The sequence below is a fragment of the Bacillus sp. PPSBB_2 genome, assembly GCF_045291115.1.
In the GTDB taxonomy this organism is placed as follows: Bacteria; Bacillota; Bacilli; order Bacillales; family Bacillaceae_G; genus Bacillus_A; species Bacillus_A cereus.
In genome coordinates, this window is sequence record NZ_CP147983.1 from 435,980 (window position 1) to 493,650 (window position 57,671).

Consider the following 57,671-nt stretch of genomic DNA (forward strand, 5'->3'; position numbering starts at 1 on the left):
GTTGCAAAACTAAAATAAATATGCAATGTTATGAATCAGAAAAACTAGCTGAACATGCAATAGATAGCGATTTTGACCATACCAACGTGGCTGTTCCAGCCCTTTATCTTTGAGATGACTAAACTGTTGTTCAATTTTTCCACGCTCTTTCATCAACTGTTTGCCAAAGGTAGTTTGTAGAAAATGAGACACTACACGACGATGTGTACTTTTGATTGGTCCGCTATTACGCGGGTTAATTGGATTGATCGCAAAGATATCACATGCTCCGGCAATTTCATGAATGTGCTGACTATCATAAGCGGCATCTGCAACGGAAAATAACACATTTTGGTTTTGTATATCCCGAAGCAATGCAGGAGCTATTTTACTATCATGTACATTTGCGGTTGTAAATGCATACGACAATATAACACCTTCTGGTGTAGAACAGACATGAGTTTTATATCCCTTATACCAACCATAGCGAGTAGATTTTCCCCATTTCGCTTGAGAATCATATAAACTACTCCGTAAGGCTGTACTATCAATTAAAACGCACGGAATTAACCCTAAATTCTTTTCTTGAAGAATTTGTTTATGAAGCAACGGAATTTCTTCGTTGCGAAACCAAGTGCCTACACGTGAAAAAGTAGATATATGAGGAACAAGCGAAAGGCCACAAGATACACGAAATGAAGGATATTGATGTAAAAAACGAGTTAACTTACGTAATGAATTGATCTGGAATACCGTTTTTATAAAAAAACATTTGAGTAAAGCTTTTCTACAGATGGGTGGGCGGCCTGTCATAGGCGGAACGCCTCCAATGGTTAAACTGTCTACGTAGGCAAATAAAATTTGTAAAATGGATTGATTTTGATCAAAATTGGTTATCATACTAGTAAATCCGTCCTTTCTGGAGATAGTTTTAGGATACTATCATTCTTCCAGGAAAACGGGTTTCTTTATGCATTCATTTTTGGATATTTATGAGTTTTGCAACACCCTCAAGGTACTTTAGCTGTGTCATTCCAGTAGCGTACAAAACCATTTTTATTAACGTAATTGGCTGCTAAATCACCGTAATCATACACACCTGTGTCACCGGTAGAGTAATCATCCCAAGTACCTTTAGAAGCAAGTTTCCCATCACTACCTGGTTTGCAAGGTTGATATTGTCCGTTATTTTCTTTGCCACAACTTTTCCAGCCACGTCCGTAAAAGGGTACGCCTAATACTAGTTTATCGACTGGAACACCTTCATTTGTATAAACATTTATAGCACCATCTACGTAAAAATTCGTATTTGCTGCTGGGTCATTTGGATCCTTATATAGAGCTGCATTATGATTAGAAGTAGCTTCCCATCCGCCGTGGAAATCATATGTCATAATATTAATCCAATCGAGTATTTGAGAAATTTTCTTTAGTTCTGTATGATCAGCGTAGCGTTGACTTGCACCTGAAGCGATTGTTAGTAAATATTGTTTGCCATCTTCAGCACCTGCTTTATTCAAAGCATTTCGGACGTCTTGAAGAAGGAGAGTGAAATTTTGTTTATCTTCAGGACGATAACTACCACCAGGAATCGTTTCAACGCCCGGATATTCCCAGTCTAAATCTACGCCATCAAACCCATATGCGCGAAGAAAAGCTACTGTAGATTCAGCAAATACTTTTCTTGTTTTTTCATCAGCGGCCATATCAGAAAAGCGGTTAGACCAAGTCCAGCCACCAACGGAAATAATTGTTTTTAAGTGAGGATATTTAGCTTTTAATCGTTTTAGTTCCCCGAAATTTCCGCAACGGGCATATTTATCGCAATCTTCCCAAGTTGTCCCTGAGCCAGGATACGATTTGGTAACATCAGCCCATGGTTCACCGAGTATGAGAGTACCATTAGGAACCTCTTTATTTTGCAATGGTACACCAGATTCTTTACAGTTCCACGTTTGTTTATTTGGATTATCAGGATGAGTAGAAGGGTTTCCATGTTTTCCGTTCCAACAAATATCCGCGAAAGCATAGTTAAGGTGAGTAAGTTTTGATGCATCAATGTCAGCAACTTGATAATTACGTCCGTAAACGCCCCACGAAGGAAAGTATCCAACAATTTTTTGACTTTGCTTTGGTGAATCTGCTAATGCGAGATTTGGATTAATAAAATTTGTGAGAAAAAGAGGTAAGAAAAGTAGTAGAGATAGTAATAACAGTGTGAATTTTTGAGACCTCATAGCCATTTCTCCTTTCAAAATAAAAGATATATTTAAAGGCATACGCCAATAAATCAAAATGAATCTAGACGTATAAAACGTCTAGATAAAATGATCAGACATCACGAAGTCTATACAAGGGAGCTGGGGGTGATTAAATCGTAACAAATGTAAGATTTAGTGTAAACGCTTTATTAAATTGAACAAGACTTTCTCAATACAAAAAGGCTTGAATACAAACTGTATATGAAAACGAAAGATCGGTATGGGAGGAAAAAGCTCATTATAAATAAATTTGAGAAAAAATTGTATGGAGCCAATTATTAAAGACGTAGAAAGATAAGGAAATATCATGTAAAATAATAGTAAAAATATGTAAAGGAGGGAATAGTGTGGATGTGTTTTTGAACATTGCTGAAGAAAAAATTCGACAAGCAATACGGAATGGTGATCTTGATTATCTTCCGGGAAAAGGAAAACCACTACAATTAGAAGATCTTTCAATGGTACCTCCAGAACTTAGAATGAGTTATAAAATTTTAAAAAATGCAGGAATGATTCCACCAGAAATGGAACTACAAAAAGATATATTAAAAATAGAGGATCTAATTGCTTGCTGTTATGATGAAGAAGAGAGAAAGAAATTACGAGAAGAGTTAACAGCAAAAACGCTTCGTTTTCAGCAGGTAATGGAAAAGAGAAAGATTAAAGATAGTTCAGCTTTTCGTATGTATCAAGACAAAGTATTTCGTAAATTACGCTAAGAGGGATAAGATGACTACATTTAAAACGATAGAAGAATTAGCGAACTATATCGAAGAACAACAATTGGTACTTCTGTTTATTAAAACGGAAAATTGTGGTGTTTGTGATGTTATGCTAAGAAAAGTAAATTGCGTATTAGAGAATTATGATTACGTAGAGAAAATAGAGATATTACTACAAGACATGCAAGAGATTGCGGGGCGATATGGAGTATTTACAGGGCCAACAATTTTATTATTTCATAATGGAAAAGAAATTCTTCGTGAATCACGCTTCATTTCACTTGAAAATCTAGAGAGAATCATTCAATTATTCGAGGAATAGGGGAGGCTTTTATATGGGATTTATTATTGTCATACTATTATTTGTTGTAGTTGGAATAATCGTAACAGCAGTTCGATCGAACAAAAAGAAGGTGAACTTGGCGAAACAAAATAACATACATAATTCATCTAACAGCTCATCACCATTATTTTTCTTTGCTGGATCGGATAATGATAGCTCGCATGATGGCGGTTCACATGATTGTGGAGGGTCTTTTGGGGGAGATAGCGGGGGAAGCTGCGGTGGCGGTGGTGATTGATGAAAATGCGCCTTATATAGGCGTATTTCTTTTTAAACAAACGTTTGATTAGTTGGCTTACATATGCATAAACACAGTTAAACAAACGTTTGATTAATATTTTTAACATACTAAGGGGAATGGAAATGAAAAGGGAACCGAAAGTGAAAAATAAGGGGAAAATAGTGTTATTTTTATTAGCTGCGGGAGGCGTGTTTTTTGTTAAATTAGCATTTAAGTTTGGAACCATACATATGATTCGAACTTGGTTTGAAAGTACGTTTTCTTAAATAAGGAATATAGCCTCTTGCGATAGAGGTTTTTGATTTGTTATTATTAAACTGAACGGTCGGTTTAAAGAGGTGTGAATATGAGAAGAAGCGCAGAAGAGATAAAGAAAGAAATTGCATATAAAGCAAAAAGTCTATTTTCACAGAAAGGCTACGCAGCTACATCTATGGAAGAGATTTGTGAAATTACAGAGCGAAGTAAAGGAAGCATTTATTATCACTTTAAAAGTAAAGAAGAATTATTTTTATTTGTAGTGAAACAGCATACGTATGATTGGGTTGAAAAATGGAATGAAAAAGAGAAGTTGTATAGCACTAGTACTGAAAAACTATATGGTCTCGCGGAATATCATGTAGAGGACATACAGCAACCAATTTCAAATGCAATAGAGGAATTCTCTATGAGTCAAGTTGTAAGTAAAGAGATTTTGGAGGAACTATTAGCTTTAACTAGAGAATCATATGTTATGTTTGAGAAATTAATTGAAGCAGGTATACAGTCTGGAGAGTTCCGTGAAGATAATACTCGTGATCTTATGTATATTGTGAATGGATTATTATCAGGGCTTGGAGTACTTTACTACGAGCTAGATTATAAAGAGTTGAAGCGTATTTATAAAAAGGCAATAGATGTATTGTTAAAAGGAATGGCAGCTGAATAATAGGTCAGTTGCTTTTCTTACAAAATAAAATAGACCGAACGGTCGGTTTGTAAAAGGGGGATGAAAATGAACGCTTTATTTAAAAACCGAGCATTTATGCTCGTTATGGCATCTGATATTTTACAACAATTTGCAATTTGGATCAGAAATATGGCTCTTTTATATTTCATAATGGAGCGAACGAATAATGATCCGGTTTCTGTTTCTTTGTTATCAGTTATGGAATATGCACCTATTTTTATTTTCTCGTTTATCGGTGGTGCGCTAGCTGATCGCTGGAATCCGAAAAGAACAATGGTCGCTGGAGATGTATTAAGTGTACTGTCTATTATAGGAATTGTCCTGTTGTTAAAGCTGGATTATTGGCAGGCTATATTTTTTGCAACACTCATTTCCGCGATTGTAGGCCAGTTTTCTCAGCCCTCATCTTCGCGCATATTTAAGCGCTATGTAAAAGAAGAAGAGGTAGCAAATGCAATTGCATTTAACCAAACATTACAGTCATTATTTCTGATTTTTGGACCAGTGGTAGGATCGCTTGTGTATACACAACTTGGTTTATTTACGTCACTATATAGCTTAATCATTTTATTTTTGTTATCTGCTATCGCCCTTTCATTTTTACCAAAATGGGTTGAAAAAGAGCAAGTGGCGAGAGATTCATTAAAAAATGATATAAAAGAAGGTTGGAAGTATGTTCTTCATACGAAAAATTTACGTATGATTACGATCACTTTCACCATTATAGGCTTAGCTGTTGGATTAACAACTCCATTAGAGGTGTTTCTTGTAATAGAACGCCTTGGAATGGAAAAGGAAGCAGTTCAATATTTAGCTGCAGCTGATGGAATAGGTATGTTAATTGGTGGTATTGTTGCTACAATTTTCGCTTCAAAAGTGAATCCGAAAAAAATGTTTGTATTCGGTATGGGCATATTAGCAATGTCATTTTTAGTAGAAGGGCTATCTACATCATTTTGGATTACTAGTTTCATGAGGTTTGGAACAGGTATTTGTTTAGCTTGTGTTAATATTGTTGTCGGTACGCTTATGATTCAACTTGTACCAGAAAATATGGTTGGAAGAGTAAATGGGACGATTTTACCACTGTTTATGGGGGCAATGCTAATTGGAACTTCACTAGCTGGAGGATTAAAGGAACTAACTTCACTAGTTACTGTGTTTTGTATAGCAATGGCACTTATTTTATTAGCGATAGGGCCAGTTCTACGTATGCAAATAAAAAAAGAAGATGTTGCTAATAAAGAGGCACTAACAAATTCGTTAGCTTCGAAATAACTATTGTAAGGGAGCAATATTGCTCCCTTTTTCTTTGAGGAACTTTTGACAACTATATGAGCCAATTATATACTGATGTTGTAAAAACGATTTTACAGGTTAGGAGCAATGGTGTGAAAAATCAAATCTATGAATTACGCACTGAAAATAATATTTCACAAGGCGCATTAGCTGATAAATGTAAGGTTTCTAGACAAACGATAAATGCAATTGAGAATAATAAATATGATCCAAGTTTAGCGTTAGCATTCCGTTTAGCTGAAGTATTAGGAACAACTGTTGATAAATTATTTTTGTACAAGCAGTAGAGTCGTTCATTATAAGTCGCACCTTTAAAAATAAAAAAGATCCTCTTCTTATGAGAAGAGGATCTTTTCTTATAGCGTTTTAGTCTTTGGACTAGGTGGTGTAACGGATGTATTATTTTCTGGAACTCTAGTTAGTAAAAATCCTCCGATAATAAACAGAACAATAATACTAAGAACACCAGCGTTTGTTTTTCCTGTTAATTGGGTTGTAACACCGACTAATACTGGACCCATAATCGCGGCAAACTTGCCAAATATATTATAAAATCCGAAGAATTCATTTGCAGATTCTTTAGGTACTAGTTTTGCAAAGTATGAACGACTTAGTGCTTGAATACCACCTTGAGATGTAGCAACTAACATTGCTAAAATCCAAAAATCAAGTGTCGTTTTTAAGAAATAAGCATATGTGCAAATAATGATATAAATAATGATACCGACATATAACATTTTTTTACCAGTAAATGTTTCAGATAGTTTTCCATATAGTAAAGCAAATGGACAAGCGACAATTTGTGTTACAAATAATATGATTAATAGATTCGTTGCACTAATACCGAGATCGGTTCCGTAAGCGGTAGACATAGTAATAATCGTATCGACTCCGTCAATATAGAAAAAGTAAGCGATTAGAAACATAAATACAGTTTTATATTCTTTAATATTTTTAAAAGTATCAGCAAGGCGTTTGAAGCTCATTCTAATAGGTCTTGGATGACGTTCAATATAGTGCGTTTGCTCTACGTTTTTTAGCATTGGAATTGTAAATAACCCCCACCAAAGAGCTGTTATCGCGAATGAAATTTGACTAGCAATGCCAACTGATAAAGGGATAGTTCCTTTTTGAGCAAGAATGATAAGAGTGATACAACCGATAAATGGAATAGTACTCCCAATATAGCCTAAAGCGAAACCTCTCGTAGAAATTCGATCCATTCTATCTTCAGAAGTGACATCTACTAAAAATGCATCATAAAAAATGTTTGCTCCAGCAAAGCCGATTAAGGCGAGCATATAGCACCCTAGCAATAAGTACCACTGAGAGGTTGGAACGACTGCTAACATACTTGTAAATACGATACCGAGTCCAAAGAAGAATGTGAAAAAACGTTTTTTAAATCCTTTATAATCAGCAACTGTGCCAAGAATAGGAGCAAGTATAGAAATTAAAAGTGTTGCGAATGAGTTTGCATATCCCCAATATGCTGTTGAAGTTGCCCCAGATAAACCCGCTTCTTTTGCAGCTGCTTTAAAGTAAATTGGAAATAATGCAGTTGTAATGACGAGCGAATATACGGAGTTCGCCCAATCGTATAATATCCAGCTTTTTTCTTGTCTGGACATTTTTTTCATATAATGTTCCCCCTCAAATTTGTTTTACTAACAGTGTACAAAAATAAAAATTATAAAAAGAGAAACAATGATGAATTTTACATAACTTTTACATATATACACAGTTCTTTACAATTGGAGTAAATCCTCTACAATTGATCCGTCTGTTTCACCTAAGTGTAAACCGAGTAGTCTAGCGATAGTTGGGCCCTCATCAATAAGTCTCATATACGGTATGGTAATGCCGCTTTTTATCCCTTTCCCAGCAGCGATAAAAATTGTTTCATAGTTAGGTTTTGTTGGAGAGTATCCATGCGTACCAAATGTATATTTTTTACTAGGCGTAACATCTTTTTCGGTAATTTCTTTTATAAAATCTCCTGTATAGTTTTCAGTGAAATAATACCCTTCTCGTGCTTCTAACATGAATAAACAATTACCATCTGCACCGCAGTCTTTGGCAGCTTCATCATGAAGTATAAATTCAATTCCGTTTGGTTTATTTTGAAGTAGTTCTTCAAGGAGTAGTTGTACCTCCCGAATTGTATCCGTATCATTTTTGTCCTTTACATATACATAGGCAGAGCCGTCGCAACTTTGGCAATAGGCTTTCCAGTCTACTAATTTTCCTTTTTTATTAAGAGATATAAGTCCTCTTTGATGGAATAGCACATTTAATTGGATGGATTTGTTTTCACTTAAAGCGCTATGATCACCAAGGGCAATAATTGTACTTTCTTCGTATAAGTCACTTTCTTTTAGTGCTTGAATAATTTTCCCTAGACGTTCGTCGTGTCTCTGGATAGCAGCTATTGTTTCGTTAGATTCAAAGCCGTGATAGTGTCTTTGTGTGTCTAAATCGGTGAAATGTACAAACATGACATTAGGCTTTTTCGTCTGGATTGTATGCACAGCAGAGGCGAGGACGAAATCATCCAGTTCTGGTTGTGATAAACCATTTCTTATATGGCCGAAACGACGATTTAAATCTAATTGGTATAGTGGGCTACCGCTAAATAAGGAAACTAACACTTGATTTTGCCAAGGTCTATTTGGAAAAATTTCTGGTAAATTGTAATCGATGTTCGCTCTTCCAGTAACAGGCCATAGAAGGGCAGCTGTCGTTAAATTTGCTTTGCGCGCTTCATCATACAATGTTGTTCCTTTTATTGATTTTCGATACCAATGCCAATCAGGTGATTCACGCCCTGGTTGAAGTAACGTATTGCTAACAACACCGTGCTTGTTAGGGTAATTACCGGTTACGATTGTTGAGTGGCTTGGATATGTTACAGAAGGATAAATTGGTTCTACTTTTTCGACAACCGTGCCCTTTTTTATTAGAGATTGGAAATGAGGTAGTTTTTGTAGTATAGGAAAATCTAAAGCTGATAAACAGTCGAATGATAAAATAATGACATGGTTTGTTAATGCTTTATCCATAAAGTTCCCTCCTGATTATATAAAACCTATTCTTATATATTACTATTAATACCTAGTAATAAAAATATATTTTAAGGTGAAAATTTATTATTTATTTTCAGAAAAATTAAACATATAATTAAGTATAAGGGAATCTATGGAAGGAGGAAACACTATGGATTGGTTAGATGGATTTGGTATCTTTTACATCATTGGCGGAATCACGATTATCCTTGTATTTGCTATTTCATATTTACTAAAGAAACGGTTTCCAGACAAACAGTTCGATATTATATTTGCACTTAGTTTAATACTTCTTTGCTTAGCGTCCTTTCCCGTTACAATGATTGTTATTGGTGGGTGGGTGGGAAGGAATGGGATATGGATTTATTGGTTTCTTCGTCCTACTTGGTACACTTATCGGTATGATTGCGCATCAACTTGTGAAAATTACGCGGAAAAGCTACGTATAAAACTGCAAAAAATGAAAAGAATATATAAAAATAAGAAAATTAGCTATTGTTTAAAAAAAGAATTTGTATTATGATAATCAACAAATTTATTTCGTTATAACGATGAAAAAGGACTAGTACATGTTCAACCTTTTTAGCAGAGAGAGAATCCGTCAGGCTGAAAGATTCTTAAAAAGGCAATATGGAACCTGCCTTTGAGTTCTGCATATGCAGCGGGAATTTCCCGTTATCAAAAAGAGAGCATGCGTAATTTTTGTGCATGAATCAGGGTGGTAACGCCGACAAAGCTCGGTCCCTATTTAGGGACGCGGGCTTTTTTGTATTTTCTAGAAGGAGGAAGACTGACTATGGCAAAAGAACAAGTGCAAGCCATTACGAAGATGGAAGAGGACTTTGCGCAGTGGTATACCGATATTGTAAAAAAAGCCGAACTTGTTGATTATTCAAGTGTAAAAGGATGCATGATTTTACGTCCGTATGGTTATGCCTTATGGGAGAATATGCAGAAGGTGATGGATGAGAAGTTAAAAGAAACTGGCCATGAAAATGTATATATGCCAATGTTTATCCCAGAGAGTTTATTGCAAAAAGAGAAGGATCATGTTGAAGGATTTGCTCCTGAAGTAGCATGGGTTACGCATGGCGGAGATGAAAAGTTAGCGGAAAGACTTTGTGTACGTCCTACATCTGAAACTTTATTTTGTGAGCACTTTTCAAAAATTGTGCAATCTTATAATGATTTGCCAAAGTTATATAATCAGTGGTGTTCAGTAGTTCGTTGGGAGAAGACAACTAGGCCATTCCTTCGTACGACTGAATTTTTATGGCAAGAGGGTCATACAATCCATGAAACGGCAGAAGAATCGCAGACTGAAACATTAAATATTTTAAACTTATATGCTTCTTTCTGTGAGGATTATTTAGCGATACCGGTTATTAAAGGACAAAAAACAGAAAAAGAGAAGTTTGCTGGAGCAAAGGCAACTTATACAATTGAAAGTTTAATGCATGATGGAAAAGCACTTCAAACAGGAACCTCTCATAACTTTGGAACGAATTTCTCTAAAGCATTTGATATTAAGTTTTTAGATCGTAACGGTAAGTGGCAATATGTGCACCAAACATCTTGGGGTGTATCAACAAGAATGATAGGCGGGCTAATAATGGTTCATAGTGATAATAATGGACTTGTAATGCCACCAAAAGTCGCTCCAGTGCAAGTTGTTATTGTACCAATTGCTCAGCATAAAGAAGGAGTTTTAGCAAAAGCAACAGAGTTACAAGCACATATTCAAAAGGTTGCACGAGTAAAAATAGATGCTAGTAATAAAACACCAGGCTGGAAATTTAATGAGTATGAAATGAAGGGGATTCCAATTCGATTAGAAGTTGGCCCTAAAGATATTGAAAAGAATCAAGTTGTACTTGTAAGAAGAGATACGAAGGAAAAAGAGTTTGTACCAATGGATCAATTAGAAGAACGTATTCCAGCATTACTTGAAGAAATTCATATTGCTTTATTTAATAAAGCAAAAGCATTTCGCGATGAGAATACGTATGTTGCGACAAATTTCGAAGAGATGAAAAAAATAGCTGACGAAAAGCAAGGCTTTATTAAGGCAATGTGGTGCGGGGAATTAGCTTGTGAAGAAAAACTAAAAGAAGAAGTTGGCGTATCTTCACGTTGTATGCCTTTTGAGCAAGAGCATTTAGCTGAAGAATGCATTTGTTGTGGTAAAGAAGCTAAACAAATGGTGTATTGGGGAAAAGCGTATTAATACTTTTTCTGATAGGTGATAAAAAAGACTTTGGGCTGCATAATAAAATGTAATCCAAAGTCCTTTTTAGTTTTATACAGTATTTCATGTATTCTTTAGATGGAAGGATATTGCTCTTATTTTACGTTTTTACGACGAATAAACAGTAACATACTGATTAGGAATGTTGAAAGACCCATTAAAATAGATATAGGGTAATGCGTTGCAGTATTAGGTAATTTATCACCTTGTTTTTTCGTATTACCTTTTACATTACCCCCTTGAGAACCGTTGCCCTCCTGAGAATTGCTATCGCCTTTAACACGATTGCCACCTTGAGAGCCATTACCCCCTTGAGAACTGCTATCACCTTTAACACGATTGCCGCCTTGAGAGCCATTGCCGCCAGAACCGTTACCGCCAGAACCGTTACCGCCAGAACCGTTACCGCCAGAACCATTGCCACCAGAGCCATTGCCGCCAGAACCATTACCGCCAGAACCATTGCCACTAGAGCCATTGCCGCCAGAACCGTTGCCACCAGAGCCATTGCCGCCAGAACCATTACCGCCAGAACCGTTGTCACCAGAGCCACTGCCGCCAGAGCCGTTGCCACCAGAACCATTGCCACCGGAACCATTGCCACCAGAGCCACTGCCACCAGAACCGTTACCGCCAGAACCGTTGTCACCAGAGCCACTGCCGCCAGAGCCGTTGCCACCAGAACCATTGCCACCGGAACCGCTGCCGTCAGAGCCACTACCACCAGAACCGTTACCGCCAGAACCATTGCCACCAGAACCGTTACCGCCGGAACCGTTGTCACCAGAATCGTTACCGCCGGAACCATTGCCACCAGAGCCACTGCCACCAGAACCGTTACCGCCGGAACCATTGCCACCAGAACCGTTACCGCCAGAACCATTGTCACCAGAACCAGTATCGTCCTGAGAACCGTTATTTCCTGGAGGTATATTATTATCCTTTGAGTTTCCTTCTGCAAAATGATCGCTATTTTGTACAATAGCGTTTGTTAATGGTTGGAAGTTTTCAGTTGCAGCATTACCGATATTTAAACCGCTAAAAAAAGATAAAGAGAGTGTTGATGCTAAAATGAAGATTTTCGTCATGGTTTTCCTCCTAAGAGATTAATGTTCCATCTAAAATACATCCCTTTGTAATATTTCTTAGGAAAAAGAGTTTTATGCAAAAAAAACTATATATAGAAAAAGGTGGTGTATTTGTCAAAGCAGAAAAGAGTTAATGTAGATTTCCTGCAAATAGTAGAGGGGGAGAATTTACATTTATAACGGTAGAGGAAGTGGCAGCAGATGAAAGAGTATATAGCGTTTGATATTGGCGGTACGCAAATTAAGTATGGTATTGTTTCAGAAATAGGGAGAGTATTAAAGCGTCAAACAGTTGCAACAGAAATTCATTTAGGCGGAGAACAAATTATTCAAAAACTTATATATGTATCCAAAAAAATAATGAATGAACATACTATTGCCGGAATCGGTATTAGCACTGCGGGAATTGTTGATATTAATAAAGGAATTGTGACGGGAGGTGCGGATCATATTCCGGGATATAGTACTATTCCTATTATTGATAGATTGCAAGAGATATTAAAAGTTCCAGTATCGATTGACAATGATGTGAATTGTGCAGCGTTTGGAGAAAAGTGGAATGGTAGTGGAAGAGAGAAAGATAACTTTATTATGCTCACCCTTGGAACAGGGATTGGGGGAGCAATTTTTATAGATGGAAAATTGTACCGAGGACATTCATTTAGTGCTGGTGAATGGGGGAATATGTTAATAGAAGGAAAAACGTTTGAAGAGGTTGCTTCGATTTCAGGATTAATTCGACTTGTAAGCAAATATAAAGGCAAAGGCAAGTGGAATGGGAAAAGAATTTTCGAGTTGTATGATAAAGGAGATCGGGAAGTTGCTCAAGCAGTTGGGATTTTCTTTAAACATTTGGCAATCGGAATTAGTAATCTTGCTTATATTTTTAATCCAGAAACGATTATTATTGGTGGAGGAATTACCGATAGAGGAAATGAGTTTTTAAAAGAAGTAAAAGAAGAGGTCAGTAAATACTTAAATCAAGAGATTTATAATAATTGTGAGATTGAACTTGCGCAAAACGGTAATTGTGCAGGAATGATTGGTGCTATTTACCACTTCTTACATCATCATAAGTAAATTATATGAATGTTTTCATATAACTGAGAATTTATCCTTTTTATCGCTAGGTAAATAATGCTACAATATAAGAGAAGAATACAATATTTTCCGATTTGGAAAATGCTTTGTAGAAAGGGAGAAACTTCATGCCTATTATTTTAGAAAAAGGTCAAAAGATCGATTTAACGAAAGGACAACCAAAAGTAGCAAAACTACAGGTTGGCTTAGGCTGGGATCCAATTGGGCAATCAGGTGGATTTCTGTCTTCATTATTTGGAAGTAAACCAAATGTAGATTGTGATGCATCTGTTGTTATGTTAGAAGGAGATCGTTTTTTAAACAAAAATGATTTAGTTTACTTCGGAAATAAACTTTCTACTTGTGGTAGTATTATTCATTCAGGAGATAATTTAACAGGTGAAGGCGCTGGTGATGACGAAACAATTTTCGTAGAATTACATAAAGTTCCAAGCCGTATTAATCGTTTAGTATTCGTTGTAAATATTTATGACTGTGTAAATCGTCGTCAAGATTTCGGGATGATTCGTAATGCATATATTCGTATTCAAAACCCGCAAACTGGTGAAGAATTAGCACGCTATAATTTATCGGATAATTATGCTGGCAAAACAACTCTAATTGCAGGTGAAATGTATCGTCACGGAAGTGAATGGAAGTTTTCAGCAGTTGGAGAAGGCACGCAAGATAAAAACTTAAGTGAGATTGTATCACGTTATCAATAAAATAACCGAGGAGGAATTGTATATGGCATCAATTTCATTGAAAAAGGGACAAAAGGTAGACTTAACAAAAACGAATCCAGGTCTTTCGAAAGTTCTTGTAGGACTTGGTTGGGACACGAATCGTTATGACGGACAAAACGATTTCGACTTAGATGTTAGTATTTTCTTAGTAGGCGCGAATGGTAAAGTTTCAGGAGCTGAAGATTTCGTTTTCTATAATAATCCAAAAGGTGCGAATGGTGCTGTAGAGCATTTAGGAGATAACCGCACTGGTGAAGGTGAAGGCGATGACGAAGCGATTAAAGTAGATTTGAAAAATGTTCCTGCTCACATCGAACGTATTTGTTTCACAATTACAATTTATGATGGAGAAGGCCGTAGCCAAAACTTCGGACAAGTTTCTAATTCTTTCGTACGTATTCTTGATGAAGAAAAGAATGCAGAATTAATTCGTTACGATTTAGGAGAAGATTTCTCTATTGAAACAGCCGTAGTAGTAGGTGAATTATATCGTCATGCAGGTGATTGGAAATTCAATGCAATCGGAAGTGGATTCCAAGGTGGATTAGCGTCTCTATGTAATAACTTTGGTTTAGATGTAGAGTAATAGATTTGATTTATATATCCATCGGTGAAATGTATGTTTACTGATGGATATATTTTTAAAGATAAAAATATAGAGGTGAATATAGATGGTTATTCAATTACAAAAAGGCCAGAAAATCGATTTAGGTAAGACAAGCCCTGGTTTAACAAAAGCAGTAATTGGTCTTGGATGGGATATTAAATCTTATGACGGCGGAGCCGATTTCGATTTAGATGCATCTGCCTTTTTATTAGATGCAAACGGAAAATGTACGAAGGAAACTGATTTTATCTTCTATAATAATTTACAGTCTCCTTGTGGATCTGTTTTACATACAGGAGATAACCGTACAGGTGAAGGTGAAGGTGACGATGAGCAACTTGTTGTGGACTTGAAGAAAGTTCCAGCAGATGTGCACAGAATTGCTATTACAGTTACGATTTATGATGCGGAAGGCCGTAGTCAAAACTTTGGACAAGTAGGAAATGCGTTCGTTCGTTTAGCGAATGAAGAAACGAGTGAAGAAGTTCTTCGTTTTGATTTAGGGGAAGACTTCTCCATCGAAACAGCAGTTGTCTTTTGTGAATTATACCGTCATAATGGACAGTGGAAGTTTAATGCAGTAGGAAGTGGATTCCAAGGTGGTTTAGGTGCGCTTGTAAGAGCGTATGGCTTGGATGCATAGAAAGGAAACGATATTCGTTTCCTTTTTTTGACCTTTCTATAAATCTAGCAAAGAATAGGGGATAAAGGTAAGATGAGTATTTTGCAAGGAATCCTTGATACGTATGCTCAGTTTTTCGACTTGGACATGTGGATTAAAGTGTTGCAGGATCCAGTATCTTGGGGATTAATTGGTACACTTGTTGTACTTGAAGGATTATTATCTGCTGATAACGCACTTGTGTTAGCAGTAATGGTAAAACACCTTCCGGAAGAAAAACGTAAAAAAGCATTATTCTATGGACTTATTGGAGCTTATGTGTTCCGCTTTATTGCGATTGGAATCGGAATGTTCTTAATTAAATTAGCATGGGTAAAAGTGTTAGGTGCACTTTACTTAGCGTGGCTTTCAGTTAAATACTTCATTGATAAAAGAAAAGGTAATGCAGAAGAAGAGGAAGCTCATGGTATGAACCAAAACAGTATTCTCTTCAGAATGTTTGGTGTCTTCTGGGGAACAGTTGCGATGGTTGAATTAATGGATATCGCATTCTCTGTAGATAGCGTGCTTGCTGCATTTGGTGTATCAAATGAAGTTTGGATTCTATTATTAGGTGGAATGCTCGGTATTTTAATGATGCGCGGTATCGCTGGTGTATTCTTAAAATTGTTAGAGCGTATTCCAGAACTTGAAACGACAGCATATATTTTAATCTTAATTATTGCAGCAAAAATGTTACTGTCTGTTATTCATATTGAAGTAAGTCATACATTGTTCTTCATTATTTTAGTTGTAGCATTTGGAGCAACATTTATACTTCACTACATGAAGAATTCTGGACAAGCTAAAGAAGAAGTTGCAGCTACTAAAGAAGACAATAAATAATTGAAATGGGTTTGCTCGTTTTGCGAGCGCCCATTTTTTATAACCAAAAATAGTTTATAATAGAAGAAGGACTTAGAAAAAACGTAAATGTTTTTGGAGGTGAACTGTTGTGTTTTCACGTTTTACACTTCAACCATATGCATTAAAAGATGAATCAGATTTAAAGCAATTTGAAACGCTTTTAGAAAAACGCCCACAATATGAGCTGACAGAGAATGAGATGAAATTTAGTTATATAGCATGTCGAATCCTTGGTGTTCCTAATGATGTAGATGAATATTTTAATGAACTGTTTGATTATAGTGAAGCGAAAGGAATCGAAGTTTTACACGAACAAAATTTAAACAAAGTGATTGATTCGGAAAAGCTTCGTCATATTCAAGAAGTGTTCGGATTACATCAAGAAGCACCAAATGGTCTGACAGTAAATAGGCTAGTTGCACACTTATCTGGGAAACAACTTTTACCGAAAGTAGACAACCCTGATTTACAGCATTACATACATACGACGTTTATTTCACTATTGAAATTATATGAGAAGCAACATAATCAGTCGTTAAAGACAGAAGGCTTCCGTCGTTTCTTAATCGACATAATTAAACTAAGCGAAAATTACGTAGCGAAGTGGTTCTCTACGATTAATTATAAGAAACAAATGCCGCGTATCATTTGGTACGGTGATGCACAGGAAAGCCGTATATATTTCTTATACTTTCTTATTATGCTCGGTTGTGATGTGCTTTATTATCACCCAGAAGGAAAAGATGGATTTGAAAATATTGATGAAGAGGGAAGAACTTTTGTTGTATCTCATTCAAGTCGCATTTCGCTTGAACCATTCCCTGATCGTCGCCGTGAGCGTGTTGCAACAGTAGCGTATCAAGCTTCGAAAGAAATTGAACAAGTACTTCACCACGATAATTCACTGCTGTACAAGCCGTGGCAATTCCGTTCCTATACGCCTGTAGCTCGTACACTAAAAACAACATATGATGAACTCTTTTTAATTACGAAAGAAAAGGCGTTTGTACGCCCGACATTCTTTGTTGAAAATAAACACATTTATATTCCTTCTTTATTTGCGAAAATATCAGGCGTTTCAAAGAATGATAAAGAATATTTTCAACGATTAAAGGCTGTTACATCATTTGATAACAGTTTATTAATTAATACATTCCCATTTACGAAAGAGCAAAAAGCAAACTTCCAATATCATTATCGAGATGCATTGGACCGAGCTGGGAAATTGCATCCTGATCTAATTATGAATAGCCATTGGTGGCCGCATAAGCGTTTACCGGAAGGTTTACAGCATGGAATTGCAGAAGCGATTATCCATACGTGTGAAAGTGAAATGTGTAAACCAATTGCGAAAGAGACGAAACAAGATGTAGCGCTATATGTTTTCGCGCAACTTTCTCAAATACCACCGAATATTTTAGAACAGCTTGAGAAATTTGATTATTCACAAGATGTACCGAAAATTGTTATATTTAATAATGAGAAGAGTGGAGAGTTAACTCGTTCTGATGCTGTTTTATTACTATTTTTGAATCAAATTGGAGTAGATGTATTTCATTTCAATCCAACGGGAAGAAACGATATTGAACCGTATATTGAAGCGGGGGCATTTGATTCACATTGGCTTGAAGAGGTTAATTTCGATCTTGAGTTTCATGGTTCATCAGCCTATAAAAATTTATCACAAACAATAAAAGGACTATTTCGTCCATTTTTATAAGGAAAGGGAGAATACCATATGAATAACCCAGTCGTACTAGATCCGAAAACAGAATTAAATGAACAAACAGCACAAGATGTTCGCTTACAACTTAGACAAGATGCGGATGTACAACGTATTTATAATGCGGTAGATATTAAAGATCAATTAGAATTAATTGAACTTGGAAAAGAACCTTCTATGGAAATTTCACGTTTTGCTGATCAAATTTTACATACAATGTCATTATCAAAGATAGAAGATTCTGGTGAATTATTAAAACAGCTTGGTAAAATTATGGACCGATTCGATAGTAAAGACTTTGCGGAAGAGAAAAGCGGTTTCTTTTCACGTATGTTTAAAAAAGCGGATAAAATGATTGAACAAATTTTTAGCAAGTATCAAACGATGGGCCGTGAAATTGATAAAGTTTATGTGGAAATTACGAAGTACCAAGATGAGATGAAAAAATCAATTGGTACGTTAGATGGCTTGTATGAGCAAAACTTAAAATATTATCTAGACTTAGAGAAGTACGTAGTAGCAGGAGAAATGTTATTAGAGCGTTTAAATACAGAGTTAGTTCCGATGTATGAAGAGCGTGTACGTAATAATGATCAATTAGCAGGTATTGAATTAGAGTCGCTTAAAAACTCTGTTGAAATTTTAGAACAGCGTATTGACGATTTAGAAAAAGCACGTATGGTTGCGTTACTTACAGCACCACAAATTCGTATGATTCAACGTGGTAATAATAAATTAATTGGTAAAATCAATACAGCATTTATTACAACCATTCCTATCTTTAAAAATGGTATCATTCAAGCGGTAAATGCCAAGCGTCAAAAGCTTGTTGCGGATTCTATGGCTGAACTGGATCGCCGTACAAATGAATTACTTAAGAAAAATGCACAAAATATCGCAACGCAAAGTGTAGAAGTAGCGAGATTATCAGGTTCTTCTAGTATTAAGATGGAAACACTTGAGGAAACTTGGAACATTATTTCAAGAGGTATGCAAGAAACACAACAAATTGAAGAGCAAAACAAACGTGAGCGTGAAGAAAGCCGCAAACGTATGGCTACATTAACAGAGAACATCAAAAAAGAATTACAAGGATAAAGTGAAACTTTAATCAGTGGGGTTTTGTTCATCCCCACTAATTATTAGCCTTCACCAATTGGACATTTATGGGCAGTTAATCCACCACCTAACTTCTTTGCTCAAACTGAATTTTGAGGTGGGAGTTTTACTGCACGGAAAATAGTAGGATAAATGAAAAGGCAATGAGGACTATTCCTCATTGCCTTTTAGTTTCTCTTCACTAATTTAATAATCTCATTCACAATAAGTGGAATGATACTTAATAAGAGAACAAATCCCCAATCTCGCATCGTTAATGCATGTACACCGAATATATTTGCAAGGGGCGGGATGGAGATGATACAAACTTGCATAAGAACACCGATAAGAAGGGAGAAAACTAAATATTTATTTGTAAAGATCCCAATTGAAAAAATTGATTTCGTTCTTGAACGCAAGTTAAATGAATGAACGAGCTGAGAAAAACTAAGAACGACAAATGCCATCGTTTGAGCATGTAATAGAGCATCGTCATCAATTCGCTCTGGGAAAAGAGGGAATAAATTTGTATCTCCAGTATAGAATTTTGCTCCGGCGATAAAAGCTATTAGCGTTAAAAGTCCAATGATAACTCCATTGAAAATCAGGAAAGGAACGCTGCCACTAAATAAGCTTTCTTTCGCATGTCGTGGTTTTTCCTTCATCACATCTGGATCTTCAGGATCAACCCCAAGTGATAATGCAGGCAGTGTATCTGTAATTAAATTCACCCACAAAATATGAATAGGTCGTAGTGGTGTTGCCCAGCCGAGTAAAATCGCTAAAAATAAAGCGATAATTTCTCCGAAGTTACAAGAGAGTAGGAAGAGAATTGATTTTTTTATGTTACGATAAATATTTCTACCTTCTTCAACGGCTTTCACAATAGATGAGAAATTATCATCTGTTAACACGACATCTGCTGCCCCTTTTGCAACGTCTGTTCCTGTAATGCCCATCGCTACGCCAACATCAGCTTGCTTTAAAGATGGAGCGTCATTGACACCATCACCAGTCATAGAAACGATATTTCCTTTCGCGCGTAATGCTTTTACAATTTTCACTTTATGCTCTGGAGAGACTCTAGCGAATACATTTAAATGATTAATTTTGCTAGCTAGTTCTGTATCAGAAATGTTATCTAATTCAGTTCCAATCATAATTTCCGATATTTCTTCAGCAATGCCAAGTTCTTTGGCAATTGCAAAGGCGGTATCTTTATGGTCACCAGTAATCATAACTGTGCGAATACCGGCTTTTTTACATTCTTTAATTGAATCTTTCACTTCAGTTCGTGGTGGATCAATCATACCGACAAGACCAATAAAGATAAGATTTTTTTCAAGATGATTTATATCCACATCGTTTGAATCGTATTGTTTAAATGCGAATGAAAGTACTCTTAAAGCTTCTTGAGACATTGATCCGGCAGCTTTTAATATTTGATTTTTATCAGAATCAGTTAAAATCTCGATTTTGCCGTTTTTAAAAATATGGGTACATCGGGGTAAGAGCTTATCAATAGCGCCTTTCGTCATGCTATAGTAGCTTTCATCGTATGTATGTACAGTTGACATCATTTTACGATCTGAATCGAAAGGTACTTCGTTAACACGTTCATGTATTTTTTCTAAATGATCTTTTTGCATATTAAAGGTGGTTCCGGCAACGAGAAGAGCAATTTCAGTCGGGTCTCCCGTTTGTGATTCGTTATTGTAAGACGCATCATTACATAGCACCATATTTTCTAACAATAGACGTTGCGCATCATTATTTACATTTAAACTCTCTAAGCGATCGTATGTGTTATCACTATAAAAGTGAGTAACGGTCATTTTATTTTGCGTTAACGTACCTGTTTTATCTGAACAAATAATTGTGACAGAACCGAGGGCTTCAACAGCTGGTAATTTCCGAATGATAACGTTTTGTTTAATCATACGTTGCACACCAATTGCAAGAACGATGGAAACGATAGCTGGCAAACCTTCTGGAATAGCTGCAACGGCTAAACTAATTGCAGTCATAAACATTTCTAGTGTATCTCGTCCTTGTAAAAAGCCTATGAGAAACATCACGATACAAATAGCTACAGCAACAAAGCCTAAATACTTTCCGACTTGTGCTAAGCTTTTTTGAAGTGGTGTCATATCATCGTCAGCTTCATGTAACAAGGTAGCAATCTTACCAATTTGTGAGTTCATTCCAGTTTCAACAGCAACACCGACGCCTCGTCCATATGTAACAAGAGTAGACATAAAGGCCATATTCTTTTGATCACCGAGTGGTACTTGCTCATCACTTTGCATGGAAGGGTGGTAGATTGCATCTTTATCAACAGGGACAGATTCACCAGTTAGAGCAGATTCTTCAACTTTTAAATTTGCGGTTTCGATCAGGCGTAAATCGCATGGGATATATCGTCCGGCGTCGAGCATAACGATATCACCTGGAACGACGTGCTCAGATGGAATTTCTTTTAGTTCACCATCTCGCTTGACGATAGCTTTAGGTGACGCCATCTTTTTCAATGCCTCTAAGGCTTGTTCTGCTTTCGATTCTTGGACGACACCGATAACAGCATTTAAAACTACAACGAGCGCAATGATACTTGCATCTGCCCATTCACCTACAAAGGCAGAAATAAGGGCTGCAATAATAAGGACATATACGAGGACGTCATTAATTTGGGCGAAAATACGCTGCAATAAAGTGCGTTTTTGTTTTGTAGCTAATTCATTAGAACCGTATTGCTTTAAACGTTCACTTACAATTTCATCTGTTAAACCGTGTTGTTCGTTTGTTTCTAGGTCAATTAATGTTTGATCTTTCGTCTTACTGTACCAATTGCTCATAAGTAAGCACCTCCAGTAAAAACAGTTAGCAATGGTAGTGTTGCTATTATTTGTGAGTAGTATGTATGGAGAAAAAATCTAAGGTGAGGTTCTACTTCTATTGTACAATATTTTACAGTTGGTTGAGGGAAAGAGAAGAGTTGTCATGAATTTGTTGGAAATAAAAAAGAGCCTCATATAAGAGAGGCTTTTTTACTTTTTAATTAATGTACCTAATTCTTCTGTAATAGCTTGCATTTCACTAATGCTGAATGTTTCACGTTTCATAACATGATCATAAATGTCACGTAAATCTTCGTACATTTCTTCGTTAAAACTAGCAGCTCTCATCGCTCCAGCATTAACCATACGTAATTTTTCTTTAATAGCTTCGACCATGTATTCAACGTTTTCTTCTGACTTTACGGATAAATCCACCGAAGTGTCCCCCTTTAAAATAACATAAGGCTATCTTAACATTTTTTATCATTTTCGTTAATGAATCTTTTCAATCCCATTAAATTAGTAGGGATTTCCTTTATATTTAATAATTGGTTGTTTATACTATAAGTATATATTAAGAAATGCACCAAGAAGGGAAGAAACAAAAATATGGTTCAAGTATTGTTTGTTTGTCTTGGGAACATTTGCCGTTCTCCGATGGCAGAAGCGATTTTTCGAAATCTTGTCGTAAAAGAGGGACTTGAAGAGAAAATTGTCATTGATTCTGCAGGAACTGGAGATTGGCATGTTGGCCATCCGCCACATAAAGGAACACAAAAAATTTTAAAAGAAAATGCAGTCACTTTTGAAGGAATTAAAGCAAGGCAAGTAGAAAAAGAAGACTTAACAAAGTTTGATTATATTATTGCCATGGACAACAAGAATATAGCAGATTTAAAAAGTTTAGGTAAAACTGGAGGCTATATTGGTAGGCTGTCCGATTTTGTTCCAGACGGTGGCTGGACAGACGTTCCCGACCCTTACTATACAGGGAATTTCCAAGAAGTATATGACCTTGTAACAGAAGGGTGTGCAAAGCTATTAGCTTTCATTCGAAATGAACAAGGAATATGAGGAAGCTTAGAAAGAAATACTTTCTAACATAAGAAATGAAAGGGTGAAGGAATATGGCAAAGAAAAATAATATTGCTCGAAACATTGCGATTGGTGTAGCTGCAGGTGTAGCTGTATCTATGTTGAAGAAAGAAAATCGTGAAAAAGTAAAAAATACTGCAGAAAAAGCAAAAACAAAGATGATTGAAATTGGCGAAAATGCAAAGATCAAAGAAAAAGTGCAAACTGTTACAGATAAAGGACGCGAACTTGCTGATTTCAATGTGGTAAAAGCGAAAGTAGCAGAAATTAAAAAATTAACGCCATCTGTTGTAGAGACGTTAAAAGAAACGAAAGAAATTTTTAGTAAGAAAAAAGTTGAGCCAGAAGAAAAGCCAGAAACGATTGAAATTCAAGCTGTATCTCCAAAGGTAGATGAGTTGAAAGTAGAAGAAGAGCCAATAGTTGCTGAAGATGGTGGTATGAAAGAAGCGCGTGAATTATTTATGAAAGACTCAAATGCAGTGGGAAAAAAAACTGAAGCGTACATTGAGTTAAAGCAAGATAAAGAAGAGAAGAAAAGCGTTTAAACATATATGAGAAAAATTTTAGAAAAGGTGAGAAGAAATCGTACTTATTCGTTTGGTAAAGATTTATATGACCGGACGATGCGCGATGATGTAGCGGGCTTGGCAGCACAGCTCGCTTATTTCTTCTTGCTTGCAATTTTTCCTGGGCTCGTTTTCTTAATTACGCTTCTTGGATTTATTCCCATTCAAACAGAGGATGTGCTTAGTTTATTAGAGGTTTATGTACCAGATGATGCAATGAACTTAATTGAGGTAAATGTAGATAAAGTTGTAAACCAGCAAAATGGTGGTTTATTATCATTTGGTTTATTATCCATGTTATGGTTTGCCTCAAATGGTGTTAATGCGGTTATGAATGCTTTTAACCGCGCTTATGACGTGAAGGAAACACGTTCTTTTATTACAACAAGAGCGTTATCAATTGTGTTTACATTAGCTATTATTTTTATGATTGTCTTTGCGTTAATTGTTCCGGTATTCGGACAAGTTATTGGAGCAGCAGTGTTTAAAGCACTCGGTTTATCAGATAGCTTTTCTTTCGTATGGAGCATTACACGATTAGTAGCGAGTTTCTTCGTGCTATTTGCTTTGTTTAGTTTCTTATATACATTTGCACCAGATCGAAAGTTAAAAAGAAGAGAAGTTATTTCAGGGGCGTTATTTGCTACTGTAGGATGGATTGTGGTATCGTACTCATTTGCTTATTATGTAGATAAGTTTGCGAATTACGCCAATACATATGGTGGTCTCGGTGGTATCATTATTTTAATGTTATGGTTTTACTTAACTGGATGGGTAATTTTACTTGGCGGTGAAATTAATGGTTTACTCCACCATTATAGAACCGGTGACAATAATTCCCGTAATGAATAATGAGCTCTTGTTCCATAATAAAAAGGAACAGGGGGGATATTTCATGAGTAATAATAAAAAGAACCATAATAATAAAAGTAATAATAAACAAAAGAGCAGTTCGCATCCAAAGCATAAAACGAGTAGCAGTGCGAACGGTCATAATAGCTATCATTAAAAAAAACGGGTCCTCTATGAGGGACCCGTTTTATTTGCTTCCTTTTAATAATCGTAAGCCATTCAAAATGACAAGAATCGTACTTCCTTCATGGCCAATAACACCGAATGGAAGAGCTAAAAATTGCAAGAAGTTTGAACAAATTAGCATGGCAATAACGGCTAGCGAAAAGATTACGTTTTGCTTCACAATACGATTCATTCGTTTTGATAGACGGATTGCTTGAGAAAGACGAGATAGTTCGTTCTTCATCAGTACAACATCCGCAGTTTCTAAAGCTACATCTGTTCCTTCTCCCATTGCGACACCAATGCTAGCAGTAGCTAGTGCAGGTGCATCATTTATACCGTCTCCGACCATTGCTACTGTACCGTATTTTTCTTTTAACTTTTTAATCGTTTCAACTTTTGTTTCTGGTAAGCATGATGCGTAATATTCCTTTATATTACTTTCAGAGGCAATTGCTTTTGCCGTTTCTTCATTATCTCCAGTAATCATAATTGCTTCGACACCAATGCTTTGTAAATCACGAATAGCAGCTATTGTTTCTTGGCGAAGCGTATCTTTTAAAGCGATAAGTCCAAGAATGCCTCCCTCATCACTAATATAAACGACAGTTTTACCTTCCTTTTCAAGTGAGGCAGAAATACCATTATGAAATGTTTTTGTTTCTTCACCGATAAAATCAGCTTTACCTATTTTATAAGCGTTGTTTTCGAATATTCCTTTTAGCCCAAAACCAGTTACATCTTCAACCTTTTCTGGTTTTTTTAATGTAATGTCGTACGCATGTTGTGCATATTTAACAATAGATTCAGCCAAAGGATGTGTAGAGTGACTTTCAATTGATGCTGTAATAGAAAGTACTTCTTTTTCTGTCATATTTTCTCGAACATATATATCTGTTACGGTAGGTTTTCCTTCTGTTAATGTTCCTGTTTTATCAAAGGCGATTGCTTTTACTGAAGCGAGGCGTTCTAAATGTATGCCACCTTTAAAGAGAATTCCATTTCTTGCTCCGTTAGAAATTGCAGATAACGTTGCTGGTGTAATGGCAGCAACGAGTGCACAAGGAGATGCGACTACAAGTAAGATCATAGCGCGATAAAACGTTTCATTCCAGCTCCAGTCAAGTAAGAAATGAGGAACGAACATCATAAGCGCAACAACGAGTAGTACACCTTTTACGTATGTTCCTTCAAACTTTTCGATGAATAGTTGTGATGGTGATTTTTCACTTTGTGCACTTTGTACGAGACGGATAATCTTTTGGAATAATGTTTGATCGCTCGGCTTCGTAATTTTAACTTCGATAGCACCACGTAAATTTACAGTACCTGCAAATACTTCATCGCCATGTCTTTTCTCATTTGGAATAGGTTCTCCCGTGATTGCTGCTTCATCGATATTTGTTTCACCGTTATGAATCGTACCGTCAGCAGGAACACGTTCACCTGGTTTAATTAAAATAATGTCGTTAATTTGTAACTCTCCAACAGGAATACGTTCCTCTGTTCCGTTGGAAATGCGTAATGCTTCTTCTGGTTGTAAGTCAAGAAGAGCGGAAATTTCTTTTTGGCTCTTACTTAATGTATAAGATTCCATAGCACCGCTGAGCGCAAAGATGAAGATTAAAATAGCCCCTTCTGCCCAGTAGCCAATAATTGCAGCACCGATAGCTGCAAAGAGCATTAGCATTTCAACATTTAGCTCTTTTTCTTCAATCGTATCTTCAATTCCTTCTTTCGCTTTTGCATATCCACCAACTATATAAGCAAGGATATAGCAAGTAATACCTGCATTCATTGCATCGTTCTTTGTGAATAGCCAGCCAGCTAAAATAAAAATACCAGATGCCAATGCAAATACAAGTTCATAATGTTTTTTTAATGTGTCCCATAAAGAGGGATGAGAAATTGTTTCTTTTGCGTGTAACGTTTTTACTTCTGAGTTCATTACTACTCGCTCCTTCCGAATTCTTATTGAGAAAAATAATCAAAATCGAAACCCCTATAAAACGACGAAAGCTGCCATCCATAATGGATAGCAGCATTTCTGTTGAATCTGTTTTTAATAGTTATTATGTTGTAATTATTCTATAGTATATCATATGTTTTTATGAGATGGTACGGTTTTGTTTCAAGTATAAACGGAAAACTTGTGTTTTTGCAATTCCTTTGGTATATATGAATATTGTTCATAAAAAGGTCGGAAAGGAAGACAACAAGTGAAGACAGAGAAATTTTTTACCCATCCGATTGGCGTATTTATTGCTGCAATAGTAGCAACTTTTTTATGGGGAAGCGCATTTCCTTTTATTAAGTTAAGTTATGCTGAACTTGGAATTCAACCACAAGAAGTTGGAGAACAAATATTATTTGCCGGTTATCGTTTCTTGTTATCTGGAGTCATGCTCTTATTATTCTTTAAAGTGTTAGGAAAAGATATGAGCTTCAAAAAAGGAACGGGGAAACAGTTAATACAAATTGGTTTATTCCAAACGTTTCTTCAATATATCTGTTTTTACATTGGAATGAGTTATAGTTCAGGAATTGAAGGAGCTATCATTTCAGGGACATCATCATTCTTTCAAATTTTACTCGCCCATTTTTTATATAAAGATGATGCTCTCAATATAAGAAAAATAATTGGGGTATCGATTGGTTTTTGTGGCGTCGTTTTAGTAAATGTGCCGAGTGATGGTAGCTTATCATTTCATTTTGGAATCGGAAGCTTATTACTTCTAGTGCAGCAATGCTGTATTCATATGGAAACATATTAGCAAAAGAAGGTAGTAAAACATTAGATGTTGGCTATATGACAGCATACCAAATGATGTTTGGTTCTATAGGATTATTATGTATAGGGGCTTTACAAGTTGGAGTCATGCCATTTACATTTAGTCTACATGCACTACTTATGCTGATTTATTTATCTTTCTTATCTGCAGCTGGTTTTTGCATTTGGAATACAATTATGAAGTACAACAAGGTTGGAAAAGTATCTATGTATATGTTCTTTATACCCGTATTTGGTGTGTTATTATCGAGCATGATTTTAGGTGAAGCAATTCATTCATTTGTGCTACTCGGTTTAGCATGTGTAGCCGCGGGAATTATTGTGGTAAATCGGACGCCAGCTAAGCAAAAAATAGAGAAAGAAAAACAAGTAGCATAGAAAGCAGAAAAGCGATTACAATGGAAGAACAGTACTGTTCTTCTTTTTTTATAGAAAAAGGATAATAGACTAAGTGTAACGAAAAAAGATACAAAAAGCATTTATTGAGGAGAACATATTATGAATCTACTTTACGTGGTGTTAATTGGGCAAATACTTCTTTTTTTAATTGGTGCAATTTATGCAATGCGGCAGACAAAAAGAACGAAAGATAATATGCCGTTACCTTTAGCAATCCGTCTTATTCTTAGTTTTTCTTTAACAGGTAGTGCAATTTGGATATGGTTACAAGATCCATCTGTAGAGTATAGTACGTGGGTTGCACTTGGTATGACTTTATCGACTGTGGGAGATTTGTTTATGGCTGGGCTGATTCCAATTGGTCACAGGTTAATTGGAGGGATGGTTACTTTCGCTCTTGCTCATTGTTTTTATGTAAAAGCATTTTTGCAAACAGGAATTTCGTGGAATGGTTTTTGGATTGGTTTACTCGTATATGGGCTCTTTCTAATTGTAGGATGGTTCTTCTTTATCCGAAATGATAAACAGGATAAATTGTTTACGATAGGAGCTCTAATTTACGGATTGTGGGTTGGAGGAATGGCTTGCTTTGCATTCGCCTTATATTATGAAAATACAGGAATATGGTGGATACCAGCGTTTGGTGGTTTACTGTTTGTGATTTCTGATTTTATTATTGGCGTGACAGATATCGGAGGGCGTAAATTGAAGTATGAGCCACTTTGGATTTGGTTTACATATGTAGCTGCTCAAATGTGTATTGTATATGTGGGATTATAAAAAGATACTCTCAAAATAGTGGATAGACTATTTTGAGAGTATCTTTTTTGCTTGTTTAATTTGATCAGTATTACCATTTTGAAATTTCTAATATTATAATTTTATAATTCAGAATTTTGTGGAAAAATATCGGTTGTATTATTTATAATAAAAGTAAAAAGATGATGAGATGGTGAAATGATGCAAAAGAAAAAACGTTGGCGTGAATTCTTTGGAACTATTGCAATTGCATGTTTATTGGTGTTTTTGGCGAAAATTTTTGTGTTTTTCCCTACGACTGTAAAAGGAGCATCTATGAGGCCAACGTTGCAAGATGGAGATAAGGTAATTGTTAATAAGTTAGCAAAACAATTTGAAAGCTATGGGAGAGAAGACATTATTGTTGTGAAAACAGATAATTTTTATGTCAAAAGAGTGATTGGATTATCTGGAGATATAATTGAGATGAGAAATGATCAATTATATGTAAATTCTAAAGTGAAAGATGAAGAGTATTTGGATAGTAATAAAAAACAAGCAGAAAAAAAACTTATGAATTTAACAGAGGACTTTGGACCGATTACAGTTCCTAAAAATAAGATTTTTGTTATGGGAGATAATCGCTTAATAAGTAAAGATAGTAGAAATGGTTTAGGTTTTATTGATAGAGAAGATGTGTTAGGAAAGTTAGCAGGCATTTATTATCCGTTTGAACATATGAAAATAATAAAGTAAAAAACCAAGCAAATTTTAGTTTGCTTGGTTTTTTTGTTAAACAGTAGGAGATTCGTTAGATACGAACATATCTTCATGTTTCTTTGTAGTACTTAAAACGAATTTATGTTGTAGCAATTGTAGTTTAAATAACGCCAAAGGATCATGATATGTTTCTGGATTGCTTCTTAGCGTTGCTAATGTTTGCTCGTCTTCCTTTATCTCAAGTTGAGCTGCATCTACATTTTGTTTCAATATATTAAGTGGATCTTTGAAGAACATCATGATATCACGTTCTAATGCACCTTCAAATACTTCAAATTGAAGGAAGAATTGTTTTGAAATTGTGTGAGCAATTTCTGTATAGTCTTCTGTTTCAATATATTGTTTATATTTGTTGGCGAGCATAGATTGGTTTTTTTGCATATTACCAAATAATTTTCCGGCACTTTTTAAGAAAAACTGTGTCGGTGTAAAGCGTAATAAAATATTGATGTTCGTTACTGTAATTCGATTTGTCATTCGTACAACATCTCGATTCCAATCATCTAATAATTTGAAATCGCAAGGAAGTTTCATACGTTCTTCTTTATATAATTTATTAAACGTTTCACTCATTTCATCTAAATAAGCTTGAGCTTGAATAAATTCATTATGTGCTGTTTCAATCCATTCTTGAATAGACCCAGTAAATTTAGGAAGAAGTACCTGTTGTACATGCTTTTGAACTCGTTCATTCATTGCAGCATTTAATTCTTCATGAACTAGTTTGAAATCACTATCTTCTTGAACAAGATCAGAGCAGCTCTGTAATAATTCAGGGATTTGAGAATGTATATCTCGTGTAATTTCTTCTTTCGTTAAAAGATAGGATTCGGTAATAGAGCGAATTTTATCTTTTTCAAGAGCAGTAAGGTTATTAATAAATCCAGTAAGTTTCACTGAGATGTGTTTATTCCAGCGTACGGATTTTACTAATGTATTTTCTAATTCCACACGTTCATTTATGAGATAAGCAATTGTCTTTTGCGTAAACCATATTAGCTTTTCTATACGTTCTTTTTCTATATCGCGTTTTGCAAGATTAGAAAGAATAGATTCTGTTACATCTCCAAGTTGCTGGCTACTCTCTTGCGAAGGAGAGTATGGGAAGAATTGTGCATCTGGAAAATGTACTTTAAGTTTACTAATTAGTTTTTCATTAGTAGTCGTATTATTTGTGTGTGATACGAAGTGAATTTGTAAGTTTGGTACTTGTTCACGTAAATAAATTAACGTATCAATTTCTTGACTATGCAATGGTGAAGAAGAATTTAATACGTATACAAGGCTATCTGCTGCTTGTAAGTATTCAAAGTATGCATTGTTTTTATCCAATTGTCCTTGAATGGATGGTGTAATAAGAAATGTAAACTTATTTTTTCTTAAAAACCTACTTGGTAGCTTAATTTCTATACATTTTTTCTCAAGTTCTGACTGAGCAGATGTAGCCGTTATTTGATGGAATTCATCAAGGTTAGGGATATTTCTTATATCTAACTCGGTAAATTCTGTTATTTCAGTTTGACTAGCGTCTTTAAATAGAATAGGAGTTGTTAAAGTTTCAGTTAAGATGTTCTCTCCCAATATTGAATTAACAAATGATGTTTTATCATGGTCACTAGTTCCAGCTATTAGTATTGGTGTGACATTTAAATCACATAGTTCATGGACGAGTAGCGTAAATTGATGACTTAAATCTACATCATTTTTCTCAGCCCATACAGCGATTGTTTCGAATAAATGAGAAACTGTTTCCATATTTACATCTGCTTCAGCTGATGTATTAGAAAGTAAGGATCCAGCACTTTTTACGAGTAATGATTCTAAAGTTGTAGGTGAGACTTCATTCCATGCTAACACTGCTGCAGAGACAACTAGAGAATCTTTTGCTTTCGTTAAACTGAACCAATTTGTTAATAGATTTGGTACAAGTCCGTTTAATTCATGCATAAAATGATTTCCGGTAATTAATGCAAAGTATGTTTCTTGGTAGCGAGTAGAAATTTCATTCCAATCGTCATTATTGTCTGTTTCAATATGCAAGAATAAATGATTAATACTTTGAATCCAAGGAAGGTATAAGGATTCATGTTGATAGCTATTCCAAAGAGCAATAACAAGTTCTTTAAATTGAGCTTGATCAACAGCATATAGAGCTTTTAAAGACTCATAGAAATATTCAGGCTTAATATTTTTTGTAAATCCTTTGTTTATGTAAGTTATTAACGTATCAAACCAGTGTAAAGATTGTGTTCGGATACCTTCTTGAACAGCTAGTTCGATAGCGTTGTTCCAATCTTCTTGTTTTTCATAGAAAGAACGTGCAATTGCAGTAATATTTGGGTAATCCGGTTGGAATGCAACAGCTTCACTAATCGTCTTAAAAGCGAGTCCTAAACGATCTTGTTCGATATAAAGAGAAAGAAGTTGTAAGGAAACCTCCATCGTAAGAGTCGTATCTTCCGTTTGAATAGATTGATAAATTTCTTCTGCCTTTGGTAAGAATCCTAGTTCAAAATAAGCATCTGCAATATTTTTTGTCGCCCAAAGTGCAAGAGCATTATTTACTTTTTCCCATTTAAATATAGCTGCTTCAAAATCTTTATTTTGATAATAAAATTCACCTTGAGCAAATCGAATATTAGAAATGTTGGAGAATTCATTTTTAGATTCATTTATATATGCTTCACCGAGTATTTCCGATGCAGGAGTAGAAGTTTCTTCTGTTAAAAATGTTTTATAGTAAACTTTTTGAATAAATTGATTTTCAATGGTCATGTTCGTTCCCCCCTGTATAATTTAGAAAAATGATGTTGTATGTAAAAGGGTGTATGTTCTTTTAATAGGTAGAAGTTGCATTATATAGACCAAACTATGTTTTTGCTAGATATATCATTTTTCTTGAGAGTTAAACCGTTGCGAAAAGTAACTTTCCTTTATTGTAACAAAAAAACACGCATATGAATTTTTATTTTTTATCGGGTTATTTGCGGGCAATAAGAATCTAATCTCAAAATTGGTGAATGTAAGTGAGTTATGTGGAGTCGGGATGTCTGTAAAAGCAAGATTGGCATAGGTTAATAATTAGTAGAGGATGAACAAAACTCCCACTGAGTAAAGTTTTCCTTTATCTCTGTTAAAGGAAAGAATAGAAGTAGAGTTCATTATAAAAACAATGTATAGTGAATATGTATACCATGTTTGCCTTAAAGATAGAAAGGGTACAATGTGGAATAACGACCGTGCATAGGATGTGTCTTCCGAATGGAACAACATATTGGCGAGTTAATCGCGCATTATGGCTATTTTGGAATTGTTATAGCTTTGGCTGGTGGGATTGTCGGATTACCGATACCAGACGAGTTTTTATTGACCTTTGTTGGTTATAATGTTTCAAAAGGAGTTATGTCAGGAACTGCTGCTTTTTTAAGTGGGATGGCTGGTGCGATGTTAGGGATCACGTTAAGCTACATATTAGGTTTAAAACTTGGGCTCCCTGTTTTAAAGAAATATGGGCCGAAAATTAGAATTAAAGAACATCACATTGAAAAAACACATATTTTATTTGAAAAATATGGGCCATTTCTTTTAATGATTGGTTATTTTATACCGGGCGTACGTCATTTAACAGCATATTTTGCTGGGGTATCAAATTTGACACTTTGGCGCTTTTGTTTGTACGCTTACGGTGGTGCGCTCATTTGGATAAGTGTTTTTATTGGGCTTGGCTGGAAATTAGGCGAGAAGTGGCGCTTCGTTGAGTATAGTTTACATCATTATGGAATATGGATTTTATTAATTTCAGCAGTTGTTACATGTGTTGTATGGTTGTACATAAAGAAAAAGAAAAACCGCTAATAGCGGTTTTTTTAGCTGAAAGCAATAAATAATACACCAACTGTAATAAAGACTACACCAACGCCGGTCATAAAGTTTAACTTTTCACCGAGGATAATCATAGCGAGAATGATAGAAAATACGACGCTTAATTTATCGACAGGAGCTACTTGTGAAACCTTTCCTGTTTTGAGGGCAAGAAAATAAAATAGCCATGAAGAAGCACCTGCAATCCCACTTAATGTGATAAATAGCAGTGCTTTTTTATTTAGCAGTACGTCGCCGATATTTTGAAATTTACCTTGTATGATAATAACGCCTATCATAAATAATGCCATAATAATAGATCGAATTGTTGTTGCAACGTTTGCATCGATGCCGTCTAAACCAAACTTTCCAAAAATCGATACAAGGGCAGCAGCAATTGCTGATAATAGCGCAAATAAGAGCCACGAACTCATAGTAAAATTCCTCCAATCTTACAGTATTATACATGAAAATGATTCTCATGTATAAAGTTGAAGCAATTGAGCTTTATAGGAAGCACGACTTCAACTTAACTTCTTGCTCCACCTGAATTTTAAGGTGGGAGTTTTACTGTCTGTAAATAGTGGGCTAAATAACGAAATAATCCCCACCTTATATTTTTAATAAGGTGGGGATTATTATACTACTCTGCAATTTCCTCATATAAAAAGTACGTTACATTATAAATATGTTCTACTTCATCGTCTGTCATAAACAATAATTCGTCACGCTCAATCCCTTTTTTCTTTTCAATAAACTCAATCATATTTTTGCGTTCTTCTCTCTTCATCAATTTTATTTCTCCTCCCAATCTGTTTTAATACAGTTTATTTAAGTTACTGCTATTATATAACAGAATCTTTGGAAAGTTCCACCTATTTTATTATTTTTTTTAAAAGAACTTTTCGACAAAACAAGCCCACCTAAGGGGGGGCTTGTTTTATTTTATAGTCGTAAAAACTCAGGCTCCGTCGTACCCGCACCATCAATGTAATAAATTGTGTCGGGATTGATTTTGATCAATACGTAATTAGGGTCTTCAGGACCGAGTAACCAACGTTTTAAGCTATTATTCCAAAACTTGTTTTTTAATGTTGAGTCTTCCTCGATTGAAGCTAACCCTTCAACTTCAATATAATCTTCATCTAATTTTTTTCCTTCTCGTCCGAGTAGTACATGGACATTAGGATTTTGTTCAATATCTGTTATCTTTTTTGATTGTCGATCTGTTGCAACATATAGTACAAAATCTTCATGGAAAAACATCATAAAGGCGCTATGAGGTTTCTCATTTCGTACTGTAGATAATACACCAGTACGTTGACCTTGAATAATAGTTGCGATTTTTTCTTTTAAGTGCATAATTTTAACCCCTTTTCACAATTTATAATTCTGTCTGTTTAAACAAAATAATTTAAATATCTTTCATACTGTTTTCTTCAATCCGATTTTTTAAACGTAATTGTGATGAAATCGGACAAGTTAGGAGAAGAATAATAATAATATTGAGGAGAAATACATACGATGGAAGGATGAAAAGCATGTTTAATAAAATATTTCTTATAGTAGCGCTTATAGGTGTACCACTATCTGTACTTGGAAAAACACTTCATTGGCCAGAAACAATTATGTTCGCTGTGTATTGTATTACGATTATCGCATTAGCTGGTTTTATGGGGAGAGCAACAGAGAGTCTAGCAATTGTTTCTGGTCCTAGAATAGGCGGATTATTAAATGCTACTTTCGGTAATGCTGTTGAACTTATCATTTCAATTTTTGCACTTCAAGCAGGGTTAATTGAAGTGGTGTTAGCTTCTTTAACCGGTTCTGTACTTGGAAATTTATTATTGGTAGGAGGGTTATCTTTCTTTGTTGGAGGTCTTAAATACAAAAGACAAAGTTTTAATGTATATGATGCAAGGCATAATTCAGCTTTATTAATATTTGCTGTTGTTGTGGCCTTTGTTATTCCAGAGATCTTTTCAATGAAGATGGACGCTGGCAAGACGTATCAATTAAGTATAGGTGTTTCTATTATTATGATTATCATGTACCTTGCTGCATTACTATTTAAGTTAGTTACGCACCGTGGTGTATATCAACATAAAAGTGACGAAGTAGCGCATGAAGAAGAGCCAGAGTGGTCGAAAGGGAAGGCGCTCCTTATTTTAGCAATAGCAACACTAGCGGTAGCTTATGTGTCAGAGGCACTCGTGCATACTTTTGAAACTGTTGCAAAGTCATTTGGCTGGTCAGAGTTATTTATAGGGGTTATTATCGTTGCAATTGTTGGGAATGCAGCGGAACATGCGTCTGCAATTATTATGGCTTATAAAAATAAAGTAAATATTGCAGTTGAAATTGCAATAGGCTCTACATTACAAATCGCCATGTTTGTTGCTCCTGTATTAGTATTACTATCTATGTTCTTCGCGCAAAGGATGCCTTTAGTATTTACCATACCAGAACTTGTGTCTATGATTACAGCCGTTTTCTTAACGATTTCGATTTCCAATGATGGAGATACAAACTGGTTTGAAGGAGGCACTTTACTAGCGGCGTATGTCATTATGGGAATTGGTTTTTATTTATTATGAAAAATAGGCATAACAATTGCGCTCAGAGAAAACAATAAACGAAGTAGTATATATACCTACATAGGAAGGAGCCAGACAGGTGAAACGAGTATACAGCATATGTCTTTCAACTATGGTCTCGTTTATTTTATTATTTCCTAACATGAGTTTTGCAAAGACAACAGTAGGAACAAAAATGCCTTCATCTGTTTTAAATATTTCAAAAGACAATACATTTCCAAATGATGCGCAAGATTTGCCACGTTTACAACCAAGTAAATTTGCTCAAGAGCTATTGAAAACGGCTAATATTAAAATTGAAAATCCAGACTTAATTCGGATGTTTAATGAAACGACAATTTCAAATGCTCCGCTTGCAGTAGGGTATCGGGCAAAAATTTATTTAGGTCAATGGGCTTTACATTATGAATCAGTAGACACATCGATTAATTGGGAATATAAACAAGTGAATCGAAATGTGTATGATAATCGCGGAGGAGACCGTTTGTATCCACTTCGCTATAAGCAAGAAACACAAAAGACGGTTGAAGGCGATTTAACAGCAGATATGAAAGATGCTGCAGATGTGAAAAAAATGATGCTTCTCAAAGCACTTGAAAAAGTACAATTACCTCTTTCGTTTAAGACAACTATTGGTTATGGTACTGGACATGAGCGTGTGTATAATATTAGTCCGAGTCAACTTGGATATTTATACGCTTATACACCAGCAGTAAATGAAAAGGGAAAAGTAACATTTGGAGAAGTGTATCTTGTATTAAAGGGAAATCAAAAAAGACTTGTTGTGAAAAATATTACTTCTCAAGGAATTGGAGCGGCAATTCCAATTCATGATTATTTGTTTTTTAAATTTATTTCTTCTTCTCACTCGCAATAACATAAAAAACGTCAGCTTATAAGCTGACGTTTTTTTTATAATGTAATGTTTGCTGTTTTTGATAAGAAATCTTCTGTCGGATAGTAGCTGTTTTTTACAAGAACATTTGGTCCAAGACATTTTACTGCAGGACAGTGGCAGCTTAATGATTTTGCTGTTTTTGAAGTGCTCCATTTTTCATACGCTTCTTGTAATGTGTTTGTTTGTATGTTTCCTAGAAGTGGAACATCACCAAAGTCCGTCACAATAATATTTCCATCGAAAATATTTACATTTAAACGAGAACGGCCATCTGGATCATTACGAACAGTTACATTTTTGCTCTCTTGCAATTTTTTAAATGTAGCTATGTCTTTTTCGTCATCGCTACAAGCATAGAAAGGTAAAGTTCCAAATAGCATCCATACATTTTCATCGCGAATTTCTAGTAAATGTTCAATCGCATCACGAATTTCAGCTTTTGTTAAAATCTCTAGATTACTCGCGAAGTCACTTGGATACATTGGATGAACTTCATGACGTTTACAGCCCATCTCTTCGACGATTTGGCGGTGAATATGTTCAATATGTGGTAGAGTTCTTTTGTTTAGCATTGTTTCGGCCGATACAAGTACACCTGCATCTGATAGAGCCTTACTATTTGTAATCATTCTTTCGAATAATTTTGCACGTTGTTCGTAAGTAGGCTTACGCTCCATCATTGCAAATCCGCCTTCAACGAAGTCATCAATTGTTCCCCAGTTATGAGAGATATGCAATACGTCTAAATAAGGAATAATCTGTTCGTAACGTGCTAAATCTATAGTTAAGTTAGAGTTGATTTGAGTGCGAACGCCTCGTTCATGGGCATATTTTAAGAGTGGTGTTACATAGTTGTCGACGGATTTTTTTGAAAGCATAGGTTCGCCGCCAGTAATACTTAAAGAACGTAAATGAGGAATCTCATCTAATCGTTTTAATAAAAGATCCATCGGAAGCGGATTTGGGTCTTTCGGCTGTAACGTGTAACCAACAGCGCAATGCTCACAGCGCATGTTGCATAACGTCGTCGTTGTAAATTCAACATTTGTTAATAGTAGTTTGCCGTACTCTTCAAGGTCCATATACGCTTCCCATGGATCGTAAGAAGGAGTAATCGGCTTCATTTTTTGTGATATCGTCATATGAAATACTCCTTTGACTATTGAAATAACAATTTGTCCATTCTCTATAATAGAAGAATATGTGCTTTTTATAAAGTGAAACTTTTTAGCATGGAAAGAGAGAGGGCTTACATTATAGTGGATGACTGTGACAAAATTGATGAAATTTCATGCCCATAGCAATCGTTTTTGCGGTATAATAAAAGCAACTCGAATTAAAAGGAGAGTGCCTTCATGGGAAAAGCAATTCAAGATAAAGATACACAATTAGTATATTTAAAAGAACGTTTAAATATGTTCATTGAAGTAATTGATACAATTGAACCTGAAGAAGTAGAATTAGAAGATGTAGATCGTCTTCTTGCAATGTTAGATGAATTAGAATTAAAATGTGAGCAATTTAAAAAAGACGAATAATATATTAAAAAGGCTACCAATTCCAATTTGGTAGCCTTTTTCTGTTCGGGTAATAGAAGGACGATAGAAAAAGAGGTATAATCAAGTTGTGAAAAATTTCATTTATGCTCTAATAGCGTGAAACAAATAAATAGCTAAAGAGCATAACAATTGAATTTTCAGCTCATAACGTTTTGGTAACGTTCACAATTGAGGGGGAAGTAACAATGGAAAAGCTTCAAGAAAGCATGTATCAACTAATTGTTGAAACGTCAACGAACTTACCGAAAGATGTTCGTCGTGCGATTCAACAAGCGAAAGAGCGAGAAAATGCAGGGACTCGTTCTGCGATGGCACTTGGCACAATTACAAATAATATTAAAATGGCTGATGATAACATCTCGCCGATTTGCCAAGATACAGGGATGCCAACGTTTAAAATTTATACACCAGTTGGTGTGAATCAATTAAAGTTGAAGGAAGCTATCTATAATGCGCTTGAGCGGGCGACAAAAGATGGTAAACTTCGTCCCAATTCTGTTGATTCTCTTTTTGGAGATAATAGTGGAAATAATTTAGGACCAGGTACACCGGTGATTAAGTTTGAACAATGGGAAAAAGATTATATTGATGCACGTTTAATCCTAAAAGGTGGTGGCTGTGAGAATAAAAATATTCAATATAGCTTACCATGTGAACTAGAAGGACTTGGACGAGCTGGCCGTGATTTAGAAGGGATTCGTAAATGCCTTCTTCATGCAGTATATCAAGCACAAGGGCAAGGATGTAGCGCTGGTGTAATTGGTGTTGGTATCGGGGGAGACCGCACATCAGGTTATGAATTAGCAAAAAATCAATTATTCCGTACATTAGATGATGTCAATCCAGTACCAGAGTTACAACATCTTGAAGAGTACGTATTAGAAAATGCGAATAAGCTGGGCATTGGTACGATGGGATTTGGCGGAGAAACAACTTTACTTGGTTGTAAAATTGGCGTCTATAATCGTTTGCCAGCTAGTTTCTATGTATCTGTTGCGTATAATTGCTGGGCATATCGTCGCCTTGGTGTGAAAATCCATCCTGAAACAGGAGACATTATGGATTGGCTATATCAAGAAGGTGAAGATACACTTCAGCATGAAGTACAAGAAAAAACAGAGCAACGTGAGATTGTATTACAAGCACCAATTACAGAAGAGCAAATTCGTGAACTTCGCGTTGGTGATGTTGTAACAATTAATGGCATGATGTATACAGGTCGTGACGCAATCCATAAGCATTTAATGGATAATGATTGTCCAGTAGATTTAAATGGACAAATTATTTACCACTGTGGTCCAGTTGTTGTGAAAGATGAAAATGACAATTGGCAAATTAAAGCGGCAGGTCCAACGACAAGTATTCGTGAAGAACCGTACCAAGGCGATATTATGAAGAAATTCGGTATTCGCGCTGTCATTGGAAAAGGCGGTATGGGTGCGAAAACATTAGCGGCTTTAGAAGAACACGGCGGTGTATATTTAAACGCAATCGGTGGTGCAGCGCAATATTATGCTGAATGTATTAAAGAAGTGAAAGATGTTGATTTCTTACAATTTGGTATTCCAGAAGCAATGTGGCATTTACGTATCGACGGGTTTAAAGCAGTTGTAACGATGGACTCTCATGGTAATAGCTTACATGCAGATGTTGATAAAACATCACTTGAAAAATTAGCTAGCTTTAAAGAGCCAGTATTTAAGTAAATAAAAAATGCATCTCGAATGATTCGAGATGCATTTTTTTGGTATATATAGAAAAACATGTTCAGCATGAAAGAATGCGTAGCAACAGAAACTACAAGTACGATTATATATGGAAAGGAGACTATTTATGAAATATAAATGGTTATATATCGGTCTCATTTTTTCAATTATGATGGCACTTGTTCCAGTTTCAGCACTGGCTTATACAAATACTCCACATAACTGGGGAATCCCGCGTCCTAAAAATGAAACAGTACCAGATGCAGGAAAGTTATATACAGATTTATTACAAAAAAATAGCGGGTTTTATTTAGGAGATACGAAGAAAAAAGATATTTATTTAACATTTGATAATGGATATGAGAATGGATACACAGGGAAAATATTAGATGTATTAAAAGAGAAAAAAGTACCAGCAACTTTCTTTGTAACGGGGCATTACATTAAAACGCAAAAAGATTTATTGTTAAGAATGAAGGATGAAGGACATATTATTGGAAACCATTCTTGGAGTCATCCTGATTTTACAGCGGTAAATGATGAGAAACTTCGTGAAGAATTAACGAGTGTAACGGAAGAAATTAAAAAAGTAACTGGGCAAAAAGAAGTGAAATATGTACGTCCTCCGCGCGGTGTATTTAGTGAAAGAACGTTAGCTCTTACGAAAGAAATGGGCTATTATAATGTATTTTGGTCACTTGCATTTTTGGATTGGAAAGTGGATCAGCAAAGAGGATGGCAATATGCGCATAATAATGTAATGACGATGATTCATCCAGGATCTATTTTATTACTTCATGCAATATCAAAAGATAATGCAGAAGCACTTGCGAAAATCATTGATGATTTGCGCGAGAAAGGGTATCATTTTAAAAGTCTAGATGACTTAGTAAAAGGCAATCAACCGTAAGCATGTATGCTTACGGTTTTCTCATGCTATAATGATGTGTAAAAAGGATGGGGAAACGTATGTGGAGCGAACATGTTACGTTAGAGTATCCGTATCATTTTGAAGAAGTATTAAAACGTTTATCTTTTGATCCTCTTAACGTCATTCAATTAGATGAGAAAGTTATTTATATCCCGCTTTGTATAGACGAGGAACAGGTTGTTGTTCGCTTACAAGGGATTGGTACTGTTCAAAATCCACAGTTTTGGATTTCTAGTCAGACAGGAGATCCAGAGAAAGTCATGAAACGAATGAGGGCCATTTTTCATTGGAATGAACCGTTTCAAGATATACAAAATCATTTTTTAAACACATCATTACGTCCACTATTTGAAACATATGCTTATACTCCAATTATTTTAGAATTTGATTATTTTGCTTGTCTGCTTCGCTGTATCATTCACCAACAAATAAATTTGAAATTTGCTACTGTGTTAACAGAACAATTTGTGAAACGGTATGGAACAGAGAAGAACGGTGTATTCTTTTTCCCCACTCCGGAAATAGTAGCAAATATTTCAATAGAAGAATTGAGAGAGCAGAAGTTTAGTCAGCGAAAGGCTGAATATATAGTAGGATTAGGTCGAAGTATTGTCAGTGGTACATTAAATTTAGCGAGTATAGAAAATGGGACGGAAGAAGACATTTCAGCACAATTGTTGCCAATTAGGGGAATTGGTGCATGGACAGTGCAAAACTTTTTAATGTTTGGGCTTGGACGGAAAAATATGTTCCCGAAAGCGGACATTGGGATTCAGCGTGCAGTGCAAGGTATATTTCAATTAGATGATAAACCTGATGATGCATTTTTAGAAAAAGTGAAACAAGAGTGTGAACCATACTGCAGTTATGCAGCGTTATATTTATGGAAAAGTATAGAGTAGAGGTGTAATAATGATACAAAAGCAACATGAGAGTAAGTTGGAAGTTGGTCAAACGTTTCCTGTGACAATTAAACGTCTTGGGATTAACGGAGAAGGCGTTGGTTATTTTAAGAGACAAGTTGTTTTTATTCCAGGGGCATTACCAGGAGAAGAAGTTGTTGCAGAAACAACGAAAATTCAGCGTGGCTTCGCTGAAGCGAAAGTGAAAAAAGTTCGTAAAGCTTCACCGCATCGTGTGAAAGCACCGTGTCCAGTATATGAGGAGTGTGGTGGTTGTCAGCTGCAACATTTAGATTATAAAGAACAATTGAATCAAAAGCGTGATATCGTTGTACAAGCATTTGAGAAGTACATGAAAAATAGTATGGAAGAGAAAATTCGCCCAACGCTTGGCATGGAAAATCCATGGCATTATCGTAATAAGAGTCAATTACAAGTGGGGCGTAAAGACGAAAAGGTTATTACAGGGCTATATAAACAAAACTCACATCAGTTAATTGATATCGCTCACTGTATGATTCAACATAAAGCAACGAATGAAGCGACAAAAGTTGTAAGACGTATTTTAGAAAAATTAAATGTTTCTATTTACAATGAGAAAAAACAAAAAGGTTTAGTACGCACAATTGTAACACGTACTGCAGTTCAAACAGGGGAAGTACAAGTTACACTTATTACAACAAAAGAAGAATTACCAAATAAAGAACAATTTATTGCAGAAGTACAAAAACAGATGCCAGCGGTTAAATCAATTATGCAAAATGTAAACTGGCGTAAAACATCTGTTATTTTTGGCGACAAAACATTTAAATTAGCTGGAAAAGAAGTCATTCAAGAAACACTTGGCGATTTATCATTTGAATTATCAGCACGTGCATTCTTCCAGTTGAATCCAGAGCAAACAGTTGTTTTGTATAATGAAGCGAAAAAAGCAGCTGCGTTAACAGGAAACGAGAAGATTGTGGATGCATACTGTGGTGTTGGTACAATCGGTCTTTGGCTTGCAAATGATGCAGCGGAAGTACGTGGTATGGATGTAATTCCAGAAGCAATTGCAGATGCAAGAAAAAATGCAAAGCGTCACGGATTTACAAATACGAAATATGAAGCAGGTAAAGCTGAACAATGGTTACCGAAATGGGTAAAAGAAGGATGGCGTCCAGATGTAATTGTTGTCGACCCACCACGTACAGGTTGCGATGATAAATTACTGGAAACAATTTTAAAAGTGAAGCCGAAACAAGTTGTGTACGTGTCTTGTAATCCTTCTTCATTAGCACGTGATGTACAAGCATTAATGAAGAGCTATGAAGTGGAGTATGTGCAACCAGTTGATATGTTCCCGCATACAGCTCACGTAGAAAATGTAGTGAAGCTTGTTAGAAAGTAAAGTTTATTAATATTCCCTCATGGTATGAGGGAATATTTTCTATGAAGGAGAATATTATGCATAATTATAAATTAACGATTCAGTACGACGGCGCACGTTTTAAAGGATGGCAACGTCTCGGTAATAACGATAATACAATTCAAGGAAAAATCGAAAGTGTCATATCTGAAATGGTCGGAAAAGAAATTGAAATTATCGGTTGTAGTAGAACAGACGCTGGTGTACATGCTTTGAATCAAGTTGCTAACTTTCAAAGTGATGAGAAGTTAGTGGAACATAAAGTGAAAAAATATTTAAATCAATATTTACCTAACGATATTAGCATTACGAATGTGGAAGAAGTACATGATCGTTTCCATGCTCGTTACAATTCTAAAGCAAAAACATATCTGTATAAAATTTGGAATGAAGAGCATACAAATCCATTTATGCGTAAATACAGCATGCATGTGAATAAAAAATTAAATGTGAAAAGCATGAAAGCAGCTGCAAAACATTTAGTTGGTTCACATGACTTTACTGCTTTTTCAAATGCGAAATCAAAGAAAAAATCCATGGTTCGAGAAGTATATACACTTGATGTGATGGAAGAGGCAGGGTTTGTACAAATTAGAGTAAGTGGTAACGGCTTCCTTCATAATATGGTAAGAAAAATTGTCGGGGCATTAATTGAAGTTGGATTAGGACAATTAGATGCTGAAGCAATTCCAAACATTTTAGAGGAAAAGCAGCGCAATCAAATTAATTGTCTTGCTGAGGCAAGTGGGTTGTATTTAGAGAATGTTGAGTTTTAATGGCAAATAAAAAAATCGGGCTAAGTAGCTCGATTTTTTTAGTATTAAGAAGATTTTTCGTTTTTTATACGTATCTTCAAATTCCAAAAAGCAGCAAGCATAATAGCTGCAAAGGAGCCAAAAATTGTTCCTAATAGCTTTGCATAAGGAGAGCTGCTTACATCGGCATTAATGAATAACATCATACAGAGCATGGCAGGGAAAAAGTATAAGTATTGTAATAACTTTAATTTTTTATCATTACTCATATATATAGCCCCTTTCTAGCATGTTATATATTTATTATAACATATTTTACCAATTTATTTTTACACTTGGAGACATGTTTATTTCATATGTGTAAATGCAGTTTTTTAATTCGATATTGTAAGTTTTGCCTACTTAATCCTAAAAATTTTGCAGCTTGTGAGATGTTGCCATGATTCTCTTTAAGAATTTGGTTAATGTAGTTCTTTTCCATTTTTTCTATTGTGTGTTTTAAAGTTTTAGGTGCATCAGTATTGTGAGTAGTTAGTGCATGTTGCATATTGAATTCTGTTTTTATTCGTTCGCGAAAGCGAGTAGGAAGATGAAACGCTGTAATGATGGTTTCATCTTCTATCAAGTTCATGGAACCTTCAATTATATGTTCCAACTCCCGTACGTTTCCAGGCCAATCGTATGCATAGAAAAATTCTCTTACATTTACATCTACATCGGTTACGTTGAGCCCGAATTGAGTATTATATTTTTCAATAAAGTGCTGAACAAGAGCTGGAATATCTTCTTTTCTTTCACGTAAAGGCGGAAGACATAAAGTAACGACGCTTAATCGGTAATATAAGTCTTCTCTTAATCGATTATGTGCGATGGCTTCAAAGGGATCTTCATTGATAGTTGCTATAATGCGAACATCAATTTCTTTTTCGTGTGTACCTCCGATTCTTCGTATTGTTTTTTCTTGTATAGCCCGCAGCAACTTAGCTTGAAGTATTGGGCTTAATGAATTGATTTCATCTAATAACAAAGTTCCTCCGTTTGCTTCTTCGAATAAGCCTGATTTATCTATTGCTCCTGTAAAGGCACCTCGATTTGTGCCAAATAGTAGGCTTTCCATTAAGGTATCAGGTATAGCGGCACAGTTTTGTGAAATAAAGGGTTTTGTTGAACGCTGACTTTCATTATGGATGCTTTGTGCAAATAGTTCTTTACCAGTGCCTGTTTCTCCTACTAGAAGTATGGAGGAAGATGTACGAATTACTCTTTTTCCTTCTGTAATGATTGATTGAATGGCTTCAGAATCACCAATTATGTGATCAAAGGTAAATTTAGTGCTTTGTTTTCGAGAAGGACCTATTTTTATCGTTTGCTTTAAGTTACTAATTTCTTTTGATATTTCAATAGCGCCTTTAATTTTTCCATTTTCTATTATAGGGAAAGTATCGTTAATCGTTGTAATTTCTTGTCCTTTATTGTTAAAATACGTTTGTTTTATATTTTTCTTTGTTTTTCTAAATTTTAATGCCTCTATAAGAGTACTATTTTTATTTTCCTCAAATGCGAATACTTCTAAAGGACTTTTATATAGCACATCTGAGCGCTCCATTGATTCAATTTCCATCATTTTGCGGTTATAGATAATCGTCTTACTTTCCTCATTAATAATATGAATTCCGATGTCGAGTTCATTGAGTAAAGTTTCATATAGCATATTCATTTCAATGATCTGTTTTAAATTAATTTCTTCTGTACGCATAGATTATCTTCTCCTCATTCCACCCTATGAAGACTGACTTTTTATAATTTTATTAAAATTCTTATAAAATCGCAAAATTTTTTTGCTATTTTCCTTTTAAAATCTCTGAAATGATAGAAAAATTTTGCGGTTATGAAGTTTTTTTTTTGAGAAACCTTCATTTTAAATAGGAATTGGAGATTGGTACGCATTTTGCATAAATAATAATTGATATATCTAAAGGAGGGATATGCAACGTTTCAGTACCAACTAATAAGAAGGAGGAGTGTATAAAGTGAAGACGGTTATAGAATGCGTGTATAGTCCTTGTTACGGGAAAGTAGAGAAGTTATTTGTTACGGAAAGTTCTTACGTATATGAGTGGGAGAAATTAGCATTAATTGAAACAATAGATAAACAGAAAGTAGAAATTAAGATAGGGATCAGTGGTTATATTGAATCATTAGAAGTAGTAGAAGGACAAGCTATTGCTGATCAAAAGTTATTAATAACAGTAAGGGATGACCTTTTAGTAACAGGCAGTGATTAATGTAAGTGACGTGTATTTTTGCTCTTTTAAATCATTATTTTTACGGTGAATAATTTTAAAAACGCTTACATTAAATGGGTTTACAAAGTGAAAAGGGGGGATTTATATGATGAATCAAAATCAAGGATTAAAAAGAGAATTGAAAAGCAGGCACATATTTATGATTGCACTTGGAGGCGTTATTGGTACCGGTCTTTTTTTAGGATCTGGGTATACAATTCATGAAGCTGGGCCTGGAGGAGCGATTGTAGCATATCTTGTTGGAGGATTTGTTATGTATTTAACGATGCTCTGTCTTGGAGAGTTAGCTGTTGCAATGCCTGACGCAGGATCTTATCAAACGTATGCTACGAAGCATATTTCCCCTGCAGCGGGTTATGTAGTTGGATGGATGTCATGGTTAAACTGGTCAGCTACGATAGGGATTGAACTAATTGCAGTTAGTATTTTAATGAAGCGATGGTTTCCAGATGTACCTTCATGGATTTGGTGCGTAGTGTTTGCGTTACTCCTCTTTGCTATTAATGCGTTATCTTCAAGAAGTTTTGCGGAAGTTGAATTTTGGTTTGCAAGTATTAAAGTAATTACGATCATTGCATTTATTATTTTGGGCGGGGCAGCAATGTTTGGTTTTCTAGATATGAAAGGAAATGAACCAGCACCGATGTTCTCTAGTTTTACTGATTATGGTGGATTGTTCCCAAATGGATTATCAGCTATTTTAATTACGATGATTGCAGTTAATTTTTCTTTCCAAGGAACGGAACTAGTCGGTATTGCAGCAGGTGAGAGTGAAAATCCAGAGAAAACAATCCCGAAGGCAATTAACAATACAGTTTGGCGTATACTTGTTTTCTTTGTACTATCTATTTTTATTCTTGCTGGACTATTCCCTTGGCAACAAGCAGGAGTAATAGAAAGTCCATTTGTAGTTGTATTTGATAAAATTGGTATTCCTTATGCAGCAGATATTATAAATTTTGTTATCATTACAGCGGTTCTATCCGTTGCGAATTCAGGATTATATGCAACTTCTCGTATGCTATGGTCTATGTCTAATCAAGGAATGATTAGTCCGATTTTTGGTAAGTTATCTAAAAACGGTGTTCCTATTTATGCATTGATTGTAAGTACAATTGTAGGTTGCCTTTCATTACTATCAGGTATTTATGCGGAAGATACAGTTTATTTATGGCTACTTTCTATTGCTGGGTTCGGGGCGATATTAGTTTGGGCATCTATTGCTCTATCTAACTTATTAGCTAGGAGGTCATACATAAAGCAGGGCGGGGATGTGAAAGAATTGAAATTTAAAACACCTCTGTATCCATTCGTACCACTGCTTGCACTAGTATTAAATGTAACAGTAATTATTGGTATGGCCTTTATTCCAGAGCAAAGAATGGCATTGTATTGCGGAATTCCATTTATGATTGTTTGTTTACTGTTTTACCGTGCGACAAGAAATAAGGCACGTAAAGTAGAACATATTGAAAAGACAAATACGACGGAAGTAGAGAGCTTCTAATATGAATTAATTTGGAGACTGTAAGATTTGTAAACAGTCTCTTTTTTTGTGAAAATAAAGTTGGAAACATACTACGTATGTAAAGGGGAATTAGCGATGAATAAAAAAGTTTCACAGCTATTAGAGCAGATTGATTTACGAAAAGATGAGTTACTAGAGCTTACAAAGAATTTAATTCGTTTTGAAACACCAGCACCGCCGGCGAGAAATACAAATGAGGCACAACAATTTGTTGCAGAGTTTCTAAGAGAACAAAATTTTAGTGTTGATAAATGGGATGTATATCCTAATGATCCGAACGTTGTTGGTGTGAAAAAAGGGGCAAAAAGTGACTCATATAAAAGTCTTATTATTAATGGACATATGGATGTAGCTGAAGTATCGGCAGATGAGGCGTGGGAAACAAATCCGTTTGAGCCATTTATAAAAGATGGTTGGTTAGTTGGACGTGGTGCAGCTGATATGAAAGGGGGACTAGCTGGAGCGCTATTTGCTATTCAGCTATTAAAAGAAGCTGGTATTGAATTACCTGGAGATTTAATCTTTCAATCCGTAATTGGAGAAGAAGTTGGAGAAGCTGGTACACTTCAATGCTGCAAAAGAGGTTATGATGCTGATTTTGCAGTCGTAGTGGATACGAGTAATTTACATATGCAAGGACAGGGCGGCGTAATTACTGGCTGGATTACTGTGAAAAGCCCTCAAACGTTTCATGATGCAACGCGTAGGCAAATGATTCATGCTGGAGGACGTTTATTTGGAGCGAGTGCAATTGAAAAAATGATGAAAATTGTGCAAAGTTTACAAGAATTAGAGCGTCATTGGGCAGTTATGAAAACATATGAAGGCTATCCGTCTGGAACAACAACAATTAATCCAGCTGTTATTGAGGGTGGAAGACATGCAGCTTTTATTGCGGATGAGTGCCGGTTATGGATAACAGTGCACTTTTATCCGAATGAAACACATGAACAAATAATAAAAGAAATTGAAGAGTATATCGGTAAAGTAGCAGCTGCCGATCCATGGCTAAGTGAAAATCCACCACAATTTAAGTGGGGCGGAGAATCAATGATTGTGGATCGTGGCGAAATTTTCCCTTCTTTAGAAATAGATAGTGAACATACAGCTGTAAAAACGCTTAGCTCAGTACATGAATCAATTCTTTCTAAAAACGCAATTTTAGATATGTCTGCAACGGTAACGGATGGTGGTTGGTTTAGTGAATTTCATATTCCGGCTGTTATTTACGGACCAGGCACATTAGAGGAAGCTCATTCAATAAATGAGAAAGTAGAAGTAGAGCAGTTAATTGAATTTACAAAAGTAATAACAGCATTTATATATGAATGGTGTCATATGAAAAAATAGATTAGTATGTTGAAATCGTACAGGTATGTATACTTGTACGATTTTTTAGTGAACTATTTCAGAGTTAAATAGAAACAACTGAAATAGTTCTTTATTTTTCTATGTCTTTCGTTTTAGTTCCATTAATTTCTCTTTTGCTAATTCAACAGCAATCGCATCATCTAAATAGCCAATTGGAAAGAGATAGTCGGGAATAATATCTGTCGATAAAATGAAATACAGTAATGCGCCACCAAGAACTGCACGCTCTTCTTTTGGAATCGTTTCATTGCAAAATTGTTGATACATATCTGTTAATTGTTCAATGAAAGGGCCAGCACTATCAATTTGTTCTAACTTGCTCGCGAAACTTTCATGAATGCGCTTTTCACCTTCTGTTGTTTGAGCATATCGTTCATAGTTTTCAAGTTCTTGTTTTACGCGGGTTGTTGTGTAGTCGAAATCGAATAAGTTAGAGGATTGCAGAGTTTGCTGAATTGTATCAAGAGATGTGTACATATCCGTCTTTTCTTTATTAATGTGAGGAGAATCAGGATACATTTCATCAAATAACAATTGGGGTGGAACTTGCAGACATTCTGCGAATTTTTGTAGGTGTTTTTGTTTTGGCGGTTGTTTACCATTCATAATTCTTGAGATTGTTGCGGGATCAATATTTGTAAGCATTCCGAGTTGGCGCATAGATAAGGCACGTTCTTTTAAAAGTTTTTTTATTAATCTACTAAGCCGCTCATTTGGATTTTCTTTAGGCATAGCGAAGGCACTCCTTTTTATTGTTGAAAAAATGTTGAGCATTTATTACATGTATATGAAACAGACAGGCACAGTTGCTCAACATTTTCATAAGATGCATGGAAAAGTGAGGAAAAGGGGTGGCTATTTATGAGTACGGCAGGTCTATTTTCAATTTTTTTAATCGGGATTGCTTCTAATTTAGATAATGCAGGTGTTGGGATTGCATATGGCATTCGTAAAATTAGAATTTCGTGGTTCAACAATTTTATCATCGCATTTTTTGGGTTTTTATTTACTTTATTAGCTGGATTTTTTGGGAACTGGATCGCGTTATTTATTTCAGAGTTTACAGCAAACCTGATTGGAGCAATCGTTTTAGGGATAATCGGGGTGTTTATTTTGTGCCAGCCTTTCTTGGGGCAAAGAAATACCGTAGGCTCTAAAGATGGTAATGTACTTATGGGAATTTTACGTGATCCAGAAAAAGCAGATTTTGATGGTTCTAAAACAATTAGTTTTTCAGAAGCAATTGTATTAGGGATTGCGTTGTCTATTAATAATATTGCAGGTGGATTTGATGCTGGGATAACAAATTTGAACCTTTGGCTTACAGCAACTATTTCAGGGGTGTTTAGTTTTATTTGTATTAGTGGCTTTGCGTATGTAGGGAAACGATTTTTAGCAGAATACTTAGGAAAGTGGGCGACAGTTATCGCAGGAGTGTTATTAATTCTTATTGGGATTGATCAGTTGTTGTAAGGAGAGTAGAAAACAAGGTTCGAGTATTTCCTTGGAAATACAGCAAGGGATTGCATATATCGACGTACTTTTCTCCATACTAATACGGATTTCTTTTAAGAAAGGGGGATTTGTATGGGACGCGGGAAAGCATTTGATCATAAGAAAAAAGGGCATGATCATCAACCACCTAAAGGTGCGTTCATTCATAAAGATGTAAATGAACATACTTTGGAAGAGGAAGAGCTACCAGTAAATATTGAGGCGTATAAAAATAGTTTAAAAAAACATTAAAAGCACCTACATAGGTGCTTTTTTACCGTATATCTTCAATTAATTGTTCCGATTCTTCATGCATACTGTACTCACTTAATACTTGAATGCAAAGCCATTTTAATTCCTCAATCGTATGCTCAAGTTCTTCAGGAAGCACGTGATAAATGTCTTCAAGTCCCATCCCGAAATGAATAAGTTCAAGTACTTGATCATCGATGTTCCGATCCATTAATAATTCAAGTACTTCTAAATTGAATATGTATCGGTGAGCTTCGTCGAGCGAAACAACTTTTAACTTCAAGCTTTCTACAATACTCAATATAAAAAGAAGGATTGTTTTTTCAAGAACAGGTTGTTTTCCCATTTGAAATATTAGTTTCATCTTTCACACCTCCACATATAGCGCTAGGTTGTACTATATTATTCAGGAGGGGGGAACAAATATGCATGATATAGAGAAACTTTCAGCACTGTTTTTATAAGAAGATTGATAACTGACAAAATTGAGGTTTTGGCGAAATAAAAAATCCTGCTAGTATAGCAGGATAACTCGCGATTAAAAAATGCTCCAACCTTCTTGAGCAGAAAGAAGTTCAAGAATTTTAAAACCAGCAATACTATTTCCGTTTGCATCTAAAGCTGGTCCGAAAATACCGATTCCCATGTCTCCTTTTACGCAGCCAAAAATACCACCGGCTACACCGCTTTTTGCAGGAATACCAACACGAATTGCAAATTCACCAGATTCGTTATACATACCACATGTGACCATAAATGTTTTGCAAATTTTTGTAATATGTTTAGGGATGATTTGTTTCTTTTTATATGGATCATATCCATCCATTGCAAAAATTAAGCCGATACGTGCTAAATCGATGCAGTTTACTTCAACTGCGCATTGACGAGTATATAAATCCATAAGTTCTTCAATATCACAATCGATAATTCCGTTTTGTTTCATATAATAACAAAGTGAACGGTTTAGATAAGCTGTCTCTAGTTCTGAATCGGCAACTTTAGAGGAATAATTAATAGTAGGATTATCTGTTATTTCACGTACAAAGTGAAGAATACGTTCCATTTTTTCCTCGTTATCTTTTCCTGCTAACATGCTTGTAATAGCTAATGCTCCTGCATTTATCATTGGATTAAGGGGTTTGGACGGACTTGTCGTTTCTAACTTAATAATAGAATTAAATGGGTCACCCGTTGGTTCCATTCCAACTTTAGAAAATACATATTCTTCACCACGGTCTAAAAGGGCAAGGGCAAGTGTAATTACTTTGGAAATACTTTGAAGAGTAAATAGTGTTTGTGAGTTGCCTGCATGGATATATTCTGTTTCTTTATGGAAAATGGCAATCCCTAAATCGTCTGGATTTGCATTTCCTAGTTCGGGGATATAAGTAGCAAGTTTGCCTTTTTTCGTATATGGTTTTACTTGTTCTAACAACTGTTGTAAGTTGTTTGTTTCAATGCACTGCATAGTACCAACGCTCCTATTTTGAATTAACTAAGTTTACTTTTCCCGATATGCTCGGAAATAAATAATAACATGAAAAAGTGGAATGATAAAACGAAAGTTCAATGTGATATAATAGGTCTTTCGTTTCGAGTATTCTGTATTTTAAAAAGGAGAATTTTCCTTTTATATAACAGTTTGGAAATAGGAGATTTATCCATAAAAAGTTCAGAAATAAAAACTACACATCTATACAACTATATGTTATTATGGTTATGTAATAGAAAGCGTTTTCTAAAGCGTACTTATAATGATAACGATTTCATAAATTTAATTAGGGGGAATTAAAATGTTGCAGTTTTTACAACGTATTGGTAAAGCGTTAATGCTTCCGATCGCAGTACTACCAGCAGCAGGATTATTGCTTCGTTTAGGGCAACCAGATGTATTTGATATTCCTGTTATGGCACAGGCCGGCGCAGCAGTTTTTGATAACTTAGCACTTATTTTTGCAATTGGTATTGCAATCGGTCTTTCAGTGGATGGTAGTGGTGCAGCAGGTCTTGCAGGTGCAATTGGTTATCTTGTTATGAAAAATAGTATTGATGCACTTAGCAAAGGGTATTCAACTGCTGAATTACAAGGTAAATTAGGTAAAGTCCAAGATTTAATAGGTAATAGCGCAAATGTAGATCCATCTAAGCTTGCAGATACAATGACACAAGTATCTAAGGCTGCTGAATTATCGACTAAAGTAGATATGAAAGTTTTAGGTGGTATTATTGTTGGTGTTATAGCAGGACTTCTTTATAATAAATTCCATAAGATTAAACTTCCAGAATGGTTAGGTTTCTTTGCTGGAAAACGTTTCGTTCCAATTGTTACATCAGTTGTGATGCTGATATTAGGAATTCTATTTGCACAAATTTGGCCAACAATTCAAAATGGTATTGATGCATTAGCTCATGGAATTGTTAATTTAGGTGCAATTGGTTCAGGATTATTTGGTTTATTAAACCGTTTATTAATCCCAATTGGTTTACACCACGTAATGAACACATACTTCTGGTTTGTATTTGGGGACTTTACAAATGCAGCAGGTAATGTTGTTAATGGTGATATTGCTCGTTTCCTTGCAGGTGACAAAACAGCAGGTATGTTTATGACTGGTTTCTTCCCAGTTATGATGTTCGGTTTACCAGCAGCATGTTTCGCAATGATTGCAGCTGCTAAACCAGAAAAGCGTAAAGCAGTTACTGGTATGTTAGCTGGTCTAGCATTAACTTCATTCTTAACTGGTATTACAGAGCCTATTGAATTCTCATTCATGTTCTTATCACCAGTATTATATGGTATTCATGCTGTACTAACAGGTCTTTCTTTATTCATTACAACATCACTTGGCATTCATGATGGTTTCTCATTTAGTGCCGGTGCAATCGATTATGCTTTAAACTTCGGTATTGCAACAAAACCAGTCTTACTAGCAGGTATCGGTTTAATTTACGCAGCAATTTATTTCATAGTATTCTACTTCTTAATTAAGAAGTTCGATTTAAAAACTCCTGGTCGTGAAGATGACGATGAGTTAGTTGAAGATGGTGATGCACCAGTTGCAGGTTCAATTGGTGAAACTTACGTAGCAGCTTTAGGCGGAAAAGAAAACTTAACAGTTATTGATAACTGTGCAACACGTCTACGCTTACAAGTAAAAGATGCTGGTCAAGTAAATGAAGCAGCATTAAAACGTGCTGGTGCAAAAGGTGTTATGAAATTAAGTAATACAAGTGTACAAGTTATCGTAGGTACAAATGTTGAATCTGTTGCCGATGATATGAAAAAACACGTATAAATAATGAGATAAGAGGATGTCCAAAAAGATTGATAACATCAATTTTTTAGAGGATATCCTCTTTTTTTTTGTTAATAATTTAACGGGAATCTTACTTTTGTAAATTTTCTTTTTCTTTTTTGTACATATAGGTTGGTAATATGTGCAGTGCGTGATAAAGTAGGGATGATATAGAATGGATTATCCATAATCTACTAAAACGAATCTTTAGTAGAGGAATTAAATTATTGGTGAGTAAGGGGAAAAAAGCAATTATGGATCAGGAAAAAAATAATGCGAATGGGAAAGCACATCGGCCGATTGTATACATAAAAAGAACAATCATTCTCGTCTTACTATTATCACTTGTATATTTCATGTATACAAAAATTGTTGCGCATAATAAGAAAGAAGAAACTTTAAAAGCGGCAGCAGAAATGAAGAAACAAGAAGAGTTAAAAAAGAAAGAAGAAAAAAAGAAACAAGAAGTACAGAAGCAAAAACAAAAAGAGCAGGAAGAACAAATGAAGCAAGCGCAAGCAGCGGAGAAACCTGCTGAAGGGCCACCTCAAGAAATTAATGAAAACGCTCAATTGGACCAGTATTTACAAAACGCAGGATTTAGCGGGACAGCTGTTATTGTGAAGAACGGAAAAGTTCTTCTGAATAAAGGGTATGGTATGGCAAATAAAGAGCAGCAAGTACCGAATAATTCAGAGACGACTTTTTATATTGGTTCTATTTCAAAGGCGTTTGTAGCAACTGCTATTATGCAATTGAAAGATCAAAATAAATTACAAGTAGAAGATACTGTTGCGAAGTATATTCCAGATTTTCCACAAGGTAATAATATTCAGCTAAAACATCTATTAACACATACATCAGGGATTCCCGAATATGAGCAGGGAAAAGAAGATATTTCTCATGAAGAACTGATAAAGCGGATAGGAAATCAAAAGCGTATTGGTGGTCCAGGAGAGAAGTGGAAGTATTCTGATTCGAACTACTCTATACTTGCTTATATTGCAGAGAAGGTAAGTGGGCAGTCACTCGAAGAATATATTAAACAACATATTTTTGCCACTGCCGGTATGAAACATTCTGGCTTTGGCACAGCGTTAGAACAAACAAGATTCCCATCAACGGGTTATAAAATAGTAAATAATAATATGACAACACCTAATATTCCAAGCATGTCACAACTATATGGTTGTGGTGATATATACACAAGTGCGCATGATTTATATTTATTTAACGAAGCACTATTCTCTGGAAAATTAATTTCAAAAGAGAGTTACGATCAAATGTTTACGGGTGGAAAAAAGGATTACGGGTTTGGATGGTACGTAGACCCAGGAAGCTATTCGAATCATGGTGTAATGCCAGGTTGGAATTGCTTAAACGGATTTAGTAAAAATGGTAGTGTATATGTTGTTTTATTATCTAACATTCAAAATAATATTAAATCATTTGGTAAAGTGAATAATGACATTTATTCGATATTGCGGAATATTGAAGTGTAAGAAACTATCCTGTTGGATAGTTTTTTTTATGCTCTGAAACAAATATTTCTTTTAGAAAATGTATGTCTTACCTATCACAAAAATATCCATTTTGTATACATTAAGATGTATGGATGTAAAATTTTATAATCTAAAAATAATAGGAGGAGAAGTGTATGTGTCTGTTCAGAAAATATTGGCATAAATTATCAAGATTGTTTAATAGACAATTAGATTATTTTTTAGATAATAAGTTATTGCCTGCTGTGGAAAGACTTTTATTTTCACAAAACTTCGCGAGATTTATTCAAAGAAACTCTAAGCAAGCTACGGAAGAAGTTATTGAATCAAGTAGATTTCAATCTATTATTTGTAACATTTTAAAAGAATGCAATACATCACCTTTTAAAGAAATTGCAAAGCAGTATTTAGGTAAAAACGTAGAAATTACGGTGACAGTTGGACAATTAACAGGTGTTATTGTAGCAGTTGGTGATGACTTCTTAACATTGCAAGAAGGAATAGGAACTGAAGTTTTATTACCATTTACAAGTATTATATCAATTAAAGAAGCGTAAGAAAGGAGAGTTATATATGTTATTTACTGATGAATTACGTAACCATGTTGGAGAACTAGTGCAAGTTGTGACAGCTGTAGAAATCATTGTAGGCGTTCTTTTATCTGTGACGGATGGGGCAGTAATTGTTCGTACTTCTCCTTCTTATGGACCACCAGAAGATGTAGTTGTGCGTATTCCTATTATTGCTTATGTTCGCTTGGAAGGGTAAGAGTGATACAAGTATGAGAGTGTCAGTTGTTATTCCAGTGCATAATGAAGCAAGTACTTTATCAAAAGTTTTAGTAGAGGTAAGAAAGCTCGAACCATATGAAGTTATCATAGTAGATAATGGATCGACAGATGGGACGAAGGAAATAGCATTACAGCATAATTGCCGTGTGATTTATTATAGATATTCTCTTGGTAATGATGTGGGACGGGCAATTGGTGCTAGAGAAGCAAAAGGCGAGATTGTTTTGTTTTTAGATGGTGATATCGTCATGAAAAGTGAAGAATTATACAATTTTATTAAAGGAATACGACAAGGACATGAGATTGTTTTAAATAATTTAACATGGTCCGTTTACTTGAAGATGAGACCGCATTATACGACGGTTGGAAAATATATGTTAAATCGTTATTTGAACAAGAAAGAGTTTGTTGTAGGATCTTTAATTGCAATACCACATGCGATAAGTCGTAAAGTGATTGAAAAACTGGGGTGGTGGAATTTAGCAGATCCAGCATTATTTCAAGCGATGGCGATGTCTAGAGGAGTAGATATTTCTGATATGGCTTCAGTTGATGTCATCTACACAAATAAAGTTCGTCCTGTGCATACTGGTACATCACCTGGCTCTCCTTATCCGAAAGCGACTAGTCGTATTATGGGTGATCATTTGCGAGCTTTACAATACGTAATCGAAACATATGGTAAACGCGGTGGTTTTTCAGAGGACAATAGAGATAGAGAGTTTGTAGGAAAGTATAAACCAGTTTTATTACAAAAGAATAAAGCGAAATATAGTGCCATTATCCCAGTATCAGAAGAGAAAATGACCATAAGGTCTGTTATAAAAGAAGTGAAAGAAGCAGGTGTAGATGAAATTATAGTTGTCGCGAATGGAGCAGATGTTGAGACTGTTAAACAGGCAAAGCTAGAGAATGTTATTGTTGTTGAATTTACGAAGGCGCTTGGACATAATGTAGCACGAGCAATAGGTGCCATGCATGCTACGGCAGATATTTGTTTATTCGTTGATAGTGATCTTGTTATTCCAGCAAAAAAACTCACTCTATTTTTACATGCTGTTGAAGATGGAAATGACGTGGTGTTAAATGATTTACAATGCTTATTAGATATGTTTCATCCAGCAGATCCAATTAGTATGGGAAAATACTTTGTGAATTTGATAGCGAAACGACCAGATTTATGGAATAACTCACTAACTGCTGTACCACATGCCATTCATAAGAAGGTAATAGAGAAAATAGGATATGATTCCCTTATCATTCCGCCATTAGCACAAGTGAAAGCTATTTTAGAAGGATTCTCTATTACAA

General features: G+C 35.3%; 56 protein-coding genes, 4 pseudogenes and 1 other annotated feature (1 of these 61 cut by a window edge). Of the genes and pseudogenes, 42 read left to right on the top strand and 18 right to left on the bottom strand.

The features are described from left to right. Window positions 1-9 precede the first annotated feature (9 nt). Together V6946_RS02135 and V6946_RS02140 are read right to left on the bottom strand one after the other, a co-directional pair. Window positions 10-879, bottom strand: coding sequence for an ISNCY family transposase (locus V6946_RS02135; protein ID WP_023520903.1), 870 nt, complete (start codon window positions 877-879; stop codon window positions 10-12). A 113-nt stretch (window positions 880-992) separates the two neighbouring features. Further along, window positions 993-2,216, bottom strand: a pseudogene (locus V6946_RS02140) (glycoside hydrolase family 18 protein); the annotation flags it as partial. A 371-nt stretch (window positions 2,217-2,587) separates the two neighbouring features. Between V6946_RS02140 and V6946_RS02145 the strand changes: the two are divergent. The 7 genes from V6946_RS02145 to V6946_RS02175 all read left to right on the top strand — a co-directional run bounded on the left by V6946_RS02145 (window position 2,588) and on the right by V6946_RS02175 (window position 6,081). Continuing rightward, a complete protein-coding gene (locus tag V6946_RS02145; RefSeq protein WP_000382375.1) occupies window positions 2,588-2,959 on the top strand; it encodes a DUF1992 domain-containing protein in 372 nt (123 codons plus the stop codon). A 10-nt stretch (window positions 2,960-2,969) separates the two neighbouring features. Then, window positions 2,970-3,284 (top strand): thioredoxin family protein, encoded by a 315-nt coding sequence (locus V6946_RS02150; RefSeq protein WP_000206514.1) that lies wholly within the window; start codon window positions 2,970-2,972, stop codon window positions 3,282-3,284. A 13-nt stretch (window positions 3,285-3,297) separates the two neighbouring features. After that, window positions 3,298-3,543 (top strand): hypothetical protein, encoded by a 246-nt coding sequence (locus V6946_RS02155; protein WP_000505774.1) that lies wholly within the window; start codon window positions 3,298-3,300, stop codon window positions 3,541-3,543. A 125-nt stretch (window positions 3,544-3,668) separates the two neighbouring features. After that, window positions 3,669-3,812: a hypothetical protein gene (locus V6946_RS02160; RefSeq protein WP_000817973.1), complete on the top strand. Its 144-nt coding sequence runs from the start codon at window positions 3,669-3,671 to the stop codon at window positions 3,810-3,812. A gap of 80 nt (window positions 3,813-3,892) precedes the next feature. Further along, complete coding sequence (locus V6946_RS02165; protein WP_001254452.1) at window positions 3,893-4,474, top strand: TetR/AcrR family transcriptional regulator; 582 nt, start codon at window positions 3,893-3,895, stop codon at window positions 4,472-4,474. A gap of 66 nt (window positions 4,475-4,540) precedes the next feature. Then, window positions 4,541-5,773, top strand: a complete 1,233-nt coding sequence (locus V6946_RS02170) for an MFS transporter (RefSeq protein WP_006927468.1) — start codon at window positions 4,541-4,543, stop codon at window positions 5,771-5,773. A gap of 56 nt (window positions 5,774-5,829) precedes the next feature. Further along, a complete protein-coding gene (locus V6946_RS02175) occupies window positions 5,830-6,081 on the top strand; it encodes a helix-turn-helix transcriptional regulator (protein ID WP_002023181.1) in 252 nt (83 codons plus the stop codon). Between the two features lie 69 nt (window positions 6,082-6,150). Here the strand turns inward: V6946_RS02175 and V6946_RS02180 are convergent, their stop codons facing one another. Together V6946_RS02180 and V6946_RS02185 are read right to left on the bottom strand one after the other, a co-directional pair. After that, on the bottom strand, window positions 6,151-7,434 hold the full coding sequence (locus tag V6946_RS02180) for an MFS transporter (protein WP_000738816.1): 1,284 nt from the start codon (window positions 7,432-7,434) through the stop codon (window positions 6,151-6,153). Between the two features lie 108 nt (window positions 7,435-7,542). Next, window positions 7,543-8,856: an ectonucleotide pyrophosphatase/phosphodiesterase gene (locus V6946_RS02185; protein ID WP_366982319.1), complete on the bottom strand. Its 1,314-nt coding sequence runs from the start codon at window positions 8,854-8,856 to the stop codon at window positions 7,543-7,545. Window positions 8,857-9,010: 154 nt separating this feature from the next. Between V6946_RS02185 and V6946_RS02190 the strand changes: the two are divergent. Together V6946_RS02190 and proS are read left to right on the top strand one after the other, a co-directional pair. After that, window positions 9,011-9,308, top strand: a pseudogene (locus tag V6946_RS02190) (YesK-like family protein). A gap of 93 nt (window positions 9,309-9,401) precedes the next feature. Continuing rightward, window positions 9,402-9,608, top strand: a binding site (T-box leader). Between the two features lie 47 nt (window positions 9,609-9,655). Beyond that, the gene (gene proS / locus V6946_RS02195) at window positions 9,656-11,086 is read left to right on the top strand and encodes a proline--tRNA ligase (RefSeq protein ID WP_006927466.1); all 1,431 of its coding nucleotides are present in this window, start codon (window positions 9,656-9,658) and stop codon (window positions 11,084-11,086) included. Window positions 11,087-11,202: 116 nt separating this feature from the next. On the opposite strand, the gene V6946_RS02200 is transcribed toward proS, so the two are convergent. After that, entirely contained in the window at window positions 11,203-12,195 is a 993-nt protein-coding gene (locus V6946_RS02200) for a cell wall anchor protein (protein ID WP_406622198.1), read from the bottom strand. Between the two features lie 201 nt (window positions 12,196-12,396). Between V6946_RS02200 and V6946_RS02205 the strand changes: the two genes are divergently transcribed. The 7 genes from V6946_RS02205 (at window position 12,397) to V6946_RS02235 (ending at window position 18,977) form a co-directional block, all read left to right on the top strand. Next, window positions 12,397-13,275, top strand: coding sequence for an ROK family protein (locus V6946_RS02205; RefSeq protein ID WP_000666117.1), 879 nt, complete (start codon window positions 12,397-12,399; stop codon window positions 13,273-13,275). A gap of 128 nt (window positions 13,276-13,403) precedes the next feature. After that, entirely contained in the window at window positions 13,404-14,000 is a 597-nt protein-coding gene (locus tag V6946_RS02210; protein WP_001121586.1) for a TerD family protein, read from the top strand. A gap of 22 nt (window positions 14,001-14,022) precedes the next feature. Continuing rightward, window positions 14,023-14,607 carry a TerD family protein gene (locus V6946_RS02215; RefSeq protein WP_000146726.1) on the top strand — a complete coding sequence of 195 codons (585 nt, stop codon included), beginning with the start codon at window positions 14,023-14,025 and terminating at the stop codon, window positions 14,605-14,607. Window positions 14,608-14,692: 85 nt separating this feature from the next. After that, window positions 14,693-15,271: a TerD family protein gene (locus V6946_RS02220; RefSeq protein WP_000236643.1), complete on the top strand. Its 579-nt coding sequence runs from the start codon at window positions 14,693-14,695 to the stop codon at window positions 15,269-15,271. 72 nt (window positions 15,272-15,343) lie between these two features. Beyond that, window positions 15,344-16,135, top strand: coding sequence for a TerC family protein (locus V6946_RS02225; protein ID WP_000025695.1), 792 nt, complete (start codon window positions 15,344-15,346; stop codon window positions 16,133-16,135). A gap of 109 nt (window positions 16,136-16,244) precedes the next feature. Next, a complete protein-coding gene (locus V6946_RS02230) occupies window positions 16,245-17,876 on the top strand; it encodes a YceG family protein (protein ID WP_000492859.1) in 1,632 nt (543 codons plus the stop codon). A gap of 18 nt (window positions 17,877-17,894) precedes the next feature. Continuing rightward, window positions 17,895-18,977 (top strand): toxic anion resistance protein, encoded by a 1,083-nt coding sequence (locus V6946_RS02235; RefSeq protein ID WP_001064409.1) that lies wholly within the window; start codon window positions 17,895-17,897, stop codon window positions 18,975-18,977. 188 nt (window positions 18,978-19,165) lie between these two features. On the opposite strand, the gene V6946_RS02240 is transcribed toward V6946_RS02235, so the two are convergent. Continuing rightward, a complete protein-coding gene (locus V6946_RS02240) occupies window positions 19,166-21,832 on the bottom strand; it encodes a cation-translocating P-type ATPase (protein ID WP_006927460.1) in 2,667 nt (888 codons plus the stop codon). Between the two features lie 192 nt (window positions 21,833-22,024). Further along, window positions 22,025-22,249: a DUF1128 domain-containing protein gene (locus tag V6946_RS02245; RefSeq protein WP_000366196.1), complete on the bottom strand. Its 225-nt coding sequence runs from the start codon at window positions 22,247-22,249 to the stop codon at window positions 22,025-22,027. A gap of 174 nt (window positions 22,250-22,423) precedes the next feature. Between V6946_RS02245 and V6946_RS02250 the strand changes: the two genes are divergently transcribed. Genes V6946_RS02250 through V6946_RS02260 form a run of 3 tightly spaced genes read left to right on the top strand, consistent with a single transcriptional unit; the run spans window position 22,424 to window position 24,330 of the window. Then, window positions 22,424-22,888: a low molecular weight protein-tyrosine-phosphatase gene (locus tag V6946_RS02250; RefSeq protein WP_000250916.1), complete on the top strand. Its 465-nt coding sequence runs from the start codon at window positions 22,424-22,426 to the stop codon at window positions 22,886-22,888. Between the two features lie 53 nt (window positions 22,889-22,941). Further along, window positions 22,942-23,457 carry a DUF4075 domain-containing protein gene (locus tag V6946_RS02255; RefSeq protein ID WP_006927453.1) on the top strand — a complete coding sequence of 172 codons (516 nt, stop codon included), beginning with the start codon at window positions 22,942-22,944 and terminating at the stop codon, window positions 23,455-23,457. Window positions 23,458-23,463: 6 nt separating this feature from the next. Then, window positions 23,464-24,330, top strand: coding sequence for a YihY/virulence factor BrkB family protein (locus V6946_RS02260; protein WP_001226536.1), 867 nt, complete (start codon window positions 23,464-23,466; stop codon window positions 24,328-24,330). A 187-nt stretch (window positions 24,331-24,517) separates the two neighbouring features. Here the strand turns inward: V6946_RS02260 and V6946_RS02265 are convergent, their stop codons facing one another. Continuing rightward, window positions 24,518-26,443, bottom strand: a complete 1,926-nt coding sequence (locus V6946_RS02265; protein ID WP_006927450.1) for a heavy metal translocating P-type ATPase — start codon at window positions 26,441-26,443, stop codon at window positions 24,518-24,520. A 271-nt stretch (window positions 26,444-26,714) separates the two neighbouring features. On the opposite strand from V6946_RS02265, the pseudogene V6946_RS02270 reads away from it, so the two are divergent. From V6946_RS02270 to lepB, 3 genes and pseudogenes are all read left to right on the top strand, one after another. Further along, window positions 26,715-27,664: pseudogene (locus V6946_RS02270) on the top strand (DMT family transporter). 120 nt (window positions 27,665-27,784) lie between these two features. Beyond that, a complete protein-coding gene (locus V6946_RS02275) occupies window positions 27,785-28,465 on the top strand; it encodes a lysoplasmalogenase (protein ID WP_001051080.1) in 681 nt (226 codons plus the stop codon). Between the two features lie 177 nt (window positions 28,466-28,642). Further along, the gene (gene lepB / locus V6946_RS02280; protein WP_366981735.1) at window positions 28,643-29,179 is read left to right on the top strand and encodes a signal peptidase I; all 537 of its coding nucleotides are present in this window, start codon (window positions 28,643-28,645) and stop codon (window positions 29,177-29,179) included. A 36-nt stretch (window positions 29,180-29,215) separates the two neighbouring features. Here the strand turns inward: lepB and V6946_RS02285 are convergent, their stop codons facing one another. Next, window positions 29,216-31,978 carry a lipopolysaccharide assembly protein LapB gene (locus tag V6946_RS02285; protein ID WP_006916214.1) on the bottom strand — a complete coding sequence of 921 codons (2,763 nt, stop codon included), beginning with the start codon at window positions 31,976-31,978 and terminating at the stop codon, window positions 29,216-29,218. Between the two features lie 486 nt (window positions 31,979-32,464). Between V6946_RS02285 and V6946_RS02290 the strand changes: the two genes are divergently transcribed. Further along, a complete protein-coding gene (locus V6946_RS02290) occupies window positions 32,465-33,058 on the top strand; it encodes a DedA family protein (protein WP_000434878.1) in 594 nt (197 codons plus the stop codon). An 11-nt stretch (window positions 33,059-33,069) separates the two neighbouring features. Here the strand turns inward: V6946_RS02290 and V6946_RS02295 are convergent, their stop codons facing one another. From V6946_RS02295 to V6946_RS02305, 3 genes are all read right to left on the bottom strand, one after another. After that, entirely contained in the window at window positions 33,070-33,498 is a 429-nt protein-coding gene (locus V6946_RS02295) for an EamA family transporter (protein WP_366981736.1), read from the bottom strand. Between the two features lie 209 nt (window positions 33,499-33,707). Next, window positions 33,708-33,854 (bottom strand): BH0509 family protein, encoded by a 147-nt coding sequence (locus V6946_RS02300; protein ID WP_000817786.1) that lies wholly within the window; start codon window positions 33,852-33,854, stop codon window positions 33,708-33,710. Window positions 33,855-34,009: 155 nt separating this feature from the next. Beyond that, window positions 34,010-34,426 (bottom strand): pyridoxamine 5'-phosphate oxidase family protein, encoded by a 417-nt coding sequence (locus V6946_RS02305; RefSeq protein WP_000550220.1) that lies wholly within the window; start codon window positions 34,424-34,426, stop codon window positions 34,010-34,012. Window positions 34,427-34,605: 179 nt separating this feature from the next. Here V6946_RS02305 and cax point away from each other — a divergent pair, with 179 nt between their 5' ends. Both cax and V6946_RS02315 read left to right on the top strand, forming a co-directional pair. Further along, the gene (gene cax / locus V6946_RS02310) at window positions 34,606-35,661 is read left to right on the top strand and encodes a calcium/proton exchanger (RefSeq protein ID WP_006916198.1); all 1,056 of its coding nucleotides are present in this window, start codon (window positions 34,606-34,608) and stop codon (window positions 35,659-35,661) included. Between the two features lie 79 nt (window positions 35,662-35,740). Further along, complete coding sequence (locus V6946_RS02315; protein WP_002098868.1) at window positions 35,741-36,538, top strand: YfkD famly protein; 798 nt, start codon at window positions 35,741-35,743, stop codon at window positions 36,536-36,538. 35 nt (window positions 36,539-36,573) lie between these two features. On the opposite strand, the gene yfkAB is transcribed toward V6946_RS02315, so the two are convergent. Further along, window positions 36,574-37,701 (bottom strand): radical SAM/CxCxxxxC motif protein YfkAB, encoded by a 1,128-nt coding sequence (yfkAB, locus tag V6946_RS02320; protein WP_000156016.1) that lies wholly within the window; start codon window positions 37,699-37,701, stop codon window positions 36,574-36,576. A gap of 213 nt (window positions 37,702-37,914) precedes the next feature. Between yfkAB and V6946_RS02325 the strand changes: the two genes are divergently transcribed. From V6946_RS02325 to truA, 6 genes are all read left to right on the top strand, one after another. Next, window positions 37,915-38,097 (top strand): SE1561 family protein, encoded by a 183-nt coding sequence (locus V6946_RS02325; RefSeq protein WP_000513558.1) that lies wholly within the window; start codon window positions 37,915-37,917, stop codon window positions 38,095-38,097. Window positions 38,098-38,303: 206 nt separating this feature from the next. Then, complete coding sequence (fumA, locus tag V6946_RS02330) at window positions 38,304-39,824, top strand: class I fumarate hydratase (RefSeq protein ID WP_000413523.1); 1,521 nt, start codon at window positions 38,304-38,306, stop codon at window positions 39,822-39,824. A gap of 127 nt (window positions 39,825-39,951) precedes the next feature. Further along, on the top strand, window positions 39,952-40,734 hold the full coding sequence (pdaA, locus tag V6946_RS02335) for a delta-lactam-biosynthetic de-N-acetylase (protein WP_366981737.1): 783 nt from the start codon (window positions 39,952-39,954) through the stop codon (window positions 40,732-40,734). A 59-nt stretch (window positions 40,735-40,793) separates the two neighbouring features. Continuing rightward, window positions 40,794-41,657 carry a DNA-3-methyladenine glycosylase gene (locus V6946_RS02340; protein ID WP_000269422.1) on the top strand — a complete coding sequence of 288 codons (864 nt, stop codon included), beginning with the start codon at window positions 40,794-40,796 and terminating at the stop codon, window positions 41,655-41,657. 10 nt (window positions 41,658-41,667) lie between these two features. After that, window positions 41,668-43,047 (top strand): 23S rRNA (uracil(1939)-C(5))-methyltransferase RlmD, encoded by a 1,380-nt coding sequence (rlmD, locus tag V6946_RS02345; RefSeq protein ID WP_000615206.1) that lies wholly within the window; start codon window positions 41,668-41,670, stop codon window positions 43,045-43,047. Between the two features lie 56 nt (window positions 43,048-43,103). Then, window positions 43,104-43,841 (top strand): tRNA pseudouridine(38-40) synthase TruA, encoded by a 738-nt coding sequence (gene truA, locus V6946_RS02350; protein WP_000553118.1) that lies wholly within the window; start codon window positions 43,104-43,106, stop codon window positions 43,839-43,841. Between the two features lie 44 nt (window positions 43,842-43,885). Here the strand turns inward: truA and V6946_RS02355 are convergent, their stop codons facing one another. Both V6946_RS02355 and V6946_RS02360 read right to left on the bottom strand, forming a co-directional pair. Continuing rightward, a complete protein-coding gene (locus tag V6946_RS02355) occupies window positions 43,886-44,089 on the bottom strand; it encodes a hypothetical protein (RefSeq protein ID WP_000063860.1) in 204 nt (67 codons plus the stop codon). 83 nt (window positions 44,090-44,172) lie between these two features. Further along, a complete protein-coding gene (locus V6946_RS02360) occupies window positions 44,173-45,576 on the bottom strand; it encodes a sigma-54-dependent Fis family transcriptional regulator (protein ID WP_006916187.1) in 1,404 nt (467 codons plus the stop codon). Window positions 45,577-45,850: 274 nt separating this feature from the next. On the opposite strand from V6946_RS02360, the gene V6946_RS02365 reads away from it, so the two are divergent. From V6946_RS02365 to V6946_RS02375, 3 genes are all read left to right on the top strand, one after another. Next, entirely contained in the window at window positions 45,851-46,105 is a 255-nt protein-coding gene (locus V6946_RS02365) for a biotin/lipoyl-containing protein (RefSeq protein ID WP_000859480.1), read from the top strand. 106 nt (window positions 46,106-46,211) lie between these two features. After that, window positions 46,212-47,633, top strand: a complete 1,422-nt coding sequence (locus V6946_RS02370; protein WP_000981860.1) for an amino acid permease — start codon at window positions 46,212-46,214, stop codon at window positions 47,631-47,633. A 48-nt stretch (window positions 47,634-47,681) separates the two neighbouring features. Beyond that, the gene (locus tag V6946_RS02375; RefSeq protein WP_155893641.1) at window positions 47,682-49,004 is read left to right on the top strand and encodes an acetylornithine deacetylase; all 1,323 of its coding nucleotides are present in this window, start codon (window positions 47,682-47,684) and stop codon (window positions 49,002-49,004) included. Window positions 49,005-49,103: 99 nt separating this feature from the next. Here V6946_RS02375 and V6946_RS02380 read toward each other — a convergent pair whose 3' ends face one another. Beyond that, complete coding sequence (locus V6946_RS02380) at window positions 49,104-49,757, bottom strand: helix-turn-helix domain-containing protein (protein WP_001123718.1); 654 nt, start codon at window positions 49,755-49,757, stop codon at window positions 49,104-49,106. Window positions 49,758-49,886: 129 nt separating this feature from the next. Between V6946_RS02380 and ytaF the strand changes: the two genes are divergently transcribed. Beyond that, window positions 49,887-50,498 (top strand): sporulation membrane protein YtaF, encoded by a 612-nt coding sequence (gene ytaF, locus V6946_RS02385; protein ID WP_000100724.1) that lies wholly within the window; start codon window positions 49,887-49,889, stop codon window positions 50,496-50,498. A gap of 114 nt (window positions 50,499-50,612) precedes the next feature. Further along, entirely contained in the window at window positions 50,613-50,771 is a 159-nt protein-coding gene (locus V6946_RS02390) for a hypothetical protein (RefSeq protein ID WP_000532409.1), read from the top strand. Between the two features lie 22 nt (window positions 50,772-50,793). Here the strand turns inward: V6946_RS02390 and V6946_RS02395 are convergent, their stop codons facing one another. Continuing rightward, a complete protein-coding gene (locus tag V6946_RS02395) occupies window positions 50,794-51,135 on the bottom strand; it encodes a DUF3969 family protein (RefSeq protein ID WP_000766604.1) in 342 nt (113 codons plus the stop codon). A 174-nt stretch (window positions 51,136-51,309) separates the two neighbouring features. Continuing rightward, window positions 51,310-52,239, bottom strand: coding sequence for a glutaminase A (glsA, locus tag V6946_RS02400; RefSeq protein ID WP_001149850.1), 930 nt, complete (start codon window positions 52,237-52,239; stop codon window positions 51,310-51,312). A gap of 69 nt (window positions 52,240-52,308) precedes the next feature. Between glsA and V6946_RS02405 the strand changes: the two are divergent. From V6946_RS02405 to V6946_RS02430, 6 genes and pseudogenes are all read left to right on the top strand, one after another. Further along, a pseudogene (locus tag V6946_RS02405) lies at window positions 52,309-52,423 on the top strand (transcriptional regulator). Between the two features lie 141 nt (window positions 52,424-52,564). Continuing rightward, window positions 52,565-54,067, top strand: coding sequence for an N-acetylglucosamine-specific PTS transporter subunit IIBC (gene nagE, locus V6946_RS02410; protein WP_000938900.1), 1,503 nt, complete (start codon window positions 52,565-52,567; stop codon window positions 54,065-54,067). 254 nt (window positions 54,068-54,321) lie between these two features. After that, window positions 54,322-55,569 carry a serine hydrolase gene (locus V6946_RS02415; RefSeq protein WP_033691709.1) on the top strand — a complete coding sequence of 416 codons (1,248 nt, stop codon included), beginning with the start codon at window positions 54,322-54,324 and terminating at the stop codon, window positions 55,567-55,569. A 155-nt stretch (window positions 55,570-55,724) separates the two neighbouring features. Further along, the gene (locus tag V6946_RS02420; RefSeq protein WP_000335531.1) at window positions 55,725-56,126 is read left to right on the top strand and encodes a hypothetical protein; all 402 of its coding nucleotides are present in this window, start codon (window positions 55,725-55,727) and stop codon (window positions 56,124-56,126) included. A 16-nt stretch (window positions 56,127-56,142) separates the two neighbouring features. Next, on the top strand, window positions 56,143-56,337 hold the full coding sequence (locus V6946_RS02425; RefSeq protein ID WP_000899470.1) for a hypothetical protein: 195 nt from the start codon (window positions 56,143-56,145) through the stop codon (window positions 56,335-56,337). A 13-nt stretch (window positions 56,338-56,350) separates the two neighbouring features. After that, window positions 56,351-57,671, top strand: the 5' portion of a protein-coding gene (locus V6946_RS02430) for a glycosyltransferase (RefSeq protein ID WP_001266468.1). The gene runs 224 nt beyond the window's last position; the window shows 1,321 of its 1,545 coding nt (coding positions 1-1,321); its start codon is at window positions 56,351-56,353; its stop codon lies beyond the right edge, outside the window.

Bases quoted from the DNA above. Each gene is read 5' to 3' on its own strand.
- V6946_RS02160 (WP_000817973.1), top strand. From the start codon at position 3,669: ATGAAAAGGGAACCGAAAGTGAAAAATAAGGGGAAAATAGTGTTATTT.
- V6946_RS02265 (WP_006927450.1), bottom strand. From the start codon at position 26,443: ATGAACTCAGAAGTAAAAACGTTACACGCAAAAGAAACAATTTCTCAT.
- pdaA (WP_366981737.1), top strand. From the start codon at position 39,952: ATGAAATATAAATGGTTATATATCGGTCTCATTTTTTCAATTATGATG.
- V6946_RS02180 (WP_000738816.1), bottom strand. From the start codon at position 7,434: ATGAAAAAAATGTCCAGACAAGAAAAAAGCTGGATATTATACGATTGG.
- yfkAB (WP_000156016.1), bottom strand. From the start codon at position 37,701: ATGACGATATCACAAAAAATGAAGCCGATTACTCCTTCTTACGATCCA.
- fumA (WP_000413523.1), top strand. From the start codon at position 38,304: ATGGAAAAGCTTCAAGAAAGCATGTATCAACTAATTGTTGAAACGTCA.
- V6946_RS02155 (WP_000505774.1), top strand. From the start codon at position 3,298: ATGGGATTTATTATTGTCATACTATTATTTGTTGTAGTTGGAATAATC.
- V6946_RS02255 (WP_006927453.1), top strand. From the start codon at position 22,942: ATGGCAAAGAAAAATAATATTGCTCGAAACATTGCGATTGGTGTAGCT.
- ytaF (WP_000100724.1), top strand. From the start codon at position 49,887: ATGAGTACGGCAGGTCTATTTTCAATTTTTTTAATCGGGATTGCTTCT.
- V6946_RS02340 (WP_000269422.1), top strand. From the start codon at position 40,794: ATGTGGAGCGAACATGTTACGTTAGAGTATCCGTATCATTTTGAAGAA.
- V6946_RS02305 (WP_000550220.1), bottom strand. From the start codon at position 34,426: ATGCACTTAAAAGAAAAAATCGCAACTATTATTCAAGGTCAACGTACT.
- V6946_RS02285 (WP_006916214.1), bottom strand. From the start codon at position 31,978: ATGACCATTGAAAATCAATTTATTCAAAAAGTTTACTATAAAACATTT.
- V6946_RS02220 (WP_000236643.1), top strand. From the start codon at position 14,693: ATGGTTATTCAATTACAAAAAGGCCAGAAAATCGATTTAGGTAAGACA.
- V6946_RS02420 (WP_000335531.1), top strand. From the start codon at position 55,725: ATGTGTCTGTTCAGAAAATATTGGCATAAATTATCAAGATTGTTTAAT.
- V6946_RS02390 (WP_000532409.1), top strand. From the start codon at position 50,613: ATGGGACGCGGGAAAGCATTTGATCATAAGAAAAAAGGGCATGATCAT.
- V6946_RS02150 (WP_000206514.1), top strand. From the start codon at position 2,970: ATGACTACATTTAAAACGATAGAAGAATTAGCGAACTATATCGAAGAA.
- V6946_RS02370 (WP_000981860.1), top strand. From the start codon at position 46,212: ATGATGAATCAAAATCAAGGATTAAAAAGAGAATTGAAAAGCAGGCAC.
- V6946_RS02175 (WP_002023181.1), top strand. From the start codon at position 5,830: ATGAGCCAATTATATACTGATGTTGTAAAAACGATTTTACAGGTTAGG.
- V6946_RS02290 (WP_000434878.1), top strand. From the start codon at position 32,465: ATGGAACAACATATTGGCGAGTTAATCGCGCATTATGGCTATTTTGGA.
- glsA (WP_001149850.1), bottom strand. From the start codon at position 52,239: ATGCAGTGCATTGAAACAAACAACTTACAACAGTTGTTAGAACAAGTA.
- V6946_RS02295 (WP_366981736.1), bottom strand. From the start codon at position 33,498: ATGAGTTCGTGGCTCTTATTTGCGCTATTATCAGCAATTGCTGCTGCC.
- V6946_RS02425 (WP_000899470.1), top strand. From the start codon at position 56,143: ATGTTATTTACTGATGAATTACGTAACCATGTTGGAGAACTAGTGCAA.
- V6946_RS02360 (WP_006916187.1), bottom strand. From the start codon at position 45,576: ATGCGTACAGAAGAAATTAATTTAAAACAGATCATTGAAATGAATATG.
- V6946_RS02185 (WP_366982319.1), bottom strand. From the start codon at position 8,856: ATGGATAAAGCATTAACAAACCATGTCATTATTTTATCATTCGACTGT.
- rlmD (WP_000615206.1), top strand. From the start codon at position 41,668: ATGATACAAAAGCAACATGAGAGTAAGTTGGAAGTTGGTCAAACGTTT.
- V6946_RS02240 (WP_006927460.1), bottom strand. From the start codon at position 21,832: ATGAGCAATTGGTACAGTAAGACGAAAGATCAAACATTAATTGACCTA.
- V6946_RS02355 (WP_000063860.1), bottom strand. From the start codon at position 44,089: ATGAGTAATGATAAAAAATTAAAGTTATTACAATACTTATACTTTTTC.
- V6946_RS02215 (WP_000146726.1), top strand. From the start codon at position 14,023: ATGGCATCAATTTCATTGAAAAAGGGACAAAAGGTAGACTTAACAAAA.
- V6946_RS02205 (WP_000666117.1), top strand. From the start codon at position 12,397: ATGAAAGAGTATATAGCGTTTGATATTGGCGGTACGCAAATTAAGTAT.
- lepB (WP_366981735.1), top strand. From the start codon at position 28,643: ATGATGCAAAAGAAAAAACGTTGGCGTGAATTCTTTGGAACTATTGCA.
- V6946_RS02325 (WP_000513558.1), top strand. From the start codon at position 37,915: ATGGGAAAAGCAATTCAAGATAAAGATACACAATTAGTATATTTAAAA.
- V6946_RS02210 (WP_001121586.1), top strand. From the start codon at position 13,404: ATGCCTATTATTTTAGAAAAAGGTCAAAAGATCGATTTAACGAAAGGA.
- V6946_RS02260 (WP_001226536.1), top strand. From the start codon at position 23,464: ATGAGAAAAATTTTAGAAAAGGTGAGAAGAAATCGTACTTATTCGTTT.
- V6946_RS02165 (WP_001254452.1), top strand. From the start codon at position 3,893: ATGAGAAGAAGCGCAGAAGAGATAAAGAAAGAAATTGCATATAAAGCA.
- proS (WP_006927466.1), top strand. From the start codon at position 9,656: ATGGCAAAAGAACAAGTGCAAGCCATTACGAAGATGGAAGAGGACTTT.
- V6946_RS02200 (WP_406622198.1), bottom strand. From the start codon at position 12,195: ATGACGAAAATCTTCATTTTAGCATCAACACTCTCTTTATCTTTTTTT.
- V6946_RS02300 (WP_000817786.1), bottom strand. From the start codon at position 33,854: ATGAAGAGAGAAGAACGCAAAAATATGATTGAGTTTATTGAAAAGAAA.
- V6946_RS02225 (WP_000025695.1), top strand. From the start codon at position 15,344: ATGAGTATTTTGCAAGGAATCCTTGATACGTATGCTCAGTTTTTCGAC.
- V6946_RS02275 (WP_001051080.1), top strand. From the start codon at position 27,785: ATGAATCTACTTTACGTGGTGTTAATTGGGCAAATACTTCTTTTTTTA.
- V6946_RS02135 (WP_023520903.1), bottom strand. From the start codon at position 879: ATGATAACCAATTTTGATCAAAATCAATCCATTTTACAAATTTTATTT.
- cax (WP_006916198.1), top strand. From the start codon at position 34,606: ATGTTTAATAAAATATTTCTTATAGTAGCGCTTATAGGTGTACCACTA.
- V6946_RS02250 (WP_000250916.1), top strand. From the start codon at position 22,424: ATGGTTCAAGTATTGTTTGTTTGTCTTGGGAACATTTGCCGTTCTCCG.
- V6946_RS02380 (WP_001123718.1), bottom strand. From the start codon at position 49,757: ATGCCTAAAGAAAATCCAAATGAGCGGCTTAGTAGATTAATAAAAAAA.
- nagE (WP_000938900.1), top strand. From the start codon at position 52,565: ATGTTGCAGTTTTTACAACGTATTGGTAAAGCGTTAATGCTTCCGATC.
- V6946_RS02235 (WP_001064409.1), top strand. From the start codon at position 17,895: ATGAATAACCCAGTCGTACTAGATCCGAAAACAGAATTAAATGAACAA.
- V6946_RS02415 (WP_033691709.1), top strand. From the start codon at position 54,322: ATGGATCAGGAAAAAAATAATGCGAATGGGAAAGCACATCGGCCGATT.
- V6946_RS02170 (WP_006927468.1), top strand. From the start codon at position 4,541: ATGAACGCTTTATTTAAAAACCGAGCATTTATGCTCGTTATGGCATCT.
- V6946_RS02395 (WP_000766604.1), bottom strand. From the start codon at position 51,135: ATGAAACTAATATTTCAAATGGGAAAACAACCTGTTCTTGAAAAAACA.
- truA (WP_000553118.1), top strand. From the start codon at position 43,104: ATGCATAATTATAAATTAACGATTCAGTACGACGGCGCACGTTTTAAA.